Here is a 57,671-nt window from a genome sequence, read left to right as displayed (position 1 = left end):
GTAATTTTTCAAAAACATCTAACAATACACTCAATCCTTTATGCGAATTTGCCTGCCCATAAAAAATAAAGTAGCCATCTGTTTTTTCAGATTGTTGCTCTAAAAAAGTATAATCAAATGCAATCGGAAATCTATAAATATGCTGTTTTCCAACACCATATTTAGTTAAAATTTTATCTAATTCACCATTACTAGATAAAAAGAGGTCCGCATTTAATGCGCTTTTATGAGATAGTCTCTTTTCAATTAAACTTGGTATAGCTTTAATTGTAACACATTTTTTAGTTAAAGCATTTAAATAATTACCATTTGCACATAATGTACATTGTTCCCCATTTCTAAAGCCAAAACCTTGCGAACAATAAAAATGCATTGTCCAAGGTTGCAACACTACTTTTGCACCAAAATCTTTAGCCTCATCTATAAAACGTATAGGTTTAGTATGATCAAAAGAAGCAAAATGAACTACATCAGGAGAAAACTTGCTAAGTATTTTACAAAATGATTTTGCTTCTTCATCCTTATAAAACAATCTCAACATTCTATTCCTTAAACCTCTTCTTATTGGAAGAAATTCAACATCATTTTTCACATAAAAATCACCTAATTCATAGTCATCTCGTTTTTCAGATAAAACAACTAATCTGATCTGATTACCATCCCTTTTAAGTATTTTTGTAATATATCTAACAACTCTCCCTCCAGACTCATTAATATGAGATGATTCACAAACTAATAATATTTTCATTTATATACTTTTCTGCCTTAATTTGTTTTTATAATAATTAAATCTTTCAGCAATAATAACAAATTAAAGTTCAGTTGATTTAACTTAAAAGAACTATGAATTCAAATACTCTCTAATTACATCAGCAATATAATCATAATGACTTTCGTTTAATCCCGGCCATACTCCTAGCCAAAATGATTGATTCATAATAATGTCAGTATTAATCAAATCACCCACAACCCGATGATCTATATTAGCATAAGCTGGTTGTCTTAATAAATTTCCACCAAATAGCAAACGGGTTCCAATTTTATTTTTTTCAAGATGTTGCACTAGCATATGACGATCGTTTGCATCACCATCGCGAAGTGTTAACAAAAAACCAAACCATGATGGTTCTGAATTTGGAGTTGGTTCAGGAAGAATAAAAACTTCTTCAAATTCTTTCATCCTTTCATATAAAGCAGCATAATTTTGTTTACGACGCTCTACAAACTGATCTATTTTATTAATTTGAGAAACGCCAAATGCAGCCTGCATATCAGTCACTTTAAGATTGAATCCAATATGTGAATAGGTATATTTATGATCATACCCATATGGTAATGTTCCCAATTGTTGTCCAAAACGACATCCGCAAGTATCATCTTTCCCAGGTTCGCAATAACAATCACGACCCCAATCACGAAAGCTTTCAGCCAATTTTGATAAAATTGGATTATTAATTAAAACTGCTCCTCCTTCACCCATTGTAATATGATGTGCTGGATAAAATGAAAAAGTTGATATGTCACCAAAAGTTCCCGTTTTCTTTCCATTGTATGTTGCTCCTAGAGAATCACAATCGTCTTCTACAACCCAAAGATTATACTTTTTTGCCACACGCATTACCTCATTAAGATCAAAAGGATTTCCTAAAGAGTGAGCAATCATAATTGCTTTAGTTTTGGGACTTACTGCTGCCTCAAGCATATCTGCTTTAACATTGTGCGTTGCAATATCTACATCAATAAAAACCGGAATTGCTCCAAACTGAATAATTGGATTTATTGTTGTAGGAAAACCAGCTGCTACAGTAATAACTTCATCACCAGGTTTGATGGCTCTTTCACCTAATTTTGGTGAAGTTAGAGCATAAAATGCTACCAAATTTGCTGAAGATCCTGAGTTAACTAACAATGATCGGTGTGCACCAAAATAAGCAGCAAAATCTGCTTCAAATTTATTAGCAAAACGACCAGCTGTCAACCAGCCATCAAGAGCTGCATCTACTCCCATCAAAATATCTTCTTCATCAAGTACTTTTCCAGTTACTGGGATATAATTTTCTCCAGCTATAATAGTTTGTGTAGATTTTTTCTTTGCGATTTCTCTTAAACCATCTAACAGAGAAGCTTCTTTTAAGTTTTGTAACATATTAAAAATATTTTTTTTATATACTATTTATATGATTATCTAGGTCTATTTATCTCAATTTCAATCATTTTAGAAATAGCCGTTTTTAAGTTATAAGACAATTCCCAACCAATTGCTTTCAATTTGATTACATCAGCAAAGGAATCCATAATTTCGCCTTCCCGAGTTGGTAAAGCACCAAACTTCAACTCCGATTTAGAATCTAACATCTCTAATAAAATCCGTACAAAATCATTGATAGAAATCGATTCTCCAGTACCGATTTCGAATTCTGTATAATTTTCAATATTATCAATATTTTGAATTACTTTCAAATAAGCTCCAACTGCATCATGAACATAAATAAAATCTCTTTTTTGAGAGCCTTCTGTCAATAATATTTCTTTCTTATTATTAATCAATTTATTTAAGATGTTCTGAACAAATTTGTTATCAGAATCGGTTTCGCCAAAAACATGTTCTAGACGCATATTCACAACTTTCAATTCTTCGGAAGAATTAAATAAATAATCTAAAAAATATTTTTTTGAAATAATATACTCATTGAGATACGATGAACCATTAAATGATTTCTTACCAAAGAAGGTATCAGAATTAATAAAGTATTTTAAACCACTTTTTAATCCATGTTCAATTAATTTTATTGGAAAGATAAGATTAGTTTCCAAAATCTTCGACACCAGAGAATTTCTTCCGTATTCGGTGGCAGTATGGACTATTGTATCAATTTGATATTTTTCAAATACACCTACCAAATTCTCTAATTTATCGTCGATACAGAATAATTCAAAAGAACCTTCTACGTTTTTAATTCTATACAAATCGGACTTCTTTCTAATCAAAACAATTACAAAGTAATTATCATTGATAAGTCTTTTAAGAATATTGCTTCCTAAAAAACCTGTGCCTCCTGTAAGTAAAACATTCCTAATCATTAAGAATACCTTCTATTTGCATTTCTGTAAATCGTTGAATCTTTGAACGATTTATAACAAACTCCTTGTACCAATCTATAGTCATACAAACAGCTTTACTTGCGGTCATTTTGGGTTGCCATTTTAATTCAGAAACTGCTTTACTAATATCTAGCATTAACAATCCTGCTTCATGAGGTTGGCTTTCATCATATTCTAATTGAAATTCTCCTTTTCCCCAGCTTTTAGTTGCTAGTTTAAGCATTTCATACACCGATAAAGCATCTGACATATTTGGTCCAAAATTATAAGCTTGGTTAAACTTAAGAGGTTTTTTAGATAGATTATCTCCTAATAATAAATAACCAACAACCGGTTCTAAAACATGTTGCCAAGGCCTTACAGAATTAGGGTTTCTTATTATTACTGGTTTATTAATTGCAAATGCTCTTGCAATATCCGGTATTAAACGATCTTTTGACCAATCTCCACCACCTATAACATTACCTGCCCTAGCAACTGCCAAAGCTTTTTGATGATTGGCATAAGTTTTATCATTGAAAAAAGAATTCCTATATGAATTTATTAATAATTCGGCACAAGCCTTACTAGCACTGTAAGGATCATATCCCCCCAATCTATCATTCTCACGATAAGGATAAATCCATTCGTTATTATGATAAACTTTATCAGTAGTAATTAATACCACATCGCATTTATTATTCAATAAACGAACAGCATCTAAAACATTAGCGGTTCCAATTACATTTACTTCAAATGTTTCGGCAGGAATATCATATGATAATCGAACTAAAGGTTGGGCAGCTAAATGAAAAACAAAATCAGGTTGAAAATCCAGAATTTCTTTCTCCAACCGACTCTTATCTCTTAAATCAGCTATGATTGAATCACAAATAGAATTCCCATTTATTAAATAAAACAAATCGTCTTTTGTATTTGGTTCTAAAGCATATCCTTTAATATCGGCTCCTAATAGAGATAAAGTTTTTAGCATCCATGATCCCTTAAAACCGGTATGGCCTGTTAAAAAAACTTTCTTTCCATTATAAGTCTCTTTTAATTTTTGAAATAATGAATCTACCATGTCTTCCATTTTGCATTTCCTGAACTCCACATCGCTTCTAATTCAACTCTATCCCTTAATGCATCCATACACTTCCAGAATCCATTGTGTTTATAAGCTGCTAGTTGCTGATCTTGAGCTATTGCTCCTAAAGGTTCTTTTTCCCATTGAATATGCTCAACGTCCCCTTCAAGGTATTTAAATATACCAGGCTCCAGAACAAAAAAACCACCATTTATCCACATGCCATCTCCTGCAGGTTTTTCCACAAAACTATCTACTTCTCCTATAGAGTTAATTTCTAAATTACCAAAACGACCAGGTACTTGTACACTTGTTAAAGTAGCCAACCTACCATGAGATTTATGAAATTTAATTAATTCCGACAAATCTACATCTGCTACTCCATCGCCATATGTCAACATGAAAGTCTCATCTTTAACATATTTTTGAATACGCTTCAATCTACCAGCAGTATTTGTATGTAATCCTGTATCTATCAATGTTACCTTAAAAGATTCTGTTTCTGAGTAGTGAACATTAATGTTATTATTCGCTAATTCAATAGTTACATCAGAATTATGCAAATAATAATTATAAAAATATTCCTTAATAAAAGTTGCTTTATATCCTAAACAAATTACAAATTCATTATAGCCATGTTGTTCAAACATTTTAAGGATATGCCACAAAATAGGCTTTCCGCCAATTTCTACCATTGGCTTAGGTCTAGCCTCTGTTTCTTCCATAAGGCGAGTACCAAAACCACCTGCAAAAATTACTACTTTCATTATATTTTTTTATATTTCTATACTAATATCATTAGTCAAAGGGTAACTACAACAAAGTAAGAATTCGTTATCTCTTAAATCAGTTCTTGGTTTATCTAGCCCTATCATTTTTAACTTCCCTGATTTAAGAATTCCCTTGCAAGTACTACAATTCCCCGTTTGACACGAGTAAGGTAATTCTAAACCAGCTTCTAACGCTTCTTCTAAAATAGAATTACCACTTTTTATTGATAATTTACTTTCAATGCCTATAAAATTTAAATAAATTTCCTGATCTTTTATATCTTTAAAATCTTCAGGATTTTTAACCAATTCAAAGTCTTCAGAAAAAACATTATTTATATTTTCTCCTAATTTTATTAATGATTGTTTTACTGTATTTTTAAGTCCGACTGGTCCACATATATAATGGCTGGAAGGATATTTAATATTTTTTACTAGCCTCTCTACAAAACTAGAGTCAATTCTACCACGATAATTGTGCGAATCTTCATCAAAGAATTCTTCTTTTGAATAAAAATTATAGATCTTAAATCGTTCAGAATGCTTTCTTTTTAATTTCTCTAATTGATCTTTAAAGATTACAGATGAATTAGATTTATTACCATAAACCAAATAAATATCAATTTCAGATTGATTTATTAATAAATCTTTAATCATTGAAAATAAAGGTGTGATTCCACTACCAACACCCCAAAAAACGACTGACTTTATTGATTCATCTAATTCAAAAATAAAATCGCCTAAAGGTTCTTGTACTTCAATAACATCTTCAACTTTTACATTGTCATTAATATAGTTAGAAACTATTCCTCCAGGCACTCTTTTAACTGTTACATCAATTGTTGAATCAATTGTGGGTGTCGAAGAAAATGAATAAGGTCTGATGTATCTTTTGCCATTGATTCTAAATTGAAGTGTTAAATACTGACCAGCTAAATATTTAATTTTCTTCAATCCTGGCTGCTTGAAACACAAAGTAACTGCATCATCAGCTTCTTTTCTAATGTCTTGAACTTTTAGAGTATAATTTTTCATTTGTTATTATAAAAAACTATTTAATTATTTCATTAAAAATTCTTTTGAAAATCAAAAAGAAAACTATTAGAAATCCACCTAAAATCCCCCCAAAAATTATACCTTTTGCCTTACCAAAACGTTCTTTAAATAAAGGCAAAATTGGTCTGTCTATAACCTGAATTAATGGAGTCTCTCTACGTAATGTAACTTTAGCCAATTCAGATTGTTTAACTAACTCTGTTAAAATAGCAGTATTAGCCTGAACATCAACTTGCCTTCTTGCAGACGGAGCACGCCGAATATTCAATGCTGGATTTAAATTAAAAGTATTATCATTTGCAACAGCCACCCCAGTTATAGAACCATTTAATTCTCTTCTTATGGAATCAACCTGACGTTCCAAAACGGCCATATTCGTTCTGGCTTTTTTACTTTTTGTTTCAATATAAAATTGACCTACTTCTTTTGCTAAAGCCTCACAAAAATATTTTGCAAATAACTCATTACTTGATAACACATCAATATTAATAATTGATATTTTTTTATCTTTTTGACCAACAGTTAATCCGGAATTAGATAAATTATTATATATTACACCCAAGATACTATCGTGAATTCTAGTAAAATATTTGCGATCTGTATTTGGCAAAAATTTTATGTTTGAAAATTTAGGATTTTTATTCCAATTTTCCCTCCATTTATTATTTTCGATATACATTTCTGCTAAAGATATTTTTTGCCCATTTAGATTAACAGAAGACAGCAAAGTTTTCTCCACCATAGATCTAGATTTAAACAGCTCTGTTAAATTTGACCCTGTAAAAACTCCTCCTCCACTTCCACCTAAATCTAAACCAAAAGAGCTAGCTAACCCAAGGGCACTTCCTAAACCACCTCCGCCAGATTTTTCATCTTCTAATGCAAATGATAATGTTGCGGTATAAATTGGCTTTTTTGTAAAAGAATAAGTTAATCCAAAAGCAGCTCCAATTATTCCGGCTAAAAAAATAATTTTCCATTGAGATAAAAGGTAAGAATACCATTCTTTTAATTTAATTAATAACTCTTTCAACGATATTTCATCGTTTTGACTAGGCATATTATCCATCAAAATTCTTATTTAAAAGCTGTAACAATTAACAAAGCTATACTCGCAAGAGCACTCCCAATACCGGCCCATTCTCCAGCACTCATCTTTTTCATTTCTGGTTTTTCCGGCACTACTATTTGAGAATCCGGAGTAACTTTTGGATATGATCTAAAAAATAAAAAGGAACCGGTCACAGAAGCCTTTCCATTTGGATAAATAATATATGCTTTTTTCTTCCAGCCTTTATAATCAACTCCTCCAACAGCATCGATATAATATCTAAATCCTTTTCCATTTCTATACGGGATTTCAGAAGTTAGTAATACATTTCCTGTTACTTTTACTCCTTCATTATATATGGCTACTTCAATTTCATCACCAGGAAATAAGGTAACATTCGAATAATGATTTTTATCTTTTACAATTTTTTCCCAGTTGACAGGAATCGTTGCAAATTTTAATTCATCCCTAAGCTTTTTGGATAATTTAGAACTTAGTGTATCCTTTTCTTTTAAATTTGATTCTTTCAGGTCTTTTCCTTCTTCTGCAATTTGTTTTTTATCAAGATTAAGATTTACACTTTCTAACTGCTCGATTTGTTCTTCCTTAATTGGTCTTTTAATTTTCATACCATCTAAATTAGCAATTGATGTTAATCCTCCAGCTCTCATAACAACATTGTAAACTGTCTCCCTTTTATTAGCGAGTACATATTTACCTGGATAAGTTACTGCCCCACTAACTTTAACCATTTCGGGCTTTTCATAAACGGCCATTCTTCTGATATTAATAACATCGAAAGGTTTTAAAACAAAATTTTTAATTTGTTCATTATTATCTGCTGTGATTTCAAGTTCTACTAGTTCGATACGCTTTGGATCGCTGTCGTCAATTGCATCAGATTTTACCATTCTTGCAATTTCAACTCTTTTTGAAGCTGAACCTGTTAATCCCCCAACTTGTATGACTAGGTCGTTTAAGGTTAAATTATCAAAATATTCATATTCTCCAGGATTTTTTACTTCTCCATCTATAGTAATTTTATATTCTTCTCTAAAATCAAGTATTGAATAAACTGTAACAATATCTTCTCTTTTTAGCTCAATGTCAGAATTTAAATCCCCTGACAAGGCCGCGCTTAAATCAACATTTACAATTTCTGTAGTTAAATCTGTTTTTAATCGAATAATTCTTGCTCGTTTCGTATAGGCATCTTCTTTAATCCCTTCAGCTCTTGTAATAAGATCTGAAATTTTCATTCCTTCACTATATGAATAATAATCTGGCCTAAAAACTGCTCCTTCTATCTTAATACGATTTTCAAATCGGTTTAAGATTTTTGTAACTTTAAAGACATCTCCTGATTTAGGTAAATAAGAATTATATTCACTTTCATTTATATCATGTACTTTAAACTCTTTACCTGTTTTTTGCAAAACATTTACCGATGCTGTGTAAGCAAATTCATTAAATCCTGAAGCGAAATTTAGTAAATCAGAAAATGTTTCTCCTTTTTTCATCTCGAAAATTCCCGGTCTTTTTACTTCTCCCTCAACGACTACCCTTTCAGTGTAGGCAGGAATTCTAATTACATCATTATCTCTTAAATTTACATTCTCCGATTGATCTCCTTTAACTATAAACTTATAAATATCAACATTTTTATAAACTTTGTTATTTCTGATCAATTCTATATTTCTATAACTACCATTTTTACCTGGCCCACCTGCCAGATGCAATGCATTATAAACCGAGGCAAGAGATGAAATAGAATAATTTCCAGGTTGCTTCCCTCCAACAATTGTCACTTTTATAGTTCTGATATCACTTAAACTTACACTAACTTGAGACTGCCCAGATCTAACGGTACTATACACTCTTGCAATTGCAGCTCTTATTTTTTGCGTAGCAGCTTCAATTGACATTCCTGCTACTGCAATTTGACCAACATTTTGAATTGTAATTTTACCTTCAAAGTTTACAGGAACAGTATCATCAAATTGCTGAACACCATAGACACTAACTTCTAATTTATCACCTGGTCCCAGAACATAATTCACTGGCGTGGCCATTTTTAGATCTGGCTCAAAACTTAAAGTTGGATTATCAAATAATTCAGATCCAAAAATCAAAGCATTTAAGGAATCTTTTATTTTTTCATTTTTAATTTTTTCTTGTTTTCTTCCAAACTCTGAATCTTCATCTGTATCCTTTAATTTATCCTTATCTTTTTTATCCTTGTCTTTTTTATTCTTATCTTTTTTATCCTTGTCGCTGGAATTTTTCTTCTCATATTCTTTCACTCGAGTTCTTAATTTATCGAATTCATTTTGGCTCATTCCTTTTGACAAAGCCATTGATTCAACATCATCAATTGTCGCACTATTGCTTTTTAATTGAGAAATTATTCTACCTATTTCATCATCTGACAAATAATCTACTTTTACAGTACTTAAATCTTTAGACTTAATAATGTCCTGAGCATTTGCATTAAAAGACATTAGTAAAATAAAAAATAATGTAAGAACGTATATTAACTTTTTCATATAAATTATAATTTAACCTTTAGATTGGTTGAAAAGAAACTCGTTTTCTGAATTATGAATATTGTTTTTGATAATAATCTTTATAAAGACCTGAAGTTAGATTCTGTAACCATTCTTCATTATTCAAATACCAATTAATAGTTCTTTCTAATCCTTCTTCAAAGGTTACAGATGGTTTCCATCCTAATTCTTTATTAATTTTAGAAGCATCAATTGCATATCGTAAATCATGACCCGGTCTGTCTTTTACATAAGTAATTAACTCTTGAGAAGTTCCTTCAATTCTTCCTAATTTTTTATCCATAATCTGGCATAGTAATTTTACCAAATCAATATTTTTCCATTCATTAAATCCTCCTATATTGTATGTTTCATGATTTTTTCCTTCATGAAAAACTAAATCAATAGCTATCGCGTGATCTTCTACGAAAAGCCAATCACGAGTGTAATTCCCATCTCCATAAACTGGTAATGGTTTATTATTGATTATATTATTTATAAAAAGAGGAATCAATTTTTCGGGAAAATGATACGATCCATAATTATTGGAACAATTAGTTAAAACATATGGCAGCCCATAAGTTTCTCCGTAGGCTCTCACAAAATGATCTGAACTTGCTTTGGAAGCTGAATATGGAGAATTAGGATCATATGAAGTCGTTTCGGTAAATAGACCTTCTGCTCCTAGTGATCCATAAACTTCATCAGTGCTAATATGATAGAAACGTTTACCTTCAAAATTGTTTTTCCATTGATTTTTCGCTGCATTTAATAAATTCATTGTCCCTATAACGTTTGTTTTAACAAATGCTAATGGATCTTCTATAGACCGATCAACATGAGACTCTGCTGCTAAATGTAGAACTCCATCAAAATTATGTTCTGAAAAAAGTTTATTTATAAATGATTCATCCACAATGTCTCCTTTGACAAAAGTATAGTTTGCATGATTTTCTATATCTTTAATATTCTCAAGATTCCCCGCATAAGTTAAAGCATCTAAATTGAAAATTTGGTATTCAGGATATTTATTTACAAAGCGACGAACCACGTGAGAACCAATAAAACCAGCCCCCCCTGTTATAAGAATTTTTTTCATTTTTATTCTATAATTAATTTAGCAGATCAGAATTTATTTTCTCTAATTCGCTGTAGATATCTTTAACATCTTGTGAATGTTCTTTTTGCAGAATTAAATTTGCTGTATCTGTATAAACAAAAATAGTGTTTTTTAATCCTAAAAATGTAGTGTGCTTTCCGCTTCCAATAACCATATTTCCATTTTTATCAATATGGTGTCCTTTTGAAACTAAGTAATCATAAACTGATTCAAAAGATCCTAAATCTGACCATGAAAATGATGCCGGAACTACTTTTATTTTTTTACTACGTTCCATTACAGCATAGTCGATACTTATTGATGGTATTGCTAAGGATAAATCTAAATCTAAAAAGCCGTCTTTACTTGCTTCCCAAACAGCTTTTGATTTCTCATAAACTTCAGGTTGAAATTGCTTTAACTCTTCTAAAAGAACTCCGGCCTTAAAACAGAACATTCCACTATTCCATAAAAAATTTCCTTTTGCAATAAACTCCTTTGCAGTCGTTTCGTTAGGTTTTTCTCTAAATGATAAAACTTTATCTCCTTTTGATTCAATATAACCATATCCCGTTTCAGGCTTGGTTGGAATAATTCCAAATGTTACTATATAACCATCTTGTGCTTTTGAAATTGCTTCATCAATTGCTTGATTGTAATTCTCCATTCGATCAATAATATGGTCAGAAGGCGTTACAATTAATATATCATCCGGATTTGATGCAAATGCAGCAAAAGCAATAGCCGCAGCTGTATTTCTTGGAGTAGCTTCAACAATATTCACATAAGCAGTATTGGTTTTATTCATAACCTTACCACTTAAATGATGATTGTCTACATTACCTACAACCATTACCTTACTTGCTAAATGACTATTCCTGTCAACCGTCATCTCAAATAATGATTTATTCTCAAATATCTCAAGATATTGTTTAGGTTGACTCTTACGGGAAAGTGGCCATAATCTACTACCAACCCCACCCGTCAAAATTACATGTATAATTGAATTATTTTTCTCCATTTTTCTTTTTGTATAAAAAAAGAATTTCAGTTCTATAATCTATTATCGGCTATAGCACCTAAAACTCCTTTTACGTCATATAATAAACTATTTGATTTTTGTAACTCTGAAAAGTTTAATTCTAAAAACTCAGCATGGGCAACACCTAATACAATAGCATCAAATTTCTCTGCTGGTAATGAATCTATTGTCGTTAATTTATATTCTTTTTTAACTTCTTGTATATTTGCTAATGGGTCATATATTGTAACAGATATACCATATTCTTTTAATGATTTTACTACGTCTACAATTTTAGTATTTCTAACATCGGGGCAATTTTCCTTAAAAGTAATGCCAAGCATCAAAAGATTTGCTCCATTAACTGAAATCCCTTTTTTAATCATTAATTTAACCACTTGCGATGCCACGTATTCGCCCATACTATCATTCAAACGTCGTCCTGCTAAAATTATTTCAGGATGATATCCAAATTCTTGTGCTCTTTGCGCTAAATAATAAGGATCTACACCAATGCAATGTCCTCCAACCAAACCAGGTTTAAAGGGCAAAAAATTCCATTTAGTCGCTGCCGCTGTTAGTACTTCCTGCGTATCAATATTCATCAAATTAAATATCTTAGCCAGTTCATTTACAAAAGCAATGTTAATATCTCGTTGTGAGTTTTCAATAACTTTTGCGGCTTCGGCAACTTTTATACTTGGTGCCAAATGTGTACCTGCTGTAATGACAGATTTGTAAAGAGCATCAACTTTTAAACCAATTTCTTTTGTTGATCCAGACGTTACTTTTAAGATTTTCTCAACAGTATGTTCCTTATCTCCCGGGTTTATTCTTTCTGGTGAATATCCGGCAAAGAAATCAACATTAAATTCTAAACCTGAAACTCTTTCTAAAACTGGTATGCATTGTTCCTCTGTAACTCCTGGATACACAGTAGATTCATAAATTACAATATCATCTTTTTTTAAGACTTTTCCAACAGATTCACTAGATTTATATAAGGGAGTTAAATCTGGACGATTATTTTTATCAACTGGCGTTGGAACTGTTATTATAAAATAATTACAATCTGCAATATCACTTAAAGTAGTAGTGCAATACAATCCATTTTCATTATTAGGATTAGCAACTAAGACTTTTTGTAAAGCCTCATCATCCACTTCTAAAGTTGTATCAGTACCTGATTTTAAAGTAGCTACTCTTGATTCATTTATATCAAAACCCACAACTGGATATTTAGTAGCAAATAGTCTCGCTAAAGGAAGACCAACATAACCCAAACCTATAATGGCAATTTTTATGTTTTCATCCATTTTTTCTTATCTTTTATCAATTTTGATCATTACAACTCATAGCTTCGCTACTCTGAGTCACAAATATTGGACACAGATACTCTAGAATCATTTTTTGGCAAATATAACACATTCACTCAATTTATTCAATGAGTTTCTTACAGAACTACAAAAGAAACAGAATAAAAAAAATAACGGGTTTTCAAATCTTTACAAATCAGATAACAACGATTTTTTTTACAAGAAAAAAGAGAGCAAATATCACACAAAAAGTGATTTTTGCTCTCTTATTCTTATTATTTGATGCTGATTGTATCCTAAAATTATTTATATTTTATTTTTAGAACACATCCTAAAGATTCCAAAACTAAAATATAATGCGTATTAGAAACTTCTTTTACTATGGCATCCTGATTACTAAAAGCTCCTGTTTCTAACGTTATACGATCACCAACCTGAATTGAAGTTACCGAAACATCACTTAAATTAGGAGATGATAAACTTTTCTTTATAATATTAATCTCTTCATCTCTTACAATTGCAGGTTTCCCTAACCAAAACAAATAGCGAACTACACCCGAAATTTGAAAAACAGAATTTCGCTCACTTTCCAACAACTTAACAAATACATAAGAATTAAAAAGCGGTACTTCAACTTTCTTTTTTCTGTCTGACCATTGCTTTATTTGAGTAATGACAGGACAATAAGATTCAATTCCAATTTCAAGTAGTCTTTCTGCAACCTTTTTCTCCCATTTGGGTTTAGTATAAATAACATACCAATTCATAATTTTTTCTATCTTGAAAATCCAGCCCTATTTGTTATTACTATTTATTTAAATTTCAGATTAACTTTAATCATTAATTAAGAACCTATTCCATTATAAATAAACCCAATTGCTTCTAATTCTTTACCATTTAATATATTTCTTCCATCAAAAACAAAAGCCGGTTTATGCATTGAATCGTAAATTTTCTTCCAATCATAAGCAGCAAATTCATCCCATTCAGTAAGAATTGCAATTGCATGTGATCCATTGCAGGCATTATAAGCATCATCAAACGTTAAAACTGCCGAATTGTTTTCTTCAACTGGTCTTGTTTCTAAATAATTTAAATCATTTAGCATTTTATTTCTTGAAACTTTCGGATCATAAACTGAAATTTTCGCTTGTTCATTGATTAAATCGTCTGCTACATATATAGCGGCAGACTCACGTGTATCATTGGTGTCTTTTTTAAATGCCCAACCTAAAAAAGTAATTTTTTTATCTGCAACTGTGTTATATAACGTCTGAACAATTTTATTTGAAAATCTTCTTTTTTGATGATCATTCATAATAATTACTTGTTCCCAATAATCTGCAACCTCATGTAATCCATAAGATTTAGCGATATAAACCAGATTAAGAATATCTTTTTGAAAACATGAACCTCCAAATCCCACTGATGCTTTTAAAAACTTAGGACCGATTCTACTATCCATTCCAATCGCTCTGGCAACCTCGCTTACATCTGCCCCTGTTTTTTCACATAGTTCAGACATTGCATTTATTGAAGAAATACGTTGAGCTAAAAATGCATTTGCTGTAAGTTTTGACAATTCTGAAGACCATACATTTGTAGTCAATATTTTATCTCTACTTACCCAATTAGCATAAACATCAACTAAAGAATTAATCGCAGCTTCGCCTTCAGGTGTTGTATCTCCACCTATTAAAATTCTGTCTGGATTTAATAAATCTGAAACAGCTGTTCCTTCTGCCAAAAATTCAGGATTTGATAAAATCTGAAATTGAACTCCATTTCCAGTATTATCCAGAATACTTTTTATCGCTTCGGCAGTTCGTACAGGCAAAGTAGATTTCTCTACAACAATTTTATTTTGCTTAGCAACTTTTGCAATTTGCCTTGCACATAATTCAATATATTTAAGATCTGCAGCCATTCCTTTTCCTTTTCCATAGGTTTTGGTAGGCGTATTTACTGAAATAAAGATAACTTCAGCTTCATCTATTGCTTTTTCAACTTCTGTGGAGAAAAAAAGATTTCTTCCTCTCGCCTCAGCTACAATTTCTGAAAGTCCCGGTTCGTAGATGGGTATATTTTCTGTATTTGGATCATTCCAATCTTTAATTCTTTGTTCATTCAAATCAACAACAGTCACTTGAATATGAGGGCATTTTTGCGCAATTACTGCCATTGTTGGCCCTCCAACATAACCAGCTCCAATACAACAAATTTTTGTGATTTTCATTTATTTCTTATTATGTTATCCTTGATTTATTTCAAATTATTCCAATACCAATTTACTGCTTCTTTTAACCCATCCTGCAACGAATATTTTGGATTGTAACCTAATATATTTTTTGCCTTATCGATACTTGCTAATGAATGCGGAATATCTCCCACTCTGTTTACTCCATAGACAACTTCAACATCTGCTATTTTTGAATCAAATTCAGCTAAATATTTTTTCAAATACCCTACCAGATCATTTAATGTATTTCGATCACCATATGCCGTATTATAAACAGTGTTTATAGCTTCCGGATTTTGACTTGTCATAGCTAATTCATTCATCTGAATTACATTATCAATATAAGTAAAATCACGAGAATAATTTCCATCACCATTAATTATCGGGCTTTCATAATGCATGAATTGCATTACAAATTTAGGAATTACTGCAGCATAAGCACCATTTGGATCCTGTTTTCTTCCAAAAACATTAAAATAACGTAATCCAATAGTTTCTAAACCATACGTTTTACTAAAAATCTCTGCATATAATTCGTTTACATATTTCGTAATTGCATACGGAGATAAAGGCTTCCCTATAACATCTTCTACTTTTGGCAATCCTTGAGAATCTCCATAAGTTGAAGAACTTGCCGCATAAATAAAACGTTTAATTTTTGCATCGCGTGAAGCTACCAGCATATTAAGAAATCCTGAAACATTAACATCATTTGTGGTTATAGGATCATTTATTGACCTTGGTACAGAACCTAAAGCTGCCTGATGCAAAACATAATCAACATCTTTTACAGACAAAACACAATCTTCTATATTTCGTATATCTCCTTCAATTAATTTAAAATTAGGATGATTTAAAATATCTTTCAAATTATGACGATGACCCGTCGAAAAATTATCTAAACAAATTACTTTATGACCTGATTTTAGAAAATACTCACATAAATTTGAACCAATAAAACCCGCTCCACCCGTAATCAAAATTTTATATTGAGTTGATGCTTCCATTTATTGAATTTATTTTTTATTGAATTTATTAGAAAGAGACTTTATAAAACCTGGCTTTACTTCTTCTTCGTGATAACCATTAGAATACACTCCATAACCGTACCCGTAAGCAGTTCCATATTTTGCTTTATTTTCATATCCATTCAAAACAATACTTGTATTATTTAGCTCTCCTCTTTTTACTCTAGTATTCAACAACGTGATCATATCTTTTTTAGTATAATTTTGTCTAACAATATACAATGTTACATCTGCATACTGAACCAATTCTAAAGCATCGGAAACAAGACCAACCGGCGGAGTGTCTAAAATAATATAATCATATTTTTGTTTTAACTCTTCTATCAACTCTTTCATTGCTTCACTTATGATAAGCTCAGACGGATTGGGTGGAATAGGGCCGGAAAGTATAACATCAAGATTAGGAATTTCTGTTGGATTAATAATTTCACTCAACGTTTTTTGTTTAATTAAATAATTTACAACTCCTATTTGATTACTCAAATTAAACTCATCTGCTAATCTGGGCTTTCTCAAATCTAAACCAATAATAACAGTTTTCTTTTCGCTTAAAGCGAAAATAGTAGCAATATTTATAGAGCAAAATGTTTTTCCTTCTCCACTTATAGATGAAGTGATCATTAACGTTTTTGAACCACTTACCTGCTGTTTTTTGTACAAAAATTGCAATGAAGAACGAATAGCTCTAAAAGACTCAGAAAGTGCCGATTTTGGCTTATCAAATACTGCTAAATTAACATTACCCTTATTTACACCAATTACTCCAATAAGTGGAATCTGGGTCAATTTATTAATGTCTTCAGTATTTTGAATTGAATTATTAATGAAGAAAATTCCAAAAACGAATAACAAAGGAACTAAGATACCCAAAAATAAAGCCAATACATAATTTACAGAAGTTTTTGGTCCAATTAAACCACCTCCAATATCTTTGGCCGGATCAATAAAATGTATATCTGATAAATTAAAAGCTTTTACAATTTCTGCTTCATTGCGTTTTTGAAGAAATTCAGTGTAAATATTATCATTTAAATCATATTTTCTTTTAATCTTCAATAATTCCTGCTGTTCTTCCGGTAACTTTTTGACTGTACTTTCTGCCTCACCAATTTTGGCATTCACCATAGATAAATCATACAATAGTGAAGATTTTGCTGTAGCGATATTTTCTAATAAAACATCTTTAACAGCGCGCATTTGGTTATCAAAATCTTTAAAAATCTTATCACTTTTTACTGCATAAGCCATCTCTGATCTTTGAGTGGAAAGTGCTATTATTTTTGATACATTAACAACAATATTTGGATCTTCAATTCCAGCAACTGAAGGAGCCGGAAGTCTGGAATAATCGACACTGTTATTCAAATAAGTTTTTAATGAATTATAATATGCTATTTTTCTGGAAATTTGATCTCTCTCTACATCAAAATTCATTATTTGATCTGAAAACTTTGCGCCTCCGGCTTCTATATCATAAACATTCTTATCTTTTCTGAAGGTTTTTAATTCGTTTCCGGTTTGCTTCAATTGCCCTTCCATGGCCACAAGTGTGCTATCTATAAATCGTATTGTATTGTTTGCAAATTGATTTTTTCCGTCAAGCTGAATTTTTATTAACATTCTCACGGTAGCATTTAAGTATTCTACCATTCTGGCTTTGTTTGTACCCTGCATACTTAAAGTCAATATAGAACCTCCTTTATCATCAGAATCTACATTTACGCCTTTATAACGAGACACCGTTCCATTAAAATCATTGAATCTCACAAAATATTCATTTCCTTTGTAAAAACCGGGATTATCGTTTATCTGTAATTTCCAATTTAGAAAAGGCAATACAACTTGCTCACCAACCTTATATCTTTTTATAAACTCTACCGGCTGAACATTTGTTTTTGAATAAGTGTTTGTGGTATAATCTATTAATGAAACTGAACTATTTTCAAAAGGAATACGGATTTCATATTCATTTTCACTTAAAAATTTAATACTTATTAAAGTGTTTGTAAGTTGTCCTTTTGATTTATCAATATTTAAATAGAATGGTACCGCTCCATAAGCATCAATTAAATTATATTTCCCTTGTTGGAAATAATCAATATAAAACTGCAACTTACTTACAACTAATTCATTATGCGACCTTGATTGTAATATAGTCGAAATTCCATTTACCTGATCTGATATTCCTCCCCAATTAAAAACCAAACTAGTATTTGAAGTAAAAAAAGGATTACTCTCTTCTTTGATAGAAATCATCGTTTGCATTGCGTAAATTTTCTCTTTTCGAATATTTACCTGATATGCAATTGTAAATGCAATTATTAAACTAGCGAGAAACCATTTCCAATAACTAGCGATTTTCAATAAAAATCCTTTAAAATCAAAATTTGAATGATTTTCAAAAATCGAAAAATCTTTTATATCTAACATTTTTTGAATTTAGTTTAATTTTTCAGAATCAAATAAACCGTCGTTGCTAATGACAACAAGGTTATAATTGTACCAATTGATTGTATTCCAGTTTGTCCCGTTCCCCATGTTTTTTGTCTTAGTGGTTTTACATAAATGTAATCATTAGGCTGTAAATAATAATAGGGAGATTTCATCACATTTACATCTGTAAGATCAAGGTCGTTCATTTGAACTCCCGTTGGTGTTTGACGAATTACTGTTACCGCTCTTCTATTTCCAACAGTCGTAATGTCTCCAGCGTTTGCAATAGCTTCCATAATATTTACATGTTGTTGAAATAGTGTTTTGGTTCCAGTACTTCCTACTTCTCCATTAATCGTATATCGAAAACCCGCTAATTTGACAGTCACAAAAATATTAGCATCACTTTTAAAATATTCTTCAAGTAACTTTTTTTCAATTTTAACTCTTACTTCCTCGATTGTAAATCCAATTACATTTATTTCACCCAAAATTGGCATACGGATATTTCCATGATCATCTACCGTAAAACCATTGAAATATAATGATGATTCTGATTTTGCTGTAGTTCCTGAAGCTGATTCGGTTGAATTAAAAATAGTAACAAGCTTAGGATCAATTGCTTTTATATCGATACTAATAATATCATTAACTTGCAATCTATAAGGTTTAGATTCGACTGCGGCAATTGTATTTTGTTCTGCTGAAGTATTTTTATCTTGTAAATACACCAAATCTTTTATTGGAATACAAGATGTAAAAAGTGTGCTAATTAACAGCAATATATAAAAGCTTTTTCTTGTCATTATTTAAAATTTAGTCGCAAATATAGCTTTTCCTTTAATCTTCAGGAAATCTAACTTTTGTTTGGTTTTATTTAGTTGTTTTTAAAAGTTTTTTCGAATGGCACTCTGTGTAAAATACTTCTGCCAAGTGTAATTTCATCAGCATATTCTAATTCGTCTCCAACAGATATTCCTCTTGCAATTGTCGAAATCACAATTTCAGATTCTGCAATTTGTTTATAGATATAAAAATTAGTTGTATCGCCTTCCATAGTAGAGCTTAGCGCAAAAATAATCTCAATTACTTTTCCGGATTTCACTTTTTCTACTAAACTTGAAATATTTAATTGCCCAGGCCCAACACCTTCAATTGGAGAAATTTTCCCTCCGAGTACGTGATAAATTCCTTTATATTGTCCTGTATTTTCGATTGCCATCACATCTCTAATATCTTCTACGACACAAATCGTCTGATGGTTTCTGCCTGAATTTGCACAGATTTCGCAAACTGTTGTATCAGAAATATTATGACAGCTTCTACAAAACTTAATATCTTCACGCATATTTAGCAATGCCTGAGATAAAAAACCAGTTTGCTCCTTTGGTTGCTTTAGCAAATGCAAAACCAATCGTAATGCCGTACGCTTACCAATACCTGGTAATTGCGACATTTCGTTAACTGCTTTTTCTATTAACTTTGATGAAAATTCCATAACGACAAAAGTAATACTTTTAATGGTTTAGTAGACTTGGGGACAACTAAATTCACTGTGTTTTAAAGAGCAAATATACTACTAAAGAGTTTTTTTACTTAAATTATAAATCAAATCCTTTCTTATTATTGAACAGAATAAAAAAGGATTTGAACTAAACTGGACAATCCGGAAAATCAATATTGATTTGTTGCCAATAAAACCAAAGTACAAGCAACTTCTGCCTTAATATCATTCAATTCAAGCAACTGATATAATTCAGGATTTTCAGTTCCTGGATTAAAAACTACTCTTTTTGGCTGAGCTTCGATTATGTAATTGTAATAATCACGCTGACGTGTAGGGTTTAAATATAAAGTTACTGTGTCTATATTTTTAACCGGAATGGCTTTAGTTTGAATTTTTACACCGGCTACTTCACCGGTATTTTGACCAATTGCTAAAACAGTATGTCCTTTTTGAACCAACATATTTATAGCTCTATATGCGTATCGATCTGGTTTTGTAGTAGCTCCCAGAACTAAAGTTTTCTTATTTTTCATCATTTTAAAATATTTTACAAAAGTAGTCAAAAAGAATGAGCTAATTTTAAGTTATTAATTTACTAATTAAAGCAATAAAAAACGAATAACCTTACATCAAATTGTTCTGTAATATTAAAATTTGACTATTTTTACTTCGTTAACCAAAACTCTATGGATTTATTTATTTACTTATTTGCTGCTCTTTTTTCGGTTTTAAACCCAATTGGCACTGTTCCTATTTTTGTTGGACTTACACAGGATGACTCTCAGAAAGAACGCTCGAGAATTTCACTTTGGACAGCGATAAATGTTTTTATAATTTTAATGGTTTCTTATTTTATAGGTCAATATGTTTTAACCTTTTTCGGGATCAGCATTGACGCTCTTAGAATTGCCGGCGGAATTGTGATTGTGAATTCAGGATTTTCTTTACTTTCAGGGAAATTCAACAAAAAACGAGGCATCAATAAAAAAATTGAAAATGAAGCACACCATCGAAACGATATTGCGCTTACTCCATTAGCGATACCAATGTTAGCTGGTCCTGGATCGATGTCATTATTAATTGCTTTTTATCAGGAACACCATAAAATGAATGAAATCATTATTTCTAGTTTAGCCATTTTTGCGATTGCCGTTGCCATTTTTGCCATACTTAAAAGCGCACATTATCTGGCTCGTATATTAGGAGCTTCAGGAATTGTAGCAATATCAAGAATTGTTGGTTTTATTGTAATTTCCATCGGAATTCAATACATTGTAAGCTCAATAGTAAATATTATCAAAGGAAATTTGATGTAATTCATCAAACATTTGAATAAAAAACAAAAGGGATAAAACTTATGTTCTATCCCTTTTTTATGGTCTAAAATTATTTTTTAATTTCTTGGCAAAAACACTTCTGCCATCATACATCTTGCACTTCCGCCGCCACAAGCTTCAATTGTATCTAAACTTGAACTTAAAATTTCTGCATGATTGTCTAATTGTGCAATTTGTTTTGGAGTTAAACTCTTATGTGCCGATGCGCTCATGACAATATATTTTTTATCATTTGCCCCTCGAACTTCCAGCATATTTCCGGCAAAATTATTTACCTGAGCTTCAGTAATTAAAATAATTTCTTTTTTATCAGTTTTTAAATTATCCAGCACCATTTTACGTTCTTTCTTATCATCAATACAATCTGCACAAATAACAGCAAAAGTTTCACCCAAACACATCATTACATTAGTGTGATAAATTAATTTACGCTCTCCATCAACAGTCTGAAATGCTTCAAAAATAACCGGAGCATAATCAAAATCTTCGCAAAATTCGATAAACAATTCCTCATCAGCTCGAGGAGATAACGCACAATATGCTTTTCCGTTTGCTCGATCTAAAAGTAGACTTCCTGTTCCTTCCAGAAAAAAACCATCATCTTCTGCAGATGTATAATCCATTATATTAGAAATCTCAAAACCTTTTTCTTCAAGAGTATCTAAAATATCTTCACGACGTTCATGGCGACGATTTTCAGCAAACATTGGATATAAAGCTACATCTCCATTTTCATGAAATGAAACCCAATTGTTTGGAAAAATACTATCCGGAGTATCTGTATCTAAAGTATCTTCGATCACTGTCACATCTACTCCAACGGCTCTTAACTTCTCAACGAAAGTATCAAATTCCTGCTGGGCTTTTGCATTTACAGTACTTGGTAAAAGTCCGTCTAATACTTTTTGGTAATAATTATTTACAGCCGTTTGCTCATTCATTCTAAAAGCAACTGGTCTAATCATTACGATTGCATTTGTAGTTTGTTTCATAAACTATATTTTTTTGTTTCAGGTTTCAAGTTTCAAGTTGCTGGCACCGGAAACATAAAACTTAAAACCATTTTTTTTAATCTCTAATTAATGGTAAAGTAGAACATCTTAACAACCCTTCTTGTTTTGCAATTTCTGCATAAGGAATTTCTTCAACAATAAAACCATTTGCACGAAGCCAATTGTTTAAGCGAGTAAAATTCTTCTCTGAAACTACGACATTTTCATCAATTGAAAATACGTTTGAAAACATATTATACATTTCGTTTCTCTCAATGTGAAATAAATTTTCTTTCCCAAAAAGATTTACTAAATATAAATAATCAGCTTCCTCACGAAAACCTCTTTTATAAATGATCCCTTTATTTTTTCCAACTGGCTGAAAGCAACAATCAAGATGCAAAGCATTATCCCGAGCTTCTAACTTCGATTTAACCAAATCAAATTCTTTGACAATTTTATTCGGGAATAATTCCTTGATAAAATTAACACCATGCATATTTGTTCTTGCTGTGATGTAATCCTTATAATCACTGCCTTTATATGTTCCAATAAAAATATGATTATTCCAAAGCATAACATCTCCGCCTTCAATATGTACTTCCTCCGGTGGGCGAACCACTTTAGTTGCATCCATTTGATCAATTACATATTGAATTGCATCTAATTCACGTTCTCGATCTGGCAAAATATTCGATTTCACAAAAGTGTCGTCAATAACAAAACCTATATCTCTGGCAAAAATTTGATTATAATTTTCAATCATTTCCGGACGATAAACTTTTACATCATATTTTTGAAAAACAGCATTAAAAGCATCCATTTCAGTAACCATGTCCTTTTCAATTGGATATGTTCCTGCTTTAATATGTTCCAATGATTTAGGATCGTAGGCTTCTTCCAAAGATGGAGTTGGCCCATTATGAACGGCTGAACCCAAAACTACAGCACGCAATCTTGACGTTTCGTTCTTTACATTTAATTGCAACATAATAGTATTATATTTTGAGCAAATATAAAAAAAGCTTCACAGTTAAGTGAAGCTTTAAAGTTTTTTATTTGTTAGACTTAAAGTCTCTCAAAGGATGTCCAGTGTAAATTTGTCTTGGCCTTCCAATTGGCTCTTTGTTTTCACGCATTTCTTTCCATTGTGCGATCCAGCCTGGTAATCTACCAATAGCAAACATTACTGTAAACATATCTGTTGGAATTCCTAACGCTCTGTAAATAATTCCAGAGTAGAAGTCAACATTAGGATATAAATTTCTTGACTTGAAATAATCATCTTCAAGAGCAGCTGATTCTAATTTTTTAGCAATTTCTAAAATAGGATCTTCAACTCCTAAAGTCTCTAATACTTCTTTAGCCGCTTTTTTAATAATTTTAGCTCTCGGATCAAAGTTTTTGTAAACTCTATGACCAAATCCCATTAAACGGAATGGATCATTTTTGTCTTTTGCTTTCGCTAAAAACTTATCTGTATCCCCACCATCTTTATTAATTTCTTCCAGCATTTCAAGTACTGCCTGATTTGCGCCACCATGAAGTGGACCCCAGAGAGCAGAAACTCCTGCAGAAATTGAAGCAAATAAACCTGCGTGAGATGAACCAACCATTCTTACTGTAGAAGTAGAACAGTTTTGTTCGTGATCTGCATGAAGAATAAATAATTTATCTAATGCATCAACAATAACCGGATTAGCAGAATAAGGTCCTGTAGGCAATTTAAACATTAATTGCATAAAGTTATCTACATAACCTGTTGTGTTGTCATAATAATTTAAAGGATACCCCATAGATTTTCTGTAGGTCCATGTAGCAATTACAAGAAATTTACCCATTGTTTTACAAATGGCTTCGTACATTTCTTTCTCATTGTCAACATTTACAGCTTTTGGATTAAATGCTGTTAAAGCACTTGTCAAAGCAGATAGTACACCCATTGGATGTGCTGTTTTTGGAAAACCATCAATGATATTTTTCATCTCTTCGTTTACCAAAGTATGTTTTTTAATACCATTTTCAAACTGCTCTAATTCTTGTGCAGTTGGCAATTCACCAAAAATTAAAAGATATGATACTTCCAAAAAGCTAGCTTTCTCAGCTAAATCTTCGATTGAATATCCTCTGTAACGCAAAATTCCTAATTCTCCGTCTAAGAATGTGATCTCACTTTTACAAGATCCAGAATTTTTATATCCCGGGTCTATAGTAATAATACCAGTTAAATCACGTAATTTGTTAATATCGATAGCTGATTCATTTTCGCTTCCTGTGATTACCGGAAGTTCAATTTTTTGACCATCTACTTCTAATGTAGCTATTTTTGACATAATATATCGGAAATAAATCTTTAAAATAATAATTTATCAAATCTAAGGAATTTAAGACTAATTAAAAAAAGAATACTGCTATGAATTTGTTAAAACTCCAAAAAAAAACCACCCATTAAGAAATGGATGGTTTAAATCTATATATAACCTTACAATTATTTAATCTTGAAAGCGTTTAATCCAGGGAAATAAGCTGTTGCTCCTAACTCTTCTTCAATTCTTAATAATTGATTGTATTTTGCCATACGATCAGAACGAGAAGCAGAACCTGTTTTAATTTGACCACAGTTTAAAGCTACCGCTAAATCAGCAATTGTATTATCTTCTGTTTCTCCAGAACGGTGAGACATTACAGAAGTATAACCAGCATTTTTAGCCATATTTACTGCAGCAATAGTTTCAGTTAAAGTACCAATTTGATTAACTTTTACTAAAATTGAATTTGCAATTCCTTTTTCAATACCTGTTGACAAACGCTCAACATTAGTAACGAATAAATCATCTCCTACCAATTGAACTTTATGTCCAATTTTTTCAGTTAAATATTTCCATCCATTCCAGTCATCTTCATACATACCATCTTCGATAGAAATAATTGGATATTTAGCAGCAAGTTCAGCTAAATAATCAGCTTGTTCTTCAGAAGTTCTGATTTTTCCAGTTTCACCTTCAAATTTAGTATAGTCGTATTTACCATTTACATAAAACTCAGAAGCAGCACAGTCAAGAGCAATCATAATTTCGTCTCCAAAAGTATATCCTGCTTTTTCAACTGCTAATTTGATTGTATCTAAAGCATCTTCAGTACCTCCTGCTAAGTTTGGCGCAAAACCACCTTCGTCACCAACTGCAGTGCTTAATCCTCTATCGTGCAATACCTTTTTCAAGCTATGGAAGATTTCAGTTCCCATTTGCATTGCATGTGTAAATGAAGTTGCCTTTACAGGAAAAATCATAAACTCTTGAAAAGCAATCGGAGCATCAGAGTGAGAACCACCATTGATGATATTCATCATTGGAACAGGTAATGTATTAGCAGAAACTCCACCTACATATCTGTATAATGGCAAACCTAATTCATTTGCAGCAGCTTTTGCAGCAGCTAAAGAAACTCCTAAAATAGCATTAGCTCCTAATTTAGATTTATTTGGAGTTCCGTCTAAATCAATCATTAATTGATCAATTGTGTTTTGTTCAAAAACAGAAGTTCCAACTAATTCCTCAGCAATAACAGTATTAACATTATTCACTGCATTTAAAACTCCTTTTCCTAAGAACGCTTTTCCTCCGTCACGTAATTCAACAGCCTCGTGTTCTCCAGTTGAAGCTCCAGATGGAACTGCTGCTCTTCCTAAAACTCCATTCTCAGTTACTACATCAACCTCAATAGTAGGATTACCTCTGGAATCAAAAATTTGTCTTGCGTGAACTTTAATTATAATACTCATTATTTCTGTTTTTTTATTAATAAATTATATATTTTTTTCCGAAATTATAAAATTATTTAATAGTAAAAACGTATTCTTACTATTAAACACCTTTATTTATTAACTACATCGTTTTAGCGGTAGCCAGTTTTATATTCTCAACGAACTGATCAAATAAATAAGATGAATCGTGTGGTCCTGGACTTGCTTCAGGATGATATTGTACTGAAAAACAATTCTTATTTTTCATTCTCATTCCGGCAACTGTATCATCATTTAAATGTACATGCGTAATTTCTAATTCCGGATGACCGTCTAAAGCTTCTCTTTTTACAGCGAAACCGTGATTCTGAGAAGTTATTTCTCCTTTTCCTGTAATAATATTTTTTACCGGATGATTAATTCCGCGGTGACCTCCAAACATCTTATAGGTCTTAACACCATTTGCCAAAGCTATAATCTGATGACCTAAGCAAATTCCAAACAAAGGCTTATCATCCGCTATAATTTCTTTTGCAACTTGTATGGCACCAAATAATGGGTCTGGATCTCCAGGACCGTTCGATAAGAAATAACCATCAGGATTAAATTCAGTTAAATCCTGATAAGTTGAATCATAAGGAAACACTTTGATATAACAATCTCTTTTCGCAAGGTTTCTCAAGATATTTTTTTTAATTCCAAGATCTAAAGCTGAAATTTTATAAGTAGCATTTTCATCTCCAAAAAAATAAGGCTCAGTAGTTGAAACTTTTGACGCCAACTCTAAACCTTCCATGTTTGGCACATTTGCCAATTCTTTTTTCAATTCTTCTACCGAAGTTCCATCTGTACAAATAACAGCATTCATTGCTCCGTTATCACGAATATAACTCACAAGAGCTCTCGTATCAACATCAGAAATACAAATCAGGTTTTGTTTAGTGAAATAATCTTCCAAACTTCCAGATGCATCTTCTCTTGAATAATTAAAGCTAAAGTTTTTACAAACTAAACCAGCAATCTTAACGCTATCAGATTCAATTTCCTGATCATTAACACCATAGTTTCCAATGTGTGCATTTGTAGCCACTAATATCTGACCAAAATAAGAAGGATCAGTAAAAATCTCCTGATATCCTGTCATTCCCGTATTAAAACAAACTTCACCAAAAGTTTTACCGCTAATTCCGATAGATTTTCCGTGAAAAATAGTTCCGTCGCTTAGTAATAAAATGGCGCTTTGTCGTGTCGTGTATTTCATTCTTTAATTTGTGTTGTTTTTTTAATTGTACATGAAACTTGCCAAGCTCATTTCATTTGTAATTATAAGTTTTGCAAATTTACTTCTTTAAAAGAGTGTCTCCAAGATTTTTTAAAAAATTCATTCATAAAAATAATACCTTCGAATTGAAATAAGTTAAATTTCTCATTTTAAAAAAAATCAAAAAAAAAGGATAAACTAAAAATTAGCTTATCCTTGATTTCTATAGAATCATTACTTTCATAATTATTCAGAAGCTTCAGTAGTCGATTCTGACTCAGCAGCAGGAGCTTCAGAAGTAGTTTCCTCAGCTTTTTTTGCTTTACCACCACGACGGCTTTTAGCTTTTTTAACTTCTTTTTTACCTCCATTGTAAAGTTCATTGAAATCTACAAGTTCGATCATTGCCATATCAGCATTATCTCCCAAACGATTTCCAACTTTAATGATACGAGTGTATCCACCTGGACGGTCACCAACTTTAGCAGCTACGTCTCTGAACAAGTCAGTTACAGCATATTTACTACGTAAGTAAGCAAAAACAATACGACGATTGTGAGTCGTATCTTCTTTTGATTTTGTGATTAAAGGCTCAACGAATTGTTTAAGCGCTTTAGCCTTAGCAACAGTAGTGTTAATACGTTTGTGCTCAATAAGAGAACAAGCCATATTAGCCAACATAGCTTTTCTATGTCCAGTCTGTCTGCTTAAGTGATTGAATTTTTTTCCGTGTCTCATTGCTATTTTAAATTTAATCCGCCGTGGCGGATTGAATTATTCTTTATCTAGTTTGTATTTAGCTAAATCCATTCCGAAAGTTAAATTTTTAACTGCAACAAGTTCATCAAGTTCAGTTAAAGATTTTTTACCAAAATTACGGAATTTCATCAGGTCATTTTTATTGAACGATACTAAATCACCAAGTGTATCAACTTCAGCCGCTTTCAAGCAATTTAATGCTCTCACAGATAAATCCATATCAACAAGCTTAGTTTTAAGCAATTGTCTCATATGCAATGACTCTTCATCATACGATTCTGTTTGTGCAATTTCGTCAGCCTCGAGTGTAATTCTTTCGTCAGAAAATAACATGAAGTGGTGAATTAAAACTTTAGCAGCTTCAGTAAGAGCATCTTTTGGATTAATAGAGCCATCAGTTTTAATTTCAAAAACTAATTTTTCATAATCTGTTTTTTGTTCTACACGGAAGTTTTCAATTGCATATTTTACATTTTTTACCGGAGTAAAAATAGAATCTGTAAAAATGGTTCCAATTGCAGCGTTCTGTTTTTTGTTCTCCTCAGCAGGTACATATCCTCTACCTTTTTCGATTGTTAAATCGAAGTTCAATTTGATTTTAGAATCTAAATTACAGATAACAAGGTCTGGATTCAAAACTTGAAAACCTGAGATAAATTTTTGAAAATCACCTGCTGTTAATTGATCTTTACCTGAAACAGAAATAGTAACTGCTTCATTATCGATATCTTCAATTTGACGTTTGAAACGTACTTGTTTTAGATTAAGGATAATTTCGGTAACATCTTCAACAACACCTGAAATAGTAGAAAACTCATGATCTACACCTTCGATACGAACAGATGTAATTGCATAACCTTCTAATGCTGAAAGCAAAACTCTTCTAAGTGCATTACCAACTGTCAATCCATAACCAGGTTCTAAAGGTCTAAATTCGAATTTACCTTCAAAATCGGTTGAATCGATCATGATAACTTTATCGGGCTTTTGAAAATTAAATATTGCCATAAATTTCGACTAAGTCAATTATTATTTGTTGTACAACTCTACGATTAATTGTTCTTTAATGTTTTCTGGGATTTGAAGTCTTGCAGGTACAGAAACGAAAGTTCCTTCTTTAAGATCATTGTTCCAAGTAATCCATTCATAAACATGACTTGAATTTGATAAAGAACGTTCGATAGCTTCTAAAGACTTAGATTTTTCACGAACTGCAACTTTATCACCTGGTTTAAGGTGATAAGAAGCGATATTTACAACCTCACCATTTACAGTAACGTGTCTGTGAGAAACTAATTGTCTAGCACCTCTTCTAGAAGGAGCAATACCCATTCTAAAAACAACGTTATCTAATCTTGCCTCACATAATTGTAAAAGAACTTCACCAGTAACACCTTTAGTTGCTGATGCTTTTTTAAATAAATTTCTGAATTGTTTTTCTAAAATTCCATAAGAATATTTAGCTTTTTGCTTTTCCATTAACTGAACAGCATACTCAGATTTTTTACCTCTTTTTTTAGCCATCCCGTGTTGTCCAGGTGGGTAATTTCTTTTTTCGAAAGATTTATCATCTCCGAAGATTGCTTCGCCAAATTTACGAGCAATTCTAGTTTTTGGACCAGTATATCTTGCCATTTCTAAAAAATTAAATTTAAGGTAGAGATTATGAATTCAGGTCAAATCCTTCGATAATCTATATTCTACCTTGTTTATACTATGAATAAATAAAATTAAACTCTACGTCTTTTTGGAGGACGACATCCGTTGTGAGGCATTGGAGTAACATCGATAATCTCTGTAACTTCAATTCCACCGTTATGAATAGAACGAATAGCAGACTCACGTCCGTTTCCTGGTCCTTTTACATAAACTTTTACTTTTTTAAGTCCTGCCTCAAGAGCTACTTTACTACAATCTTCTGCTGCCATTTGAGCTGCGTACGGAGTGTTCTTTTTAGAACCTCTGAAACCCATCTTACCAGCTGAAGACCAAGAAATAACTTCACCTTTCTTATTAGTCAAAGAAATGATAATGTTGTTGAAAGTGGCAGAAATATGAGCTTCACCCGTTGATTCAACGATAACTTTACGTTTTTTTGCAGTTGCTTTAGCCATATTACTTATTATTTAGTTGCTTTTTTCTTGTTAGCAACAGTTTTTCTTTTACCTTTTCTTGTTCTAGAGTTGTTTTTAGTTCTTTGTCCTCTTAAAGGAAGACCAGATCTATGACGGATACCTCTATAACAACCAATATCCATTAAACGTTTGATGTTCAAAGAAACTTCAGAACGTAATTCTCCTTCAATTTTGTAAAATGAAACAGCATCACGAATCGCTCCGATCTCATCATCATTCCAATCTTGAACTTTTTTGTCTTGGCTAACTTGAGCTTTTTCTAAAATCTCAATAGCTCTACTTCTTCCTAATCCAAAGATATAGGTAAGTGCTATAACACCTCTTTTATTTTTTGGGATATCTACCCCTGCTATTCTTGCCATAATTATCCTTGTCTTTGTTTAAATCTAGGATTCTTTTTGTTTATTACGTACAATCTCCCTTTTCTACGCACAATGATGCACTCGGGACTTCTCTTTTTTACTGATGCTCTAACTTTCATAGTGAATATCCTTTAATATCGATAAGTAATTCTTGCTTTTGACAAATCATAAGGACTCATTTCTAGTTTCACTTTATCACCAGGTAATAACTTGATGTAATGCATACGCATTTTACCAGAAATATGAGCAATTACAATATGTCCATTTTCTAACTCTACACGGAACATCGCATTTGATAATGCTTCAATGATTGATCCGTCTTGTTCTATTGCTGATTGTTTTGCCATAAATATATTAAGCTACCGCTTTTCTATTTTTACCAGTCTTCATTAAACCATCATAATGTTTGTTTAACAAGTATGAATTGATTTGTTGAATAGTATCTATTGCAACTCCAACCATAATTATTAATGAGGTACCTCCAAAAAACATTGCCCAAGATTGTTGTACATCCATAATACTTACAACAATAGCTGGGAACACAGCAATCAAAGCAAGGAATAAAGATCCTGGGAAAGTTATTAAAGACATCACTTTATCAAGGAAGTCTGAGGTTTCAGCTCCAGGACGAACTCCAGGAATAAAACCACCGCTTCTTTTTAAATCATCGGCCATTTTGTTAGTAGGAACTGTGATCGCAGTATAGAAAAATGTAAATACAATAATTAAAGTTGCAAAAACAAAATTATACCAAAATCCAAAGATATTACTAAATGCTCCAACAATAGATTGTGATGTGTCTGATTTAGACAATCCGGCTACAGCTGCAGGTATAAACATAATTGCCTGAGCAAAAATGATTGGCATAACTCCAGAAGCATTAAGCTTAAGAGGAATCCATTGTCTATTACCACCTGCTAAATCTTGCTCATAATCTCCAGTTGTTGTACGACGAGCATACTGAACCGGAATTCTGCGTACTGCCATTGTAAGCAATACACAAGCAATAATTACTAATAACCACACAATAATTTCAATAACTAACAACATTGGACCTCCATTGTTATTGGTAACTCTGGTTGTAAATTCTTGTATAAAAGCTTGCGGTAAGCGAGCTAAAATACCAACCATAATCAATAATGAAATTCCATTTCCAATACCTTTATCTGTAATTTTCTCACCAAGCCACATAGCAAAAATTGTACCAGTGACTAAGATGATAACAGACGAGAACAAAAATTCAGGTGAATTAAAGCCTAGTAAGAATGCACTACCAGGCAATGTTCTGTACAAATTATAGATATAAGTTGGACCTTGAACCAGTGTAATAGCTATAGTCAACCAACGAGTGATTTGATTAATCTTTTTTCTACCACTCTCTCCATCGTTTTGAAGTTTTTGTAAATAAGGAATAGCAATTCCCATCAACTGAACAACAATAGATGCAGAAATATAAGGCATAATACCTAAAGCAAAAACTGAAGCTTTAGAGAAAGCACCTCCTGTAAACATGTCTAGGATAGATCCTAAACCATTTTTAGTTTGTCCCGCTAAACCTGTTAATTGAGTTGCGTCAATTCCAGGAAGCGTAACGTGTGCACCAAAACGATATACTAAAAGCAATCCTAATGTAATTAGGATTCTGTTTTTCAGTTCTTCGATTTTCCAAACATTACTTATTGATTCAATAAATTTCTTCATCTTAATAGATAAGTTATATAGTTACAGCTTCTCCTCCAGCAGCTTCAATAGCAGCTTTAGCAGTAGCAGTAAATTTGTGGGCAGTTACTTTTAATTTTGCTTTCAATTCTCCTCTACCTAAAATCTTAACGATTTCATTTTTGGTAGCAAGACGATTTGCTACGAAATCTGTCATTGAAACAGAATCAGTAATCACACCATTGTCTACTAATAATTGAAGCGTATCTAAATTAACACCTTCGTATTCTTTACGATTGATGTTTGTGAAACCAAACTTAGGTACACGTCTTTGAAGTGGCATTTGCCCTCCCTCAAAACCAATCTTTTTAGAATAACCAGAACGAGATTTTGCTCCTTTGTGACCTCTTGCAGAAGTACCACCTTTTCCAGAACCTTCTCCTCTACCTAATCTTTTATTTTGATTGTGTGTTGACCCTTCAGCTGGTTGTAAGTTACTTAAATTCATAACAGTATTTGTTATTTAGCTTCTTCGACAGAAACTAAGTGTTTAACTTTGTTTATCATCCCAAGGATAGCAGGGTTTGAATCATGCTCTACAACTTGTCCCATTTTACGTAGACCTAAAGCTTCCAAACCTCTTTTTTGAGAAAGAGGACAGTTGATTTTGCTTCTTACTTGTTTTACTAATAATTTAGCCATAATTTCCTTGAATTAACCTTTAAAAACTTTTTCTAAAGAAACACCTCTTTGTTTTGCAACAGTATGAGCGCTTCTCATTTGTAATAAAGCATCAAAAGTTGCTTTCACTACGTTATGAGGATTTGATGATCCTTGAGATTTAGATAATACATCGTGAATACCTACTGATTCAAGAACTGAACGAACAGCTCCACCAGCAATAACTCCTGTACCATGAGAAGCAGGAATTAAGAATACACGTGCACCACCAAATTTACCTTTTTGTTCGTGAGGAACAGATTGTCCATTCAAAGGAATTTTTACTAAATTTTTCTTAGCATCTTCTACTGCTTTCGCAATTGCTTCAGAAACGTCTTTAGATTTTCCTAATCCGTGACCAACTACTCCGTTTTCATCACCTACAACTACAATAGCAGAAAAACCGAAAGCTCTACCACCCTTTGTAACTTTAGTAACACGATTAACACTTACCAGACGATCTTTAAGTTCAAGACCACTTGGTTTTACCAATTCTACATTTTTGTATTTAGACATAATATATTAGAATTTAAGTCCAGCCGCTCTTGCGCCTTCTGCTAATGATTTAATACGACCGTGATATAAATAACCACCTCTATCAAAAGTGATTGTATCAATCCCAGCTTTTAACGCTTTCTCTGCAACTAATTTTCCAACAGCAGCAGCGATTTCAACGTTAGTACCTTTTCCTATTTCTTTTTCTCTTGAAGATGCAGCTAATAAAGTAACTCCATTTACGTCATCAATAAGTTGAGCGTAAATTTCTTTGTTACTTCTAAATACAGATAGTCTTGGGTTAGTAGCAGTACCACTAATCGATTTTCTAATTCTGAATCTAATTCTCTGTCTTCTATCAGATTTTGTTAATGACATAATCTTATTTTTTAAGCTGATTTACCTGCTTTTCTTCTTAATACTTCACCCACAAATTTAACACCTTTTCCTTTGTACGGCTCAGGCTTACGGAAACCTCTGATTTTCGCAGCAACCTGTCCTAAAAGTTGTTTATCAAATGATGTTAATTTTACGATAGGGTTTTTACCTTTTTCAGATATTGTTTCTAATGCAACTTCCGGAGCAATTTCTAAAACAATATTGTGAGAATATCCAAGAGCTAAATCTAACTTTTGACCTTGGTTTGAAGCTCTATATCCAACTCCAACTAATTCAAGTTCTTTTGTAAAACCTTCAGATACACCAATTATCATATTATTGATTAATGATCTGTATAATCCGTGTTTTGCTCTTTGGTCTTTATGATCAGACGATCTTTCTAATAGAACTTGATCGCCTTCAACTTTTACAGTAATGTCCGAAAACTCCTGAGTTAGTTGACCTTTTTTTCCTTTTACCGTAACGATACCGTCTTTAACTTCAACAGTTACACCAGCAGCGATTACAATTGGGCTTTTACCTATTCTTGACATCTTATTTAGTCTTTAAAATTAGTATACGTAACAAATTACTTCACCACCTACATTTAATTGCTTAGCTTGTTTTCCAGTCATCAAACCTTTTGATGTAGAAACAATCGCAATTCCTAATCCGTTAAGGATTCTTGGTAATTTGGCAGCACCTGCGTATTTACGTAAACCAGGTTTACTAATTCTTTGGATATCTTTAATTACAGGCTCTTTAGTATCTTTATCATACTTCAAAGCGATTTTGATTGAACCCTGAACAGTGTTGTCCTCAAATTTGTAACTCAAGATATAACCTTGATCAAATAAGATCTTAGTTATTTCTTTTTTTAGATTAGAAGCTGGAATTTCAACAACTTTGTGGTTTGCAGCCACAGCGTTACGAACTCTAGTCAAATAATCTGCAATAGGATCTGTATACATATGTATTTGATTGCGATTATGGTTTTCGGGAGATACCCATCTCCCGAACCTTTAATCAATTAAAATTATTTTTTGGTTTGCAAAAGTACTAACTTATTGCGAGATTACCAAGACGCTTTTTTAACTCCAGGAATTAACCCATTATTAGCCATCTCACGGAAAGTTACACGTGAAATACCGAATTGACGGATATAACCTCTTGGTCTACCTGTTAACTTACAACGATTGTGCAAACGAACTGGTGAAGCATTTTTAGGTAATTTTTGTAAACCTTCAAAATCTCCAGCTTCTTTCAAAGCTTTTCTTTTCTCAGCATACTTTGCTACCGTTTTTTCTCTCTTAACCTCACGGGCTTTCATTGATTCTTTAGCCATGTCTTAATTCTTTTTAAAAGGTAATCCTAATTCAGCCAATAATGACTTTGCTTCCTTGTCTGTTTTTGCAGTAGTAACAAATGTAATATCCATTCCTGAAATTTTGTTTACTTTGTCAATATCAATTTCAGGGAAAATGATTTGCTCTAAAACTCCAAGATTGTAATTACCTCTTCCGTCGAAACCAGTAGCTTTGATACCACTAAAATCTCTAACGCGTGGTAAAGCAGAAGTAACAAGTCTATCTAAAAACTCATACATTCTTTCACCACGTAAAGTAACTTTTGCTCCAATAGGCATCCCTTTTCTCAATTTAAAAGACGCAACGTCTTTCTTTGAAATTGTAGATACTGCTTTTTGTCCAGTGATCTTTGTTAACTCATCAACTGCATAGTCAATAAGTTTTTTATCAGATACAGCTGCACCAACTCCACGGCTCAAAACGATTTTTTCAAGTTTTGGAACTTGCATCACGTTTGTATATCCGAATTCCTCTTTAAGAGCAGAGATTACTCTACTCTTATATTCTTCTTTTAGTCTAGGTGTATATGCCATTACTATAGTACTTGATTAGATTTTTTTGAAAATCTTACTTTCTTATCTCCTTCTACTCTAATACCAACTCTAGTTGTTTCCTTAGTTTTAGGATCAATTAGTGAAATGTTAGATATTTGTATAGAAGCTTCTTTCTTAACGATACCACCTTGAGGGTTTTTAGCACTTGGTTTTGTATGTTTCGAAACCATGTTTACACCTTCAACTATCGCTTTATTTTTCTCACGGTAAACACGTAAAACTTTACCTTCAGCACCTTTATGGTCTCCAGCAATAACTCTTACGATATCTCCTGATTTTATTTTTAGCTTTATCATCTTAAAACGAATTAAAGCACTTCTGGTGCTAATGATACAATTTTCATGAATTGTTTTTCACGAAGTTCTCTTGCTACCGGACCAAAAACACGAGTTCCTCTCATTTCCCCTGCAGCGTTCAAAAGAACACATGCATTATCATCGAAACGGATATAAGAACCATCAGCTCTTCTCACTTCTTTTTTGGTACGTACAACAACTGCAGTTGAAACAGCTCCTTTTTTAACGTTACCGTTAGGAGTTGCATCTTTAATAGATACTACAATCTTGTCACCAACAGAGGCATACCTTCTTTTGGTACCTCCTAAAACACGGATAGTTAAAACTTCTTTTGCTCCCGTGTTATCTGCTACTTTTAGTCTTGATTCCTGTTGTACCATAATTATTTAGCTCTTTCTAAGATTTCAACTAATCTCCAACATTTTGTTTTACTTAAAGGACGCGTTTCGCTAATTCTTACAGTATCTCCAATGTTACAGTCGTTTGTTTCGTCGTGTGCAACGTATTTCTTTGTTTTCAACACGAACTTACCGTATAATGGGTGTTTTACTTTTCTTACTTCAGCAATAACAATAGACTTATCCATTTTATTTGAAGTAACAACACCTATTCTTTCTTTTCTTAAATTTCTTTTTTCTTCCATCTTTCAGCAGAATACAATTATTGTAACTCTCTTTTAGTTAACTCTGTAGCTAATCTTGCAACTGTTCTTCTTACACTTCTAATCTGAAGTGGGTTCTCAATTGGAGAAATAGCGTGAGCCATTTTTAGGTCAGCATATATTTTCTTAGTTTGACTAAGTTTTTCTTGCAACTCCGCTGCAGAAAGATCTTTTATTTCTGATTGTTTCATAATATAAATTTAATTATGCTTCGAAATCTCTAGCAACGACGAATTTAGTTTTTACTGGAAGCTTTTGAGCTGCAAGACGTAAAGCCTCTTTTGCAACTGATAAAGGAACTCCTCCAACTTCAAACATAATTCTTCCGGGTTTAACAACGGCAGCCCAATATTCAACGGCACCTTTACCTTTACCCATACGTACCTCAAGAGGCTTCTTAGTAATTGGTTTGTCTGGAAATATTTTGATCCATAATTGTCCTTCTCTCTTCATGAAACGAGTTGCAGCAATACGCGCAGCTTCGATTTGACGAGACGTTAAGAACATTCCATCTTCATGTACAGATTTAATACCAAACATTCCATTAGAAAGTTCATGCCCTCTTTGAGAGTTACCTTTCATTTTACCTTTCTGTACCTTACGGTATTTTGTTCTTTTAGGCTGTAACATTTTTCTTTAGTTTAAAAATTTACTTTCTTTTACGAGCGTCTGGTTTACCACCTTTATTAAAGGGTTTTCTATCTCCTCTAGGAGAATCACCACCTTTACCACCACCAGTTCCAGATTGTTTTTTATCCATTCCTGCAAGTGGAGAAAGATCTCTCTTTCCATAAACTTCACCTTTCATGATCCATACTTTGATACCCATTCTACCATAAGTAGTATGAGCTTCAGCCAAAGCATAATCAATATCAGCTCTGAAAGTTGATAGAGGAATTCTACCTTCTTTGAAACCTTCCGAACGTGCCATCTCAGCTCCATTCAAACGACCAGAAATCAAAACTTTGATACCTTCAGCGTTCATACGCATAGAAGCAGCAATAGCCATTTTGATTGCACGTCTGTAAGAAATACGGCTTTCGATTTGACGAGCGATGCTTGTCGCCACAAGATAAGCATCTAATTCAGGTCTTTTAATTTCAAAGATGTTGATTTGAACCTCTTTGTCAGTAACTTTCTTAAGTTCTTCTTTTAACTTGTCTACCTCTTGTCCGCCTTTTCCGATAATGATACCAGGTCTTGCAGTAGTGATAGTAACGGTTACAAGTTTCAAAGTTCTCTCGATGATTACTTTTGATACACTAGCTTTTGATAAACGAGCGTGGATATACTTTCTGATTTTGTGATCTTCGGCAAGTTTATCACCGTAATCATTTCCACCATACCAGTTTGAGTCCCACCCTCTGATGATACCAAGTCTATTTCCAATTGGATTTGTCTTTTGTCCCATGCTGCTTAAGAATTGCTTTGTGTGTTATTGATAGCTCCAAGCACGATTGTTACGTGGTTAGAACGTTTTCTTATTCTGTGTGCACGACCTTGTGGAGCTGGACGAAGTCTTTTCAACATCATTCCACCATCTACTCTGATCTCTTTAACAAATAATCCAGCCTCTTCTAAATTACCTTCACTATTTTTTTGCTCCCAGTTATTGATTGCAGATAATAATAGTTTTTCTAATTTTCTTGAAGCTTCTTTAGAACTGAATCTTAAGATGTTAAGTGCTCTTTCTACCTTCTGACCTCTTACCAAGTCCGCTACTAAGCGCATTTTTCTAGGTGAAGTAGGGCAGTTATTCAATTTTGCGAAAGCAATAGACTTATTAGCCTCTTTTCTCGCATCTGCTGTTTCTCTTTTACGAACTCCCATTGCTTCTTATTTTTTACCTTTATTTTTTGCTCCAGCATGACCTCTAAAAGATCTAGTTGGTGAAAACTCTCCTAATTTGTGACCTACCATGTTTTCTGTTACGTAAACTGGTACAAATTGACGACCGTTATGAACTGCGATAGTTTGTCCAACGAAATCTGGAGTAATCATAGAAGCTCTAGACCAAGTCTTTACTACACTATTTTTACCACTTTCTACGTTTTCCTGAACTTTCTTGTCTAACTTATAATGAACGAAAGGTCCTTTTTTTAATGAACGTGCCATATCTTATTATTTCTTTCTACGTTCTACGATATACTTGTTACTCGGGTTTTTCTTAGAACGAGTTCTATAACCTTTTGCTGGTATTCCATTTCTTGAACGTGGATGTCCACCAGAAGAACGTCCTTCTCCACCACCCATTGGGTGATCAACAGGGTTCATTGCAACAGGTCTTGTTCTAGGTCTTCTTCCTAACCATCTTGTTCTACCTGCTTTACCAGATACAACTAATTGGTGGTCTGAATTAGAAACAGCTCCAATTGTAGCCGAACAAGTTAACAAGATTAATCTTGTTTCACCAGATGGCATTTTAATTGTAGCATATTTTCCATCTCTTGCCATTAATTGTGCAAATGTACCAGCTGAACGAGCGATTACCGCACCTTGACCTGGACGTAACTCAATACAAGAAATAACAGTTCCTAAAGGAATTCTGCTTAAAGGCAATGTATTACCAATTTCAGGTTGAGATTCTGGACCAGAAACTAATTTCTGACCAACTTTCAATCCGTTTTGCGCAATAACATATGTTTTCTCTCCATCAGCATAAGCTAATAAAGCGATAAATGCAGTACGATTTGGATCGTATTCGATTGATTTCACTGTAGCCGGAATTCCGTCTTTAGTTCTTTTGAAATCAATAATACGATATCTCTGCTTGTGACCACCACCCGTATAACGCATGGTCATCTTTCCTTGACTATTTCTACCTCCAGAGTTTTTTATCGGCGCTATCAAAGAGCGTTCCGGCTTATCAGTTGTAATGGCGTCATAACCATTCACAACTCTAAATCGCTGACCTGGGGTAATAGGTTTTAATTTTCTTACTGACATTTTTCTATCTTAGATATTGTTGTAAAAATCAATTGTTTCTCCTTCTTGTACTTGAACAATCGCTTTTTTAATTGCATTTGTCTTTCCACTGATTAAACCACTTTTAGTGTATTTTGTAGTTCTATCCGGTCTTACGTTCATCGTGTTAACTGAAACGATAGTTACTCCATAAGCAGCTTCAATAGCTTTCTTAATTTGAACTTTGTTTGCTTTTTTGTCAACAACGAATCCGAAGCGGTTTAAAACTTCACTTTCTTTGGTTACTTTTTCCGTTACTATAGGTCTAATTATGATGCTCATATTCCTATTATTTACTTAAATTTTCTTCGATTAACTCCAAAGAACCTTCTAAAAGCACTAAATTATTAGTGTTTAAAATAGCGTAAGTGCTTAATTCTGAGCTAGTTACGACATTAGAAGCCTTTAAATTGCGTGACGACAAATATACATTTTTATTTGACTCTCCCAACACAAATAGAGATTTTTTGTTATCTAACCCTAAAGCTTTCAAAACGTTAATGAAATTTTTAGTGTTTGGAGTTTCAAAATTAAAGTCCTCAAGAACGATAATATTTGACTCTTTTGCTTTGATTGAGAAAGCTGATTTTCTTGCCAATCTTTTCAAGCTTTTATTCAATTTAAATGAATAACTTCTTGGTCTTGGTCCGAAAATTGTTCCACCACCTTTAAACAATGGATTTTTGATACTTCCCGCACGAGCTGTACCAGTTCCTTTTTGTTTTTTAATCTTACGTGTACTTCCAGTCACTTCAGCTCTTTCTTTAGCTTTGTGAGTTCCTTGTCTTTGATTAGCAAGATATTGCTTAACATCAAGGTATACAGCGTGATTGTTTGGTTCAATTGCGAATACTGAATCAGAAAGTTGAACTTTTCTTCCAGTATCTTTTCCGTTGAAATCTAATACTTTTACTTCCATTACTTCTGAATGATTACATAAGAGTTTTTATGTCCAGGAACACATCCTTTAATAACAAGCAGGTTCTTTTCAGCAACCACTTTTAAAACTCTAAGGTTTTGAACTTTTACATTGTCTCCTCCCATTCTTCCAGCCATACGCATTCCTTTGAATACTCTAGATGGATAAGAAGAAGCTCCCACAGAACCTGGCGCTCTTAAACGGTTGTGTTGACCGTGAGTTGCTTGTCCAACACCACCAAATCCGTGACGTTTAACAACCCCTTGAAAACCTTTACCTTTAGATACACCTTGTACATCTACAAATTCTCCTTCAGCAAAAATAGAAACATCAATAAGATCTCCTAATTTTTGTTCAGTTGCAAAATCTTGAAATTCAACGACTTTTTTCTTAGCAACAGTTCCAGCTTTTTTAAAGTGACCTAAAGCCGCTTTAGTGGAATGTTTCTCGTTTTTGTCATCGAAACCAAGTTGCAACGCTTCGTACCCGTCAACACCTTTGGTTCTGACTTGGGTAACAACACACGGGCCAGCCTCGATTACTGTACAAGGAATGTTTTTCCCGTTTTCGTCGAAAATACTAGTCATGCCGATTTTTTTACCAATTAACCCAGACATAAATATTAATTATTAATTACTAAAATTCCCTTCAATTTGAAAATAACAGAAATTTCCAAACAGGGAGTGCAAAAGTATACATTAAAATTGAATATACCAAACGGTTATAAAAATTAAATAGCTCATAATCAAAATCAAAGCATCAATCTGAGCATCACCTATATTTTATTTCATTAAAAAAATAAAATCTATCTTTTTAACCCACAACAACATTCAGCTTAACAATTACCTAATCAGCTAAAGAAAAAACATCGGTAACACCCTAAACTCAAGGCATTTCAACAAAAACAGAAATAATTCACCAAAATAAATATCTCGGAAAATTAGCCATGAAAACTTTTGTCCACAAAAAAAGCGAGACATTTCTGTCTCGCTTTTTATATGTAAAATATAATAAAAAATTATACTTTTATTTCTACTTCAACTCCACTTGGCAATTCAAGTTTCATTAATGCATCAATAGTTTTAGATGAGGATGAATAAATATCAATCAATCTCTTGTATGACATTACTTCAAATTGCTCTCTCGCTTTTTTGTTAACGTGTGGAGAACGTAACACAGTGAAAAGTTTTTTGTGAGTTGGCAACGGAATTGGACCTGTTACAACTGCTCCAGTAGTTTTTACTGTTTTTACGATCTTTTCAGCAGACTTATCCACCAACATGTGATCGTAAGATTTTAGTTTTATTCTGATTTTTTGACTCATTTTCTTAAGAATTAAGCGTTACCTTTTGCTTTTTTAATTACAGCTTCTGAAATATTAGAAGGTGTTTCTGCATAGTGAGAAAACTCCATTGTTGAAGTTGCTCTACCAGAAGATAATGTTCTTAATGTTGTTACATATCCAAACATTTCTGATAAAGGCACATCAGCTTTAATAGTCTTAGCACCGTTTCTGTCACCCATGTCATTAACCTGACCTCTACGACGGTTGATATCACCTACGATATCCCCCATGTTTTCTTCAGGAGTAATAACCTCCATTTTCATGATTGGTTCCAAAATAATCGCACCAGCAGCTTTAGCCACTTCTCTATAACCCATTCTAGCAGCTAATTCAAAAGAAAGAGCATCAGAATCGACAGGGTGGAAAGATCCATCCGTCAAAGTTACTTTTAAACTATCCACTTGATAACCTGCCAATGGACCAGTTTTCATAGCTTCACGGAAACCTTTTTCTACAGAAGGGATATATTCCTTAGGAACGTTACCACCTTTTACTGCATTAATAAACTGTAATCCTACAGGAACCTTACCATCAACTTCGTCAGCTGGCTCAAGTGTAAATACGATATCACCGAATTTACCACGACCTCCTGATTGTTTCTTATAAGTTTCTCTATGTGTAGCAGTTCTTGTAAACGCTTCTTTATATTCAACTTGAGGTTCACCTTGATTAACTTCAACTTTAAATTCACGTTTCATACGATCTACCAAGATATCTAAGTGAAGCTCACCCATACCAGAGATAATAGTTTGCCCTGAAGCCTCATCCGTTCTAACAGTAAATGTTGGATCTTCTTCAGCTAATTTAGCCAAAGCCATACCCATTTTATCAACGTCAGCTTTAGTTTTAGGCTCAATTGCAATACCAATTACCGGCGCAGGGAATTTCATAGACTCAAGAATGATTGGGTGTTTTTCATCACACAATGTATCTCCAGTTTTAATATCTTTAAATCCAACAGCAGCTCCAATATCTCCAGCCTCAATATATTCGATTGGATTTTGTTTGTTAGCGTGCATTTGGTAAATACGAGAAATTCTTTCTTTATTTCCTGAACGTGTGTTCAAAACATAAGAACCTGCATCTAAACGACCAGAATAAGCACGGAAGAAAGCTAAACGACCTACGAATGGGTCAGTAGCAATTTTAAATGCCAAAGCAGCAAATGGCTCTTTTACATCTGGCTTACGCAAGATTTTAGTTTGATCTTCTTCTAACAACTCAGCATCATCAGGATGAATTCCTTCTATACCTTCTTTATCCATTGGAGAAGGCAAGTATTTACATACCGCATCCAACATGAATTGAACTCCTTTGTTTTTGAAAGAAGAACCAGCAATCATAGGAATGATAGCCATGTCCATAGTTGCAGCTCTAAGAGCGTTGTTGATTTCTTCTTCTGTGATAGAATCTGGATTCTCCATATACTTATCAAGCAAGTTTTCATCATAGTCAGCAACTGCTTCAATAAGGATATCTCTGTACTCTTTAACTTCAGCAACCATATCAGCAGGAATTTCAACAATATCAAAAGTCGCCCCTTGAGTTGCATCATGCCAAATGATAGCTTGGTTTTTTACTAAATCCACAACACCTTTGAAATCATTTTCTTCACCAATTGGCAAAGTGATCGCAACAGCATTTGACTTCAACATATCACGAACTTGTTGACAAACTGCCAAAAAGTTAGATCCTTGACGGTCCATTTTATTAACGAATCCCATACGTGGAACTCTATATTGATCTGCAAGTCTCCAGTTAGTTTCTGATTGCGGCTCAACACCATCAACAGCACTAAACAAGAAAACCAATCCATCAAGAACACGCAAAGAACGATTTACCTCTACAGTAAAATCAACGTGTCCAGGAGTATCAATAATATTAAAGTGATAAGGCAATGAGTTTGGTAAAATTTTACCTTGCTCAGTTGGAAAATTCCACTCACAAGTTGTAGCAGCAGAAGTAATTGTAATACCTCTTTCTTGCTCTTGTGCCATCCAGTCCATTGTTGCAGCACCATCATGTACTTCACCAATTTTATGTGACTTTCCAGTATAAAAAAGGATACGCTCAGTTGTTGTTGTTTTACCAGCATCAATGTGAGCAGCAATTCCGATATTTCTTGTATATTTTAAATCTCTAGCCATTTCTTACGAATTAAAATCTAAAGTGAGAGAAAGCTTTATTAGCCTCTGCCATCTTGTGAGTATCCATTCTTTTCTTAACCGCAGCACCTTCTTCTTTAGCAGCAGCTAAACATTCTGACGCTAAACGTTGTGCCATAGATTTTTCATTTCTTCTTCTAGAATAAAGTATCAACCACTTCATTGCCATAGAAATTTTTCTGTCTGGTCTAATTTGCATTGGAATTTGAAATGTAGCTCCACCTACTCTACGACTACGCACTTCTACGTGAGGCATAACGTTTGTTAAAGCATCTTTCCAAATTTCTAATGAAGATTTTTCTGAATCTTGCTTTTTAGACTCAATGATGTCAATTGCATCATAAAATACTTTGAAAGCTGTAGATTTCTTACCGTCCCACATTAAGTTATTCACAAAACGTGTTACCAATTGGTCGTTAAACCTCGGATCTGGTAAAAGTGGTCTTTTCTTTGCCGCTCTTTTTCTCATGTCTTTTTCTTAAAAGTTTAAATTACTTTTTTGCTTCTTTTGGGCGTTTAGCACCGTACTTAGATCTTCTTTGCGTTCTTCCTGCAACTCCTGACGTGTCAAGCGCTCCACGAACGATATGATATCTAACACCTGGTAAATCTTTTACCCTTCCACCTCTAACTAATACTATCGAGTGCTCTTGTAAATTGTGTCCTTCTCCAGGGATGTAAGCATTCACCTCATTACCATTTGTCAAACGTACACGCGCAACTTTACGCATTGCAGAGTTTGGTTTTTTTGGTGTAGTAGTGTAAACACGCGTACAAACCCCTCTTCTTTGAGGACAAGAATCTAAAGCAACCGATTTACTCTTCTTAGTTATCTGAGTTCTTCCTGTTCTTACTAATTGTTGAATTGTTGGCATAATTAATACTAAAAATTTATTATGTATATTAAATTCCCGCTTTTTACGGGGTTGCAAATGTATAAAATAATTTTCACTATACAAACGTTAATTCATTAATTTTCAATAACATTATTTAAGCTTAAACTTTTACAAACAAATAATAGATATTTGCAATACTTTTAATAAATGAAACAATTGCCCTTGAAACAGTTATTCCAAATATTTATCTTTTACCTTATAAGCATCTCAGGTTATGCACAAAACTTTAATTTAAAAATAAACGGCACAAACACAGTTGAAAATAAAATTATTGATTCGTTAAATTATTCCACAAAACATCCAAATCTAAAATCCTTATTTGACGAGATAAAAAACACTTCAGAAAAGCTCTCAAAAAAAGGCTTTCTTGATAATAAAATTCTAGAAACCAAAAACATAAACGACAGCTCTTACACCTCAATTATTGAACTAAAAAACAAAATAAAAGAGATACATATATATATAGGTATAAATAATCCGTTTTTTAATTTTCAAAAACCAGAAAATGATACCATAATTCTTCCTTACGAAGAAGTAGAAAACTATCTCAACCAAAAGATAAATGATGCGGAAAAAGCCGGTTACGCACTAACAAAAATTAATCTTGAAAATATTCGAAGAAAGAATTTAATAATTTATGCTGACTTAAATTTTAAATCCGAAAAAAAACGCGAACTAAATTCCATTATTCTAAATTATGCAAATAACACAGGTAAGGATATTTTTCCCAAAGGTCATCTAAAACAACTTAATAAAAAATACATCAACAGGACTTTTAATCAGGAAACGGTAAAAGAACTTTACAATGAAATAAATAATTTTGAATTCATAACTCAGACAAAATATCCCGAAATTCTATTCACTCAGGACTCAACCAAAATCTACGCATATATTCAAAAAAGAAAAGCAAACACATTTGATGGCTATATCGGTTTTTCGAATGACGAAAACAAAAAGCTAAATCTCAATGGTTATGTTGATATTACTTTACAAAACATAATTCATTCAGGAGAAGAGTTTTCATTGTACTGGAAAAGTGACGGTAACCAACAAAAAACTTTCAATACAAAATTAGAAATCCCATACATCTTTAACTCGTCACTTGGAATCAAAGCTCAATTAAACATCTTTAAACAAGACAGTACTTTTCAAAATACAAAAACAGCTATTGATTTAGGATACTTTGTAAATTACAATTCCAGAATATATGTTGGTTATCAATCAACAGAATCAAGCGATATTCAAAATACAAATAACACAACAATCAGTGACTATAAAAATTCATACATCACTACTTCTTTCGATTATAAAAAAACAGATATTACTAATAATTTATTTCCCAAAAAAGCAGTTCTAAATTTCATTTTTGGTTATGGAAAAAGAGACACAAACAACAATCCGGAAACCGCTGAATCAAGCAAACAGTTTTACACAAACTTAAACTTATCATACAATTTTGAACTAAACGAAAAGAATTTCATTAACATAAATTCACAAAATTTTTATCTTAACAGTAAAAATTACATTTCAAACGAATTATTTCGTTTTGGAGGAATGAATTCAATTCGAGGTTTTTTAGAAAATAGTTTGCAAGCAAATTTCAACGCTTTAATTCTTACAGAATACAGATATATTCTCTCAAAAAGTCTATATGTTCATTCTATTATTGATTATGGTCTATATCAAGACCTCACAACTAATACCAATCAAAATAAAATAAAAAAATTAATAGGAATTGGAATTGGAACCGGAATACAAACGGCAAATGGTTTATTAAAAATTACTCTTACAAATGGAGCAGAAAACGCAAGTGAACTACAATTATATAACACTATCATAAACATATGTTATAATGTTAAATTTTAATGTTTAACAAAAAAAGATTTTTATTTATTAGGAAAGTTAACAAATTATTAAGAGTTTTGCGATACTAATTCAAAATATTTAAAAATGAAACTAAAGTTCAATGGATTCTTAGTGCTTTTATTAGTACTAGTGGCGCAACTAACTTTTGCGCAAGAAAGAGCTGTTTCAGGAATTGTTACTGATAATGCAGGTATGCCTTTGCCAGGTGTAAGTGTATTAGTGAAAGGAACAAAATCCGGAACGCAAACTGATTTTGATGGTAAATATTCTATCAAAGCATCAACAAGCCAAATTTTGGTATTTAGCTACATCGGGATGAAAACTCAAGAAGTAGCTGCAAGTTCATCAAGCGTTAATGTAAAATTAGCAGGAGATGCACAAGAACTTGAAGGTGTTGTAGTAACAACAGCTTTAGGTGTTAAAAGAGAGAAAAAATCTCTTGGTTATGCAACTCAGGAATTAAAAGGAGGAGATTTAAAATCTGGAACTTCAAGTGGAAACTTCTTAAATGAGCTTTCTGGTAAAGTTGCGGGTGTTAACGTTAGAAGAAACACCAACTTTGGTGGATCTACAAGTGCTATCTCTCGTGGTGTTAAAGCTATCAACCAAAGTAATGAGATGCTTATCGTTATTGATGGTATGCCAATTAACAATGCAAACAATACTAATGACGGTACTACAGCTCAATCTAGAGGAGCTCAAGGTTATGACTACGGAAATAATGGTATGGATATTAACCCAGAAGATATCGAAAGTGTGAACGTATTGAAAGGTGCTGCTGCATCTGCATTATACGGATACTTAGCTGGTAACGGGGTATTAATGATTACTACTAAAAAAGGTAGAGCTAAAAAAGGTCTTGGAATTACTGTTTCTTCTGAAGTAGTTTCTGGTTCACCAGACAAAGATACTTTCGTTAAATACCAAAAACAATATGGTGGTGGTTACGGAGGTTCTTTTGGAGAGCAAGATTTAGACGGAGACGGTATTCCTGAAACTGTAGTTGCTATGGGAGACGATGCTTCTGTAGGAGATGCTTTTGATCCTACATTGAATGTTTACCAATGGGATGCTTTTTCAAACTATCCTGGAAACAATAATTACGGTAAAGCAACTCCATGGACAGGTGCTAAAAACGATCCAAACGCATTCTTTAAAAATTCTTTATCATTAGTAAACAGTATCTCATTTGAAGATGCTAACGAAAAAACTAATTTAGTTTTCAACTATTCAAATACTAATCAAACAGGTATTTTACCAAATAGTGAATTAAAGAAAAACAACTTCAGTTTAAAATTAAATCACCAATTTACTGACAGATTATCTCTTAGTACTTTTGCTAACTTCTCTAATCAGGCTACTACAGGTAGAAACATGACTGGATATAGCGACAACTTAGTATCTGGTTTCCGTCAATGGTGGCAAACAAACGTAGACTTGAAACAATTAGAGCAAGCCTACAATGCTTCTGGTGGACAAAACATTACATGGAACAGACTTTCTGCTTCTAATGGTTTCCCTGCATACTGGAACAACCCTTATTTTGACCGTTACAAAAACTATCAAAATGATAGCAGAAACCGTTTCGTAGGTTATGCTAACTTTACTTATAAAATTGCTGAATGGGTTTCTGCAACTGCAAAAATCTCTACAGATTCATATTCTGAAATTCGTGAAGAAAGATTAGCTGTTGGTTCAGTTGGTAAAACTTTCGGTATTAACGCATTCAACGAAACTTCAGGTTACCAACGTTACAACGGTAACTATTCTGAACAAAACTATGATTTGTTATTGAACTTCAAAAAGAACTTCGGTGAAAACTGGAACTTAACTGGAGTTGCCGGTGGAACTGTAAGAAGAAACTATTTCAATCAAATTACTGCTTCAACTGAAGGTGGACTTATCATCCCAGGACTTTATAGCTTAGATAATTCAGTTTCTGGTAGCCCTTTCCCTTACGAAAGAGAAACTAAAACTGGAGTAAACAGTTACTTCGTTTCTGCTTCTGTTGGATTTATGGATCAATTTTTCGTTGATGCTACATCAAGAAGAGATGCTTTCTCTCAATTACCAGAAGGAAACAACTCATTATTCAGTAACTCTGTTTCAGGTAGCTGGGTTTTCACTAAAAACATTAATGCTAGCTGGTTAACATTTGGTAAATTAAGAGGAGGTTACTCTGAAAGCCCACTTGGAACTCCAACATTGGCTTTAGTTGATACATATGAAAAAATCAACTCTTTCAATGGACAACAACAATACTCTGTAAACATTACAAAAAACAATCCAGACTTAGAGCCAATTAAAACTAAAACACAGGAGATTGGTCTTGAGATGCAATTCTTAAACAAAAGAGTTGGATTTGACGTGAGTTTATACAAAAACGTGAATGATGGTGAGGCTATTCCTGTACCTTATTCTACAGCTACTGGTAACTCAACTCGTTACGTAAATGCTGCTACAATTGAAAACAAAGGTATCGAGGTTCAATTTAATGCTACTCCAATCAAAACAAATAACTTTGCTTGGGATATTACTGTAAACTGGTCTAAAAATGACAATACTGTAACAGCATTAGCTGATGGTGTATCTAACTTACAAGTTGGTGGTTCATACCCTGGAGGTGTAACATTAAATGCTGTAGTTGGACAACCTTTTGGAATCTTAAAAGGAACAGATTACACTTACACTGATGATGGTCAAAAAGTGATCAACCCAGCAACAGGAAGATACGTAATCAACACATCTACAAACAACATTATTGGAGATATTAACCCTGATTGGATTGGTGGTCTTCGTAATAAATTCACATACAAAAGTCTTTCTTTCAGTTTCTTAATTGACATGAAAAAAGGAGGAGATATTTTCTCTACTGACCAATGGTATGGTGTAGGAACAGGTTTATCTGAATCTACAGTAGGTAACAACGATTTAGGTCTTCCTAAAAGAAATACTTTAGCTAATGGTGGTGGTGTGATCCTTCCTGGTGTTTACGCTGATGGAACTCCAAACACTACTAGAACTGCTTATTCTACTGGTGGTGCTATTACTAACGCATATTCTAACGGTCCAAGAAGTCAATACGTTTATGATGCTGGCTTTATCAAATTAAGAGAAGTACAAATTACTTATACTTTACCATCTTCATTAGTACAAAAAATAAAATTAGTTGATGCAAAAATCTCACTAGTTGGATCTAACTTATGGATAATCGATAAAGATCTTCCAGAAGCTGACCCGGAAAGTGGATTAGGATCTAACATTGGATCTTCAGGTTTATCTATCGGATCTTTACCAACCACTAGAAACATTGGTTGCAACTTAACAATAAAATTCTAAGCTATGAAAAATAGACTTCTTATACTAATACCGCTTTTATCTTTGTTTGCATCATGTAGTGATGACATTACAGGATTAAATACGGACACAAAACGTCCAACCTATACTGAAGCTAATTACCTATTTACTAATGCAGAACATGCAATGGTAGACCAGGTAACAAGTACTTCTGTAAACTTTAATGTTTTTAGATTATTCGCTCAACAATGGACTGAAGTTCAGTACCCACAAGAAAGTCAATACGACCTTACAGGACGTACTATTCCTGACACTCACTGGGCTACTTACTATCGTGATGTATTGAGAGATTATAAAGAAGCTAAAAATATTTTACTTGATCAACAAGCTGGTGCTACACCAGAAGATTTAGCTGTTATCAACAATAAAATTGCTATTATTGATATCTTAACTGCTTATTCTTATGGAATTTTAGTTGATACTTTTGGAGATGTTCCTTATACAGAAGCTCTGGATATTGTTGCTTTTCCTCAACCTAAATATGATGATGCTCAAACAATTTACAAAGATCTTATTGTAAAATTAACTGCTGCATCACATGCATTAGATACTGACGCAGGTAGCTTTGGTGATGCTGATTTAATTTACCACGGAGACGCAGCATCATGGACAAGATTTGCTAATTCATTACGTTTAAGAATGGCAATTAATATGGATGATGTTGATCATGCATATGCTACTACTGAAGCTGCAGCTGCTGTTGCTGATGGTTTAATTACTTCAAGTGCACAAGGGACTTATATGACTTATGCTGCAACTCAACCAAATGCTAACCCATTATATGTTGATTTAGTTGCATCTGGACGTTTTGACTTTTTACCAGCAGATACATTTGTAAACAGATTAAATGCCCTTAGCGACCCTAGAAGACCTAAATATTTCACTGAATTTAACGGAACATACAAAGGTGGAGTTTATGGTGCATTAAACGTTTATGACAATTATTCTCACTTAACTCCTACAATACAAGATCCAACTTATCCTGGAGTATTGTTTACTTATTCAGAAGTTCAGTTTTTATTAGCTGAGGCTGTTGAGAGAGGATTAGTTGGCGGAACTGCTGCAGATCATTACAACGCTGCTATTACTGCATCTCTACAAGATTGGGGTGTAGCTGCTGCTGATATTTCAGCTTATTTAGCAAGAACTGATGTAGCCTATGCTACTGCTGCAGGAACTTGGAAACAAAAAATTGGAGAACAATCTTGGATTTCTTTCTTCAATAGAGGTTTTGAAGCATGGACAAATTACAGAAGATTGGATTTTCCTGCTTTACAGGTACCAGCTGTAACTTACGGTGATATCACTGCTGTTCCAAAACGTTATTCATATCCTAACAGAGAGCAAACACTTAATTCTGCAAGTTTAGAAGCTGCCGTTGCTAAATTGGGTAATAACGCAGTTACTACTAAAATCTTCTGGGATAAATTCTAATACTTAATAATACAAATATGAAAAAATATATAAAACAAATTGCTACGTTCGCATTAATTGCAGCTATGGCATCTTGTTCATCTGATGATGATGTAGATTACACATCCGTGGGAGGTAATGCAGTACCAAAGGCGTCAATTACACGTTTGGATACAAACTTTAACCTACCTATTACACTTTATACAAAAGAAGGTGTTACGGCTACAAAAATTGAGATTTACCAAAATGCAGCAAAAACAACTGCAGATCCAACAGTACTTGGAGCTAAAGTTTCTGACGCTACTATAGGAACTGATGGAACAGCTACATTCAATACTTCTACATTAGGCAGTTTTGATGTATTTCCTGTAACTGCTAATGGAGTTACTACGCTAACAGGTAAAACTGGAGTATTTAACTTGGTTGTTGTTTCAACTTATTCTGATGGTTCAAAAACACAAGCTATTTATACTCTTACTGTAGGAAAAGGAATTGTTTGGAAAGTTCTTGATGCTGATGGTTTACCTAAAACAACTAACGCAACAAGTGGAGTTAGCAGTGTAGGCTACTTAGATCCAGCGCCAGTTAACATTTATTATGCAACTGTAAAAAATGGTACAACTGTAATAGATAAAGTAGATGCTGAATGGTCTTTCGATGATGGTGTTACTTTTTCTGCAATTCCAGGATTAGTACCTTCAAAAACTACGCAAACTATCAACTTAGCTGATTTAGATTATGTAGGTGCAGGAGTACAAGCTGATGATGAAGTAGTCTTCAGATTCACTGTAACATCTGGTACACAAACAGATGCAATTACTACTAAAATCGTGTATTCTGATCAGATTTTTGACGCTGCTAAAGGTGGTAGTCTTTCTAATTCTGATACTACTAGTCAATTTAGTTTTGCAGATGGATTAAACTACGATAGTGCTGGTACAGCAAATGCTGAAATCACATTCGTAGCACCATTTGGATTCAAAAGAACTAGTGACGATGTTAGAATTTTGTTTGTTAGAACTCCACTAGATTTTGATGCTACGAATTTATTTGAAGCTGAAGCTGCATTTAATAGTGGTGTTAAAGTATCACAAGTAACTGGTTTAAATACTAATGAGACTGTTCTATACAAAGTTACTAGAAATGTAAACTTAGGAACCACAGCAAAACCTGATTTCCAAGACGTAACATACTATGGATTAATAAAAATCACAGATCATGTTGCTGGTACAACTAGCCAAAAATTATCATTCTCTTACGAAGAGGGAGTATTATATCAAGAGCCTGAAACAACTCCGGTTGTTATCAACCCAGCTCCTTAAATAAAAACATTCTTCACAGAATTAAAACCACCGGCACATGCTGGTGGTTTTTTTTTTATATAAACATTATACCTATATTTGCTTCATGGAAAAAGAACATCAAATATTTGGAATTAGAGCCATTATAGAAGCAATTCAGGCAGGAAAAGAAGTAGACAAAGTATTCATCCAAAAAGAAATTTCTGGAGAATTAATGAAAGATTTAATGAAAGTGATGAAACGCGCTAACATTAATTTCTCCTATGTTCCTGTAGAAAAATTAAACAGGTTAACTCCAAATAACCATCAAGGGGCTGTTGCAACAATCTCACCAATAGGTTTTATTGATTTAGAACACCTTGTGGAATCGACTATCGAATCTGGTGCAAAACCATTATTTTTAATATTAGATCAAATTTCTGATGCGCGTAATTTCGGTGCTATCATCAGAACTGCTGAATGTACTGGTGTAAATGGAATCATTGTTCAAAAAGCAGGTTCTGCTCCTGTAAACGGAGACACAGTTAAAACCTCTGCGGGTGCAGTTTTCAATGTTCCGATTTGTAAAGTTGAACATATTAAAGATGCCATATTCTATTTACAAGGTTCCGGAATCAAAACTATAGCAGCCACTGAAAAAACAGATCAAAACATCTATGATTTATCTTTGAATGAGCCATTAGCAATTATTATGGGATCAGAAGACAGAGGTATAAATCCTTCTGTACTAAAAATTGTTGATGAAAAAGCAAAGCTGCCAATGTTTGGCACAATTGGATCATTAAATGTATCAGTTGCTTGTGGAGCATTTTTATATGAAACTGTACGTCAAAGAAGTTAAAATTGATTTAGAATTTAAGATGCCAAAATAAATATTTAAACTATTACTTGATGTCTTCCAAATCTGCTCAGAACATATCAATAAAAAAACTTTGCTGCACAATTGCAACATTTTTGATCATGAGCATTGGTTACTCTCAAACAAAAACTTATGGCCAGTCGTGGAATGAAATTCAATTCAACAGAACTATAAATGACAAATGGTCTACTGAAATAAATTTAGGAAGCTCATATAGTAGTACAGAAACATCATCCAATATCTTTCAAAACAACATTCAACGATCTTTTAGAGGATGGGGGCATTATTATCTGTCTCCACGTTGGAAACTTTCAACATTTTTGGCTTATTACGACAACAAAGATGTACCGGAAATAGGGCAATTTAAATCTCCTGAATGGAGATTTGCTCTACAAGGAATATACTATTTCCATAAAACGGGATATACGCTAAGCACAAGAATGAGAATAGAACTTCGTCATATGAAAAATGGAGATGACGATTATGAAAATGTCCTTAGATACCGCCAACAGATAAAATACATTCAACCCATCAATAGTAAGATTCTTCGGGAAGGTGTTATTTATGCTGTTGCTTCTGACGAGCTATTCTTTAAATCCGGAACTAAAGTTACAGGTCTTAGTTTTTTTGATCGTAACAGACTGATTTTAGGTGCAGGATATTTATTTACAGATGACATACAAATAGAATTAGCTTATGCAAATGATTATCTTCCGAGAGATGATGAAAATCAGATTGTAAATGCAGCATCACTAACACTTACTTTTAATAATCTTTTTAAAAAGCTAAATAAAAAATTATTACATAAAAACGAATCCAATTCAAATGAAGATTAGCGCTACTTCTCCCCTTCTTTCTTAAGGAAGCAATTCAATTGTTCTATTATAGCATTCTTATGTAATTTAAATTTATAGCTTCTAACAAATTCTGTTCCTTCCATATTAATTTCTGCCATCAAGGCCTCCAGCTTAGAAAAAGCCTCAATATCTTTGTCATCTATTAAATATAAAACCTGCATTATTGAGTCATTTTCCCTGTATTGCGTATCATAATGCGCAACCTTGTACGGCTTATTATCTGCCAGGTGAATAATGAGGTCTTTTTTAATTTTTTTACCTTCTTTCTTAGGAGGAAAAGGTGTTGGTTGCAAAGCAATAAAATAATGTTCTTTATCAGTTACGATATTAATTTTTAATGATTTTGATTTAGTAAAGTAAAATACTGAAGGTTCAAAATAATACAACATTGTTCCATCTGCCAATACCCTATTTTTTATATCGCACTGCGCAATCATTTTTGTGCTAATCAGAACGACTAAAAAAACTATTGCAAAATTTATCTTTTTCATAATCTGGCAAATAAAATTAAAAATCATCTGAACAAAAATAATCATTTAATTTAAACCAGACATTTCTATTTAATTTTTATCACCTGATTCTGTTCTAGTTACAGTATAGTTAACTAAAACATCTGAATTAAAATAGGTAGAAATAATTTCAGATTCTTCTTCAGTCTTTTCAGTATTAACAAAATTTCCATTTTCATCAAAATGCTTCATGAAAGGATCATCTTCCGGGATAAAATCTGGTTTTTGCCAATCATAAACAATCGGCTTTGTATATTCCGGGGCTTTATAAAATAATGTTAGCACAAATCCCGTAATAAAACCAGCCAAGTGTCCTTCCCATGAAATAGACGCATCAACATCCGGGAAAACATACCAGATCATTCCGCCATAAAGCAATACTACTGCAAAAGAAAGAGCAACTAATCTATAATATTTTGTTTGTATACCTTTAAAAAAAATAAAAGAGACCAAAACATAAATTAATCCGCTGGCTCCAATATGATAATTGGTTCGACCAATAATCCAGGTAATTAAACCTGAAAACAAAATCCCATAAGCAATTACCGAAAAAGATTGTTTTGGATAAAAAAATTGCAAAGCCGCAAGTAATACAAAAAGCGGAATTGAGTTATTATATAAATGGCCTAAGTTTTCATGGATAAAAGGACTAAACAAAATGCCTTGTAAACCAGAAACCTCGCGTGGATAAATTCCATACTGATAAAAATCAAAATCAAACCGAATCTGAATCCAATAAATAATCCATAAGAAAAGCACAAACAAAACAGGCAATCCAACAACGGCAGTAGAAAAGTTAAAATGATTGTCTTTCATATATATCAAACAATTGGTTTTATGTTGCAACATCAAAAAACTATCCAAATACAATTTACTGATAATTTGTCAGCTAGCCTTTGTTATGATTTGTAACCCTTTAAAACTATAAAATTTAAATTGAAAATAGTAATTTTACAAAATGGAAGCACCTTTAGCAGAGCGTATTCGCCCACAGAAATTAGAAGATTACATTAGTCAGAGTCATTTGGTTGGACCAAACGGATCATTGACGCAACAAATTTCAAAAGGAATTATTCCCTCTTTAATATTTTGGGGACCACCCGGGACAGGAAAAACGACTTTAGCACAAATTATTGCTCAGGAATCAAAACGTCCGTTTTATATTTTGAGCGCAATAAATTCTGGCGTAAAAGACATTCGCGATGTTATCGAAAAAGCAAAACAAAGCGGTGGACTATTTACTGCTAAGAACCCTATTTTATTTATCGATGAGATTCACAGATTTAGCAAATCTCAACAAGATTCACTTTTGGCAGCAGTCGAAAAAGGCTGGATAACTCTTATTGGTGCTACTACAGAAAACCCCAGTTTTGAAGTAATTCCCGCATTATTATCACGTTGCCAGGTTTATATTCTAAATGCTTTTACAAAACAAGATTTAGAAGCACTATTGCATCGTGCTATGAAAACAGATGTCGAATTAGCCTCAAAAAACATCATTTTAAAAGAAACCGAAGCGCTGCTTCGTCTTTCCGGTGGTGACGGCCGTAAACTATTAAATATTTTCGAGCTCGTAGTTAATGCAGCTGCTAGTGATGAAATTATTATAACAAATGATCGTGTTTTTGAATTGGTTCAGCAAAATACTGTTCTGTATGACAAAACCGGAGAACAGCACTATGACATTGTTTCCGCATTTATAAAATCAATTCGCGGAAGCGACCCAAACGGAGCAGTATATTGGTTAGCACGAATGATTGAAGGTGGCGAGGATGTTAAATTTATCGCCAGAAGAATGCTCATTTTATCCAGTGAAGATATTGGAAACGCAAATCCGACCGCTTTTATAATGGCAAATAATACTTTTCAGGCTGTTTCTACTATTGGATACCCTGAAAGCCGAATTATATTAAGTCAATGCGCAATTTACCTAGCAACTTCTCCAAAAAGTAATGCTTCATATATGGCAATTGGAAATGCACAACAGTTAGTAAAACAAACCGGGGATTTACCTGTTCCTATTCACTTACGCAATGCTCCAACAAAATTAATGAAAGAATTAGGATATGGCGAAGATTATAAATACTCGCATGATTATGCCAACAATTTTGCCGAACAGGAATTTTTGCCAGATGCTATAAAAGAAACGGTTCTTTACAATCCGGGAAGCAATTCAAGAGAGAATAGCAACCGCGAATTTTTAAAGAACCGCTGGAAAGATAAATATGGCTATTAAACCAAATTTTATATTTTAAAACTTAACCGATA

General features: G+C 32.9%; 66 protein-coding genes (2 of these 66 running past the window's edge). 8 read left to right on the top strand and 58 right to left on the bottom strand.

Annotated features, from left to right (window positions below; all coding sequences use genetic code 11):
- From BUE22_RS14730 to BUE22_RS14640, 18 genes are all read right to left on the bottom strand, one after another.
- Positions 1–748: the 5' portion of a glycosyltransferase family 4 protein gene (locus BUE22_RS14730; protein ID WP_073395846.1), read on the bottom strand. The gene continues 437 nt to the left of window position 1, outside the view; 748 of the gene's 1,185 nt are visible here — the first part of the coding sequence; it begins with the start codon at positions 746–748; the stop codon falls past the left edge of the window.
- Between the two features lie 93 nt (positions 749–841).
- On the bottom strand, positions 842–2,146 hold the full coding sequence (gene rfbH / locus BUE22_RS14725; protein WP_073395843.1) for a lipopolysaccharide biosynthesis protein RfbH: 1,305 nt from the start codon (positions 2,144–2,146) through the stop codon (positions 842–844).
- A 35-nt stretch (positions 2,147–2,181) separates the two neighbouring features.
- Complete coding sequence (locus BUE22_RS14720) at positions 2,182–3,081, bottom strand: NAD-dependent epimerase/dehydratase family protein (RefSeq protein WP_073395840.1); 900 nt, start codon at positions 3,079–3,081, stop codon at positions 2,182–2,184.
- Complete coding sequence (gene rfbG / locus BUE22_RS14715; protein ID WP_073396707.1) at positions 3,074–4,165, bottom strand: CDP-glucose 4,6-dehydratase; 1,092 nt, start codon at positions 4,163–4,165, stop codon at positions 3,074–3,076. The genes BUE22_RS14720 and rfbG overlap by 8 nt, the downstream gene beginning before the upstream one ends.
- Entirely contained in the window at positions 4,159–4,935 is a 777-nt protein-coding gene (gene rfbF / locus BUE22_RS14710) for a glucose-1-phosphate cytidylyltransferase (protein WP_073395837.1), read from the bottom strand. Before rfbF ends, rfbG begins: the two co-directional genes overlap by 7 nt.
- A 9-nt stretch (positions 4,936–4,944) precedes the next feature.
- Positions 4,945–5,973, bottom strand: coding sequence for a ferredoxin--NADP reductase (locus BUE22_RS14705; protein WP_073395834.1), 1,029 nt, complete (start codon positions 5,971–5,973; stop codon positions 4,945–4,947).
- 16 nt (positions 5,974–5,989) lie between these two features.
- Entirely contained in the window at positions 5,990–7,063 is a 1,074-nt protein-coding gene (locus tag BUE22_RS14700; protein ID WP_073395830.1) for a Wzz/FepE/Etk N-terminal domain-containing protein, read from the bottom strand.
- Between the two features lie 8 nt (positions 7,064–7,071).
- Positions 7,072–9,591, bottom strand: coding sequence for an SLBB domain-containing protein (locus BUE22_RS14695; RefSeq protein ID WP_073395827.1), 2,520 nt, complete (start codon positions 9,589–9,591; stop codon positions 7,072–7,074).
- Positions 9,592–9,643: 52 nt separating this feature from the next.
- Positions 9,644–10,690: a dTDP-glucose 4,6-dehydratase gene (gene rfbB, locus BUE22_RS14690; RefSeq protein ID WP_073395825.1), complete on the bottom strand. Its 1,047-nt coding sequence runs from the start codon at positions 10,688–10,690 to the stop codon at positions 9,644–9,646.
- Positions 10,691–10,703: 13 nt separating this feature from the next.
- The gene (locus tag BUE22_RS14685) at positions 10,704–11,711 is read right to left on the bottom strand and encodes a mannose-1-phosphate guanylyltransferase (protein ID WP_073395822.1); all 1,008 of its coding nucleotides are present in this window, start codon (positions 11,709–11,711) and stop codon (positions 10,704–10,706) included.
- A 32-nt stretch (positions 11,712–11,743) separates the two neighbouring features.
- Positions 11,744–13,027: a nucleotide sugar dehydrogenase gene (locus BUE22_RS14680; RefSeq protein ID WP_073395819.1), complete on the bottom strand. Its 1,284-nt coding sequence runs from the start codon at positions 13,025–13,027 to the stop codon at positions 11,744–11,746.
- A gap of 302 nt (positions 13,028–13,329) precedes the next feature.
- Positions 13,330–13,794 (bottom strand): UpxY family transcription antiterminator, encoded by a 465-nt coding sequence (locus BUE22_RS14670; RefSeq protein WP_042565893.1) that lies wholly within the window; start codon positions 13,792–13,794, stop codon positions 13,330–13,332.
- Positions 13,795–13,871: 77 nt separating this feature from the next.
- Positions 13,872–15,263 (bottom strand): UDP-glucose 6-dehydrogenase, encoded by a 1,392-nt coding sequence (locus tag BUE22_RS14665; RefSeq protein ID WP_073395814.1) that lies wholly within the window; start codon positions 15,261–15,263, stop codon positions 13,872–13,874.
- A gap of 26 nt (positions 15,264–15,289) precedes the next feature.
- Complete coding sequence (locus tag BUE22_RS14660) at positions 15,290–16,273, bottom strand: SDR family oxidoreductase (protein WP_073395811.1); 984 nt, start codon at positions 16,271–16,273, stop codon at positions 15,290–15,292.
- 9 nt (positions 16,274–16,282) lie between these two features.
- Positions 16,283–18,724, bottom strand: coding sequence for an exopolysaccharide transport family protein (locus BUE22_RS14655; RefSeq protein ID WP_073395808.1), 2,442 nt, complete (start codon positions 18,722–18,724; stop codon positions 16,283–16,285).
- Positions 18,725–18,738: 14 nt separating this feature from the next.
- The gene (locus BUE22_RS14650; protein ID WP_073395805.1) at positions 18,739–19,533 is read right to left on the bottom strand and encodes a polysaccharide biosynthesis/export family protein; all 795 of its coding nucleotides are present in this window, start codon (positions 19,531–19,533) and stop codon (positions 18,739–18,741) included.
- Between the two features lie 71 nt (positions 19,534–19,604).
- Positions 19,605–20,225 (bottom strand): recombination mediator RecR, encoded by a 621-nt coding sequence (recR, locus tag BUE22_RS14645; RefSeq protein ID WP_073395802.1) that lies wholly within the window; start codon positions 20,223–20,225, stop codon positions 19,605–19,607.
- Between the two features lie 176 nt (positions 20,226–20,401).
- On the bottom strand, positions 20,402–20,767 hold the full coding sequence (locus tag BUE22_RS14640) for a CoA-binding protein (protein ID WP_073395799.1): 366 nt from the start codon (positions 20,765–20,767) through the stop codon (positions 20,402–20,404).
- Between the two features lie 153 nt (positions 20,768–20,920).
- Between BUE22_RS14640 and BUE22_RS14635 the strand changes: the two genes are divergently transcribed.
- A complete protein-coding gene (locus BUE22_RS14635) occupies positions 20,921–21,550 on the top strand; it encodes a MarC family NAAT transporter (protein WP_042565886.1) in 630 nt (209 codons plus the stop codon).
- A 77-nt stretch (positions 21,551–21,627) separates the two neighbouring features.
- Here the strand turns inward: BUE22_RS14635 and ctlX are convergent, their stop codons facing one another.
- From ctlX to rpsL, 37 genes are all read right to left on the bottom strand, one after another.
- On the bottom strand, positions 21,628–22,563 hold the full coding sequence (gene ctlX, locus BUE22_RS14630; protein WP_073395796.1) for a citrulline utilization hydrolase CtlX: 936 nt from the start codon (positions 22,561–22,563) through the stop codon (positions 21,628–21,630).
- Between the two features lie 76 nt (positions 22,564–22,639).
- Positions 22,640–23,554, bottom strand: a complete 915-nt coding sequence (locus BUE22_RS14625) for a dimethylarginine dimethylaminohydrolase family protein (RefSeq protein ID WP_073395793.1) — start codon at positions 23,552–23,554, stop codon at positions 22,640–22,642.
- 64 nt (positions 23,555–23,618) lie between these two features.
- Positions 23,619–24,896 (bottom strand): citrate synthase, encoded by a 1,278-nt coding sequence (locus tag BUE22_RS14620; RefSeq protein ID WP_042565883.1) that lies wholly within the window; start codon positions 24,894–24,896, stop codon positions 23,619–23,621.
- A 155-nt stretch (positions 24,897–25,051) separates the two neighbouring features.
- Positions 25,052–26,344: a phosphopyruvate hydratase gene (eno, locus tag BUE22_RS14615; RefSeq protein WP_042565882.1), complete on the bottom strand. Its 1,293-nt coding sequence runs from the start codon at positions 26,342–26,344 to the stop codon at positions 25,052–25,054.
- A gap of 103 nt (positions 26,345–26,447) precedes the next feature.
- Positions 26,448–27,566, bottom strand: coding sequence for a glutamine-hydrolyzing carbamoyl-phosphate synthase small subunit (gene carA, locus BUE22_RS14610; protein ID WP_073395790.1), 1,119 nt, complete (start codon positions 27,564–27,566; stop codon positions 26,448–26,450).
- Positions 27,567–27,812: 246 nt separating this feature from the next.
- Complete coding sequence (rplQ, locus tag BUE22_RS14605) at positions 27,813–28,304, bottom strand: 50S ribosomal protein L17 (protein WP_042565880.1); 492 nt, start codon at positions 28,302–28,304, stop codon at positions 27,813–27,815.
- Positions 28,305–28,340: 36 nt separating this feature from the next.
- Positions 28,341–29,333 (bottom strand): DNA-directed RNA polymerase subunit alpha, encoded by a 993-nt coding sequence (locus BUE22_RS14600; RefSeq protein WP_026109818.1) that lies wholly within the window; start codon positions 29,331–29,333, stop codon positions 28,341–28,343.
- Between the two features lie 21 nt (positions 29,334–29,354).
- On the bottom strand, positions 29,355–29,960 hold the full coding sequence (gene rpsD, locus BUE22_RS14595; RefSeq protein WP_026982953.1) for a 30S ribosomal protein S4: 606 nt from the start codon (positions 29,958–29,960) through the stop codon (positions 29,355–29,357).
- A 95-nt stretch (positions 29,961–30,055) separates the two neighbouring features.
- Entirely contained in the window at positions 30,056–30,439 is a 384-nt protein-coding gene (gene rpsK / locus BUE22_RS14590) for a 30S ribosomal protein S11 (RefSeq protein ID WP_007803677.1), read from the bottom strand.
- 8 nt (positions 30,440–30,447) lie between these two features.
- Positions 30,448–30,822 carry a 30S ribosomal protein S13 gene (gene rpsM / locus BUE22_RS14585; protein ID WP_007803675.1) on the bottom strand — a complete coding sequence of 125 codons (375 nt, stop codon included), beginning with the start codon at positions 30,820–30,822 and terminating at the stop codon, positions 30,448–30,450.
- Positions 30,823–30,824: 2 nt separating this feature from the next.
- On the bottom strand, positions 30,825–30,941 hold the full coding sequence (gene ykgO, locus BUE22_RS14580) for a type B 50S ribosomal protein L36 (protein ID WP_072945378.1): 117 nt from the start codon (positions 30,939–30,941) through the stop codon (positions 30,825–30,827).
- 12 nt (positions 30,942–30,953) lie between these two features.
- Positions 30,954–31,169: a translation initiation factor IF-1 gene (gene infA / locus BUE22_RS14575; RefSeq protein ID WP_007136545.1), complete on the bottom strand. Its 216-nt coding sequence runs from the start codon at positions 31,167–31,169 to the stop codon at positions 30,954–30,956.
- A 7-nt stretch (positions 31,170–31,176) separates the two neighbouring features.
- Entirely contained in the window at positions 31,177–32,523 is a 1,347-nt protein-coding gene (secY, locus tag BUE22_RS14570; RefSeq protein WP_042565879.1) for a preprotein translocase subunit SecY, read from the bottom strand.
- 13 nt (positions 32,524–32,536) lie between these two features.
- Positions 32,537–32,989 (bottom strand): 50S ribosomal protein L15, encoded by a 453-nt coding sequence (rplO, locus tag BUE22_RS14565; protein WP_017495009.1) that lies wholly within the window; start codon positions 32,987–32,989, stop codon positions 32,537–32,539.
- Between the two features lie 11 nt (positions 32,990–33,000).
- On the bottom strand, positions 33,001–33,183 hold the full coding sequence (gene rpmD / locus BUE22_RS14560; protein ID WP_017495010.1) for a 50S ribosomal protein L30: 183 nt from the start codon (positions 33,181–33,183) through the stop codon (positions 33,001–33,003).
- Between the two features lie 12 nt (positions 33,184–33,195).
- Positions 33,196–33,720, bottom strand: a complete 525-nt coding sequence (rpsE, locus tag BUE22_RS14555) for a 30S ribosomal protein S5 (protein WP_085950926.1) — start codon at positions 33,718–33,720, stop codon at positions 33,196–33,198.
- 3 nt (positions 33,721–33,723) lie between these two features.
- Positions 33,724–34,074, bottom strand: a complete 351-nt coding sequence (gene rplR, locus BUE22_RS14550) for a 50S ribosomal protein L18 (RefSeq protein ID WP_042565878.1) — start codon at positions 34,072–34,074, stop codon at positions 33,724–33,726.
- 11 nt (positions 34,075–34,085) lie between these two features.
- Positions 34,086–34,628 (bottom strand): 50S ribosomal protein L6, encoded by a 543-nt coding sequence (rplF, locus tag BUE22_RS14545; RefSeq protein WP_042565877.1) that lies wholly within the window; start codon positions 34,626–34,628, stop codon positions 34,086–34,088.
- A gap of 18 nt (positions 34,629–34,646) precedes the next feature.
- On the bottom strand, positions 34,647–35,045 hold the full coding sequence (gene rpsH, locus BUE22_RS14540) for a 30S ribosomal protein S8 (RefSeq protein ID WP_007803657.1): 399 nt from the start codon (positions 35,043–35,045) through the stop codon (positions 34,647–34,649).
- Between the two features lie 104 nt (positions 35,046–35,149).
- Positions 35,150–35,419: a 30S ribosomal protein S14 gene (gene rpsN / locus BUE22_RS14535; protein ID WP_007803655.1), complete on the bottom strand. Its 270-nt coding sequence runs from the start codon at positions 35,417–35,419 to the stop codon at positions 35,150–35,152.
- Between the two features lie 3 nt (positions 35,420–35,422).
- Positions 35,423–35,974 carry a 50S ribosomal protein L5 gene (gene rplE / locus BUE22_RS14530; protein WP_007803652.1) on the bottom strand — a complete coding sequence of 184 codons (552 nt, stop codon included), beginning with the start codon at positions 35,972–35,974 and terminating at the stop codon, positions 35,423–35,425.
- 2 nt (positions 35,975–35,976) lie between these two features.
- Complete coding sequence (gene rplX, locus BUE22_RS14525; protein WP_007803650.1) at positions 35,977–36,291, bottom strand: 50S ribosomal protein L24; 315 nt, start codon at positions 36,289–36,291, stop codon at positions 35,977–35,979.
- Positions 36,292–36,302: 11 nt separating this feature from the next.
- Positions 36,303–36,671 (bottom strand): 50S ribosomal protein L14, encoded by a 369-nt coding sequence (gene rplN, locus BUE22_RS14520; RefSeq protein WP_007803649.1) that lies wholly within the window; start codon positions 36,669–36,671, stop codon positions 36,303–36,305.
- Positions 36,672–36,673: 2 nt separating this feature from the next.
- Positions 36,674–36,934: a 30S ribosomal protein S17 gene (gene rpsQ, locus BUE22_RS14515; RefSeq protein WP_007803646.1), complete on the bottom strand. Its 261-nt coding sequence runs from the start codon at positions 36,932–36,934 to the stop codon at positions 36,674–36,676.
- 17 nt (positions 36,935–36,951) lie between these two features.
- A complete protein-coding gene (rpmC, locus tag BUE22_RS14510) occupies positions 36,952–37,143 on the bottom strand; it encodes a 50S ribosomal protein L29 (RefSeq protein WP_007803639.1) in 192 nt (63 codons plus the stop codon).
- Positions 37,144–37,156: 13 nt separating this feature from the next.
- On the bottom strand, positions 37,157–37,582 hold the full coding sequence (gene rplP / locus BUE22_RS14505) for a 50S ribosomal protein L16 (protein ID WP_007803637.1): 426 nt from the start codon (positions 37,580–37,582) through the stop codon (positions 37,157–37,159).
- Positions 37,583–37,601: 19 nt separating this feature from the next.
- Complete coding sequence (gene rpsC / locus BUE22_RS14500; RefSeq protein WP_007803635.1) at positions 37,602–38,363, bottom strand: 30S ribosomal protein S3; 762 nt, start codon at positions 38,361–38,363, stop codon at positions 37,602–37,604.
- Positions 38,364–38,368: 5 nt separating this feature from the next.
- Positions 38,369–38,782, bottom strand: a complete 414-nt coding sequence (rplV, locus tag BUE22_RS14495; protein WP_007803631.1) for a 50S ribosomal protein L22 — start codon at positions 38,780–38,782, stop codon at positions 38,369–38,371.
- A 6-nt stretch (positions 38,783–38,788) separates the two neighbouring features.
- Positions 38,789–39,067 carry a 30S ribosomal protein S19 gene (rpsS, locus tag BUE22_RS14490; protein WP_012022488.1) on the bottom strand — a complete coding sequence of 93 codons (279 nt, stop codon included), beginning with the start codon at positions 39,065–39,067 and terminating at the stop codon, positions 38,789–38,791.
- A 6-nt stretch (positions 39,068–39,073) separates the two neighbouring features.
- Positions 39,074–39,898: a 50S ribosomal protein L2 gene (gene rplB / locus BUE22_RS14485; protein WP_007803623.1), complete on the bottom strand. Its 825-nt coding sequence runs from the start codon at positions 39,896–39,898 to the stop codon at positions 39,074–39,076.
- Between the two features lie 9 nt (positions 39,899–39,907).
- Positions 39,908–40,198 carry a 50S ribosomal protein L23 gene (gene rplW, locus BUE22_RS14480; RefSeq protein WP_007803621.1) on the bottom strand — a complete coding sequence of 97 codons (291 nt, stop codon included), beginning with the start codon at positions 40,196–40,198 and terminating at the stop codon, positions 39,908–39,910.
- A 7-nt stretch (positions 40,199–40,205) separates the two neighbouring features.
- A complete protein-coding gene (gene rplD, locus BUE22_RS14475; protein WP_041516263.1) occupies positions 40,206–40,835 on the bottom strand; it encodes a 50S ribosomal protein L4 in 630 nt (209 codons plus the stop codon).
- Complete coding sequence (gene rplC, locus BUE22_RS14470) at positions 40,835–41,452, bottom strand: 50S ribosomal protein L3 (RefSeq protein WP_007803612.1); 618 nt, start codon at positions 41,450–41,452, stop codon at positions 40,835–40,837. The genes rplD and rplC overlap by 1 nt, the downstream gene beginning before the upstream one ends.
- Before the next feature lie 401 nt (positions 41,453–41,853).
- Positions 41,854–42,159: a 30S ribosomal protein S10 gene (gene rpsJ, locus BUE22_RS14465; protein ID WP_007803605.1), complete on the bottom strand. Its 306-nt coding sequence runs from the start codon at positions 42,157–42,159 to the stop codon at positions 41,854–41,856.
- An 11-nt stretch (positions 42,160–42,170) separates the two neighbouring features.
- Positions 42,171–44,327, bottom strand: a complete 2,157-nt coding sequence (fusA, locus tag BUE22_RS14460) for an elongation factor G (protein WP_042565875.1) — start codon at positions 44,325–44,327, stop codon at positions 42,171–42,173.
- 10 nt (positions 44,328–44,337) lie between these two features.
- Positions 44,338–44,814, bottom strand: a complete 477-nt coding sequence (gene rpsG, locus BUE22_RS14455; protein ID WP_007803600.1) for a 30S ribosomal protein S7 — start codon at positions 44,812–44,814, stop codon at positions 44,338–44,340.
- A gap of 22 nt (positions 44,815–44,836) precedes the next feature.
- Complete coding sequence (gene rpsL / locus BUE22_RS14450; RefSeq protein ID WP_007136570.1) at positions 44,837–45,220, bottom strand: 30S ribosomal protein S12; 384 nt, start codon at positions 45,218–45,220, stop codon at positions 44,837–44,839.
- Between the two features lie 168 nt (positions 45,221–45,388).
- On the opposite strand from rpsL, the gene BUE22_RS14445 reads away from it, so the two are divergent.
- The 6 genes from BUE22_RS14445 (at position 45,389) to BUE22_RS14420 (ending at position 54,873) form a co-directional block, all read left to right on the top strand.
- Positions 45,389–47,107 (top strand): BamA/TamA family outer membrane protein, encoded by a 1,719-nt coding sequence (locus BUE22_RS14445; RefSeq protein ID WP_073395787.1) that lies wholly within the window; start codon positions 45,389–45,391, stop codon positions 47,105–47,107.
- An 84-nt stretch (positions 47,108–47,191) separates the two neighbouring features.
- A complete protein-coding gene (locus tag BUE22_RS14440; protein ID WP_073395784.1) occupies positions 47,192–50,446 on the top strand; it encodes a SusC/RagA family TonB-linked outer membrane protein in 3,255 nt (1,084 codons plus the stop codon).
- A 3-nt stretch (positions 50,447–50,449) separates the two neighbouring features.
- On the top strand, positions 50,450–51,898 hold the full coding sequence (locus BUE22_RS14435; RefSeq protein ID WP_073395781.1) for a SusD/RagB family nutrient-binding outer membrane lipoprotein: 1,449 nt from the start codon (positions 50,450–50,452) through the stop codon (positions 51,896–51,898).
- A gap of 17 nt (positions 51,899–51,915) precedes the next feature.
- Positions 51,916–53,199, top strand: coding sequence for a hypothetical protein (locus BUE22_RS14430; RefSeq protein WP_073395778.1), 1,284 nt, complete (start codon positions 51,916–51,918; stop codon positions 53,197–53,199).
- An 85-nt stretch (positions 53,200–53,284) separates the two neighbouring features.
- Positions 53,285–54,019 (top strand): 23S rRNA (guanosine(2251)-2'-O)-methyltransferase RlmB, encoded by a 735-nt coding sequence (gene rlmB, locus BUE22_RS14425; RefSeq protein ID WP_042565870.1) that lies wholly within the window; start codon positions 53,285–53,287, stop codon positions 54,017–54,019.
- A 119-nt stretch (positions 54,020–54,138) separates the two neighbouring features.
- Positions 54,139–54,873 (top strand): DUF2490 domain-containing protein, encoded by a 735-nt coding sequence (locus BUE22_RS14420; protein ID WP_244152487.1) that lies wholly within the window; start codon positions 54,139–54,141, stop codon positions 54,871–54,873.
- Between the two features lie 2 nt (positions 54,874–54,875).
- Here BUE22_RS14420 and BUE22_RS14415 read toward each other — a convergent pair whose 3' ends face one another.
- Both BUE22_RS14415 and BUE22_RS14410 read right to left on the bottom strand, forming a co-directional pair.
- On the bottom strand, positions 54,876–55,385 hold the full coding sequence (locus BUE22_RS14415; protein ID WP_073395773.1) for a hypothetical protein: 510 nt from the start codon (positions 55,383–55,385) through the stop codon (positions 54,876–54,878).
- A gap of 69 nt (positions 55,386–55,454) precedes the next feature.
- A complete protein-coding gene (locus BUE22_RS14410) occupies positions 55,455–56,219 on the bottom strand; it encodes a rhomboid family intramembrane serine protease (RefSeq protein WP_073395770.1) in 765 nt (254 codons plus the stop codon).
- 142 nt (positions 56,220–56,361) lie between these two features.
- Here BUE22_RS14410 and BUE22_RS14405 point away from each other — a divergent pair, with 142 nt between their 5' ends.
- Positions 56,362–57,639, top strand: a complete 1,278-nt coding sequence (locus tag BUE22_RS14405; protein ID WP_073395767.1) for a replication-associated recombination protein A — start codon at positions 56,362–56,364, stop codon at positions 57,637–57,639.
- A gap of 15 nt (positions 57,640–57,654) precedes the next feature.
- Here BUE22_RS14405 and BUE22_RS14400 read toward each other — a convergent pair whose 3' ends face one another.
- Positions 57,655–57,671 carry the end of a hypothetical protein gene (locus BUE22_RS14400; RefSeq protein WP_073395764.1) on the bottom strand. It continues 724 nt past the right edge of the window, so only the last 17 of its 741 coding nucleotides appear in the window; the start codon falls outside the window, past its right edge — the gene reads right to left on this strand; it ends in the stop codon at positions 57,655–57,657.

The sequence above is a fragment of the Flavobacterium pectinovorum genome (assembly GCF_900142715.1).
GTDB classification, from domain to species: Bacteria; Bacteroidota; Bacteroidia; order Flavobacteriales; family Flavobacteriaceae; genus Flavobacterium; species Flavobacterium pectinovorum.
Note: the sequence above shows the minus strand (reverse complement) of the source record. Positions and strands in the feature narration are given on the sequence as shown.

Excerpts from the sequence above, each read along its gene's own strand:
- rfbH (WP_073395843.1), bottom strand. The coding sequence starts at position 2,146 with ATGTTACAAAACTTAAAAGAAGCTTCTCTGTTAGATGGTTTAAGAGAA.
- BUE22_RS14720 (WP_073395840.1), bottom strand. The coding sequence starts at position 3,081 with ATGATTAGGAATGTTTTACTTACAGGAGGCACAGGTTTTTTAGGAAGC.
- rfbG (WP_073396707.1), bottom strand. The coding sequence starts at position 4,165 with ATGGTAGATTCATTATTTCAAAAATTAAAAGAGACTTATAATGGAAAG.
- rfbF (WP_073395837.1), bottom strand. The coding sequence starts at position 4,935 with ATGAAAGTAGTAATTTTTGCAGGTGGTTTTGGTACTCGCCTTATGGAA.
- BUE22_RS14705 (WP_073395834.1), bottom strand. The coding sequence starts at position 5,973 with ATGAAAAATTATACTCTAAAAGTTCAAGACATTAGAAAAGAAGCTGAT.
- BUE22_RS14700 (WP_073395830.1), bottom strand. The coding sequence starts at position 7,063 with ATGGATAATATGCCTAGTCAAAACGATGAAATATCGTTGAAAGAGTTA.
- BUE22_RS14695 (WP_073395827.1), bottom strand. The coding sequence starts at position 9,591 with ATGAAAAAGTTAATATACGTTCTTACATTATTTTTTATTTTACTAATG.
- rfbB (WP_073395825.1), bottom strand. The coding sequence starts at position 10,690 with ATGAAAAAAATTCTTATAACAGGGGGGGCTGGTTTTATTGGTTCTCAC.
- BUE22_RS14685 (WP_073395822.1), bottom strand. The coding sequence starts at position 11,711 with ATGGAGAAAAATAATTCAATTATACATGTAATTTTGACGGGTGGGGTT.
- BUE22_RS14680 (WP_073395819.1), bottom strand. The coding sequence starts at position 13,027 with ATGGATGAAAACATAAAAATTGCCATTATAGGTTTGGGTTATGTTGGT.
- BUE22_RS14670 (WP_042565893.1), bottom strand. The coding sequence starts at position 13,794 with ATGAATTGGTATGTTATTTATACTAAACCCAAATGGGAGAAAAAGGTT.
- BUE22_RS14665 (WP_073395814.1), bottom strand. The coding sequence starts at position 15,263 with ATGAAAATCACAAAAATTTGTTGTATTGGAGCTGGTTATGTTGGAGGG.
- BUE22_RS14660 (WP_073395811.1), bottom strand. The coding sequence starts at position 16,273 with ATGGAAGCATCAACTCAATATAAAATTTTGATTACGGGTGGAGCGGGT.
- BUE22_RS14655 (WP_073395808.1), bottom strand. The coding sequence starts at position 18,724 with ATGTTAGATATAAAAGATTTTTCGATTTTTGAAAATCATTCAAATTTT.
- BUE22_RS14650 (WP_073395805.1), bottom strand. The coding sequence starts at position 19,533 with ATGACAAGAAAAAGCTTTTATATATTGCTGTTAATTAGCACACTTTTT.
- recR (WP_073395802.1), bottom strand. The coding sequence starts at position 20,225 with ATGGAATTTTCATCAAAGTTAATAGAAAAAGCAGTTAACGAAATGTCG.
- BUE22_RS14640 (WP_073395799.1), bottom strand. The coding sequence starts at position 20,767 with ATGAAAAATAAGAAAACTTTAGTTCTGGGAGCTACTACAAAACCAGAT.
- BUE22_RS14635 (WP_042565886.1), top strand. The coding sequence starts at position 20,921 with ATGGATTTATTTATTTACTTATTTGCTGCTCTTTTTTCGGTTTTAAAC.
- ctlX (WP_073395796.1), bottom strand. The coding sequence starts at position 22,563 with ATGAAACAAACTACAAATGCAATCGTAATGATTAGACCAGTTGCTTTT.
- BUE22_RS14625 (WP_073395793.1), bottom strand. The coding sequence starts at position 23,554 with ATGTTGCAATTAAATGTAAAGAACGAAACGTCAAGATTGCGTGCTGTA.
- BUE22_RS14620 (WP_042565883.1), bottom strand. The coding sequence starts at position 24,896 with ATGTCAAAAATAGCTACATTAGAAGTAGATGGTCAAAAAATTGAACTT.
- eno (WP_042565882.1), bottom strand. The coding sequence starts at position 26,344 with ATGAGTATTATAATTAAAGTTCACGCAAGACAAATTTTTGATTCCAGA.
- carA (WP_073395790.1), bottom strand. The coding sequence starts at position 27,566 with ATGAAATACACGACACGACAAAGCGCCATTTTATTACTAAGCGACGGA.
- rplQ (WP_042565880.1), bottom strand. The coding sequence starts at position 28,304 with ATGAGACACGGAAAAAAATTCAATCACTTAAGCAGACAGACTGGACAT.
- BUE22_RS14600 (WP_026109818.1), bottom strand. The coding sequence starts at position 29,333 with ATGGCAATATTTAATTTTCAAAAGCCCGATAAAGTTATCATGATCGAT.
- rpsD (WP_026982953.1), bottom strand. The coding sequence starts at position 29,960 with ATGGCAAGATATACTGGTCCAAAAACTAGAATTGCTCGTAAATTTGGC.
- rpsK (WP_007803677.1), bottom strand. The coding sequence starts at position 30,439 with ATGGCTAAAGCAACTGCAAAAAAACGTAAAGTTATCGTTGAATCAACG.
- rpsM (WP_007803675.1), bottom strand. The coding sequence starts at position 30,822 with ATGGCAAGAATAGCAGGGGTAGATATCCCAAAAAATAAAAGAGGTGTT.
- ykgO (WP_072945378.1), bottom strand. The coding sequence starts at position 30,941 with ATGAAAGTTAGAGCATCAGTAAAAAAGAGAAGTCCCGAGTGCATCATT.
- infA (WP_007136545.1), bottom strand. The coding sequence starts at position 31,169 with ATGGCAAAACAATCAGCAATAGAACAAGACGGATCAATCATTGAAGCA.
- secY (WP_042565879.1), bottom strand. The coding sequence starts at position 32,523 with ATGAAGAAATTTATTGAATCAATAAGTAATGTTTGGAAAATCGAAGAA.
- rplO (WP_017495009.1), bottom strand. The coding sequence starts at position 32,989 with ATGAATTTAAGTAACTTACAACCAGCTGAAGGGTCAACACACAATCAA.
- rpmD (WP_017495010.1), bottom strand. The coding sequence starts at position 33,183 with ATGGCTAAATTATTAGTAAAACAAGTAAGAAGCAAAATCAACTGTCCT.
- rplR (WP_042565878.1), bottom strand. The coding sequence starts at position 34,074 with ATGTCATTAACAAAATCTGATAGAAGACAGAGAATTAGATTCAGAATT.
- rplF (WP_042565877.1), bottom strand. The coding sequence starts at position 34,628 with ATGTCAAGAATAGGTAAAAGCCCAATTGTAATCGCTGCTGGTGTAACT.
- rpsH (WP_007803657.1), bottom strand. The coding sequence starts at position 35,045 with ATGTATACAGATCCTATTGCAGATTATTTGACTAGAGTTCGTAACGCT.
- rpsN (WP_007803655.1), bottom strand. The coding sequence starts at position 35,419 with ATGGCTAAAGAATCAATGAAAGCCCGTGAGGTTAAGAGAGAAAAAACG.
- rplE (WP_007803652.1), bottom strand. The coding sequence starts at position 35,974 with ATGGCATATACACCTAGACTAAAAGAAGAATATAAGAGTAGAGTAATC.
- rplX (WP_007803650.1), bottom strand. The coding sequence starts at position 36,291 with ATGATAAAGCTAAAAATAAAATCAGGAGATATCGTAAGAGTTATTGCT.
- rplN (WP_007803649.1), bottom strand. The coding sequence starts at position 36,671 with ATGGTACAACAGGAATCAAGACTAAAAGTAGCAGATAACACGGGAGCA.
- rpsQ (WP_007803646.1), bottom strand. The coding sequence starts at position 36,934 with ATGGAAGAAAAAAGAAATTTAAGAAAAGAAAGAATAGGTGTTGTTACT.
- rpmC (WP_007803639.1), bottom strand. The coding sequence starts at position 37,143 with ATGAAACAATCAGAAATAAAAGATCTTTCTGCAGCGGAGTTGCAAGAA.
- rplP (WP_007803637.1), bottom strand. The coding sequence starts at position 37,582 with ATGTTACAGCCTAAAAGAACAAAATACCGTAAGGTACAGAAAGGTAAA.
- rpsC (WP_007803635.1), bottom strand. The coding sequence starts at position 38,363 with ATGGGACAAAAGACAAATCCAATTGGAAATAGACTTGGTATCATCAGA.
- rplV (WP_007803631.1), bottom strand. The coding sequence starts at position 38,782 with ATGGGAGTTCGTAAAAGAGAAACAGCAGATGCGAGAAAAGAGGCTAAT.
- rpsS (WP_012022488.1), bottom strand. The coding sequence starts at position 39,067 with ATGGCACGTTCATTAAAAAAAGGACCTTTCGTTCATTATAAGTTAGAC.
- rplB (WP_007803623.1), bottom strand. The coding sequence starts at position 39,898 with ATGTCAGTAAGAAAATTAAAACCTATTACCCCAGGTCAGCGATTTAGA.
- rplW (WP_007803621.1), bottom strand. The coding sequence starts at position 40,198 with ATGAGCATCATAATTAGACCTATAGTAACGGAAAAAGTAACCAAAGAA.
- rplD (WP_041516263.1), bottom strand. The coding sequence starts at position 40,835 with ATGGAAGTAAAAGTATTAGATTTCAACGGAAAAGATACTGGAAGAAAA.
- rplC (WP_007803612.1), bottom strand. The coding sequence starts at position 41,452 with ATGTCTGGGTTAATTGGTAAAAAAATCGGCATGACTAGTATTTTCGAC.
- rpsJ (WP_007803605.1), bottom strand. The coding sequence starts at position 42,159 with ATGAGTCAAAAAATCAGAATAAAACTAAAATCTTACGATCACATGTTG.
- fusA (WP_042565875.1), bottom strand. The coding sequence starts at position 44,327 with ATGGCTAGAGATTTAAAATATACAAGAAATATCGGAATTGCTGCTCAC.
- rpsG (WP_007803600.1), bottom strand. The coding sequence starts at position 44,814 with ATGAGAAAAAGAGCGGCAAAGAAAAGACCACTTTTACCAGATCCGAGG.
- rpsL (WP_007136570.1), bottom strand. The coding sequence starts at position 45,220 with ATGCCAACAATTCAACAATTAGTAAGAACAGGAAGAACTCAGATAACT.
- BUE22_RS14445 (WP_073395787.1), top strand. The coding sequence starts at position 45,389 with ATGAAACAATTGCCCTTGAAACAGTTATTCCAAATATTTATCTTTTAC.
- BUE22_RS14440 (WP_073395784.1), top strand. The coding sequence starts at position 47,192 with ATGAAACTAAAGTTCAATGGATTCTTAGTGCTTTTATTAGTACTAGTG.
- BUE22_RS14435 (WP_073395781.1), top strand. The coding sequence starts at position 50,450 with ATGAAAAATAGACTTCTTATACTAATACCGCTTTTATCTTTGTTTGCA.
- BUE22_RS14430 (WP_073395778.1), top strand. The coding sequence starts at position 51,916 with ATGAAAAAATATATAAAACAAATTGCTACGTTCGCATTAATTGCAGCT.
- rlmB (WP_042565870.1), top strand. The coding sequence starts at position 53,285 with ATGGAAAAAGAACATCAAATATTTGGAATTAGAGCCATTATAGAAGCA.
- BUE22_RS14420 (WP_244152487.1), top strand. The coding sequence starts at position 54,139 with ATGAGCATTGGTTACTCTCAAACAAAAACTTATGGCCAGTCGTGGAAT.
- BUE22_RS14415 (WP_073395773.1), bottom strand. The coding sequence starts at position 55,385 with ATGAAAAAGATAAATTTTGCAATAGTTTTTTTAGTCGTTCTGATTAGC.
- BUE22_RS14410 (WP_073395770.1), bottom strand. The coding sequence starts at position 56,219 with ATGAAAGACAATCATTTTAACTTTTCTACTGCCGTTGTTGGATTGCCT.
- BUE22_RS14405 (WP_073395767.1), top strand. The coding sequence starts at position 56,362 with ATGGAAGCACCTTTAGCAGAGCGTATTCGCCCACAGAAATTAGAAGAT.